Raw genomic sequence first — 57,671 nt, 5'->3', positions numbered from 1 at the left:
ACCGAAAGCATAAGTTACATATTCTGCATTTGGATTTTAAAAAGAATAAAAATCTAAATAGTTCAACTTAAAATCAAATTATTAGAATTTAACAAAAAGATCATTTAACTAGGATTGAGTTACATGGGTATGCATTTCGATATGTTCACCATCGAGTTGCACAAGTTTCACCTGCATAGTTCCAAATGATGTTAATGAGTCACAATGCGTGCCGCCACAAGGGATGATAGCCACTTCACCTTCACCTAAATCACACTGCCAATAACGGGAATCGGTTAAATTATCACCTTGTCTGGTTATCTCAATTTTAGATCCGAGCTTTAGCCAATCAGAGAGTTGTGCGTTTACCTGCTTTTCAATCTTAGCTAAGTTTTCTAGCATATCTGCGCTATTCAGGCCACGTTTACGTAAAGTTTTACCTAAACGGTACGTATCTAAACAACGGTCTTCGGTAACAAAGCTTGTTACTTGAGCATAGCTGTTAAAGTCATTGTGGCCGTGTGGGTCTTTTCTATCAGCATCTTTACGCCAATATGCAGATGACAACACTTTATTTAATGCGAGATACGCTAAATGCCCCGCGCTGTGGCCACGACTCAACTTATTTTGGTATTCCTCATCAACAGTTAAAGTCACTACATCACCAATTTTGGCAGCATTTTCTTCTGCCTTAATTTGATGAACTACAACGAACACCCACCCTGGTTCATCTCGCTTAACAGGGATCTCTTTACCGACTAGAAGTTGATGCTCAGCCTGATTAATAGCTCCAACTAAGCAATCTTCAACAACATATACGCAGCCATCAATTGCAAGCTTCCCTCTGTCTGCTGGATGATCAGGCCAAATATGGCTCACAGGATGAAACGGCGTTTGAGTGCTAACAACATAAAGATACTCGTCATGGGGTCTGACAAACTGTATCTCACTTGCTAATTGGTAGATTGATTGAGTGAAGGTGACTTGTGTAGGTGTATAGGACATATCGGGTCTATTGGCACATTAAAATCAAAGTGGAAGATAATAAAACAAAGCAACAGATAGTAAAAAGCCCAAGCATAGCTTGGGCTCTGTTCATACATTATTTTCTGCGACCTTTCATCATAGTCATCAGGCGCTTGCGTTTGCGCTCTTGCGATAACGTCATTTTGTTAGTTTTACCTTCAAATGGGTTTTCGCTGTTTTGGAACTGAATACGAATCGGTGTACCCATGATATCCAATGATTTACGGAAGTAGTTCATCAGATAACGTTTGTATGAATCAGGCAGTTCATTAACTAGGTTACCGTGGATCACAATGATTGGTGGGTTATAGCCACCAGCGTGCGCGTATTTCAGTTTCACACGACGGCTGCGAACCATCGGTGGCTGGTGATCTTCTGTCGCCATCTTCATGATACGAGTTAGTACAGAAGTACCCACACGTGTTGTCGCCGACTTGTAAGCTTCTTGTACAGATTCAAACAAATGACCAACACCAGTACCATGAAGTGCAGAAATAAAGTGAATACGAGCGAAATCAACAAAGCCTAGACGACGGTCTAGCTCTTTCTTCACACGGTCTTTCACATCAGTGTCTAAGCCATCCCATTTGTTTACAGCGATTACGAGCGAACGACCAGCATTCAGAGCGAAGCCTAGTAAGCTTAAATCTTGATCTGAGATGTTTTCACGCGCATCGACAACAAGCAGCACCACGTTCGCGTCTTCAATAGCTTTCAGGGTTTTAACAACCGAGAACTTCTCTACTGTCTCGTTTACACGCTTACGGCGACGTACACCCGCTGTATCGATAAGCACATATTCACGCTCATCACGTGTCATAGGAATGTAGATAGAATCGCGTGTTGTTCCCGGCATATCGTAAACAACCACACGTTCTTCACCCAAAATGCGGTTAGTCAGCGTTGACTTACCAACGTTTGGACGACCGATAATCGCTAGTTTGATCGGCTGATCTTGCAGACGCTTATACGCTTCTTCTGCTTCTTCTTCGGTGTACTCTAGTTGCTCTTCTTCTGAATCTTCAAATTCAGTCAGATCTTCTAGAAGTGCACTTTCAGCCTGCATCTCTTCTGCGATCGGGCTTAACGCACGATCGATCAGAGCACCAACACCACGGCCATGAGCTGCGGCGATTTGGTACATATTTTCCATACCAAGTTGCCAGAACTCTGCGCTCGCTGCGTCAGCATCAATACCATCAACTTTGTTAACAACCAAAATGCTGTTTTTCTCAATACGGCGAAGATGTTGAGCAATAGCTTCATCCGCTACAGTTAAGCCCGCACGGCCATCTACCATAAACAGAACAACATCTGCCTCTTCAATCGCAGCTAGCGATTGTTCAGCCATTTTTGTTTCAACACCTTCTTCGCTACCATCAATACCACCGGTATCAATAACGATGAATTCGTGTTCACCTAGCTTTGCCTGACCATATTTACGGTCACGGGTTAAACCAGGAAAGTCTGCAACCAAAGCATCGCGCGTACGCGTTAAGCGGTTAAACAGTGTCGATTTACCTACGTTAGGACGCCCTACAAGAGCAACAACAGGTATCATAACAACCTCTACAATTATTAATCATATGTAGTTATAGGTAATGACTGAGAAAACAACCAATCAGCTTTATACCAATATATCCGCCTACGCGAATTAGACCCAAACTACTTGGAGTTGCAGGTAGACGGCAAGTGAGTGAATCCCCATGACCACAAATTACCATGCGTGATTGGGGTGAACGAACGTATTCAACACCGCTGCAGCTTCAAGTAGGAAGGTTATATAAGTATTACCTATAACCACATTATTTATTTCAATAAAACGGCTCCTAACTGTTACCAGCTAGGAGCCGTGTGTGAATAATATCACAAATTACTTATTGATCGTCAGTTTCTTTACATCGCCATCGCGAGTAACCAGAACATAACCGCCATCGATAGCAACTGGACCTACAGCAAATCCGCTGTCATCAACCATTTGTTGAGCGACAAACTCACCAGAGCTACGGTCAACCCAATGCAAATAACCTTCGCTATCTCCAACAACCACATAACCTTCAATTACCTTTGGTGCAGTCAGTAAACGGTGTTCAAGTTGGTCATTACTCCACAGCTCAGTACCACTTCGTGAATCAACAGCGACCAAATGATCTTTGTCTGTCACGAGAAATAAACGACCACCATCAGTCACCATATCGGTTGCTGAAGAGTAGTTGCGTTTCCAGATTGGATTGCCAGAACGCAGATCAATAGCAATAAGCTGACCATTGAATCCAATCGTATAAAGAGTACCGCCAATGATCACTGGAGACGCATCAACATCTACCAGACGGTCAATCTCAGTCGCCCCTTTAGGCTGACCAACTGGCTGTTGCCAAATTAACTGACCACGAGCAGAAATTGCTGCGGCCAAACGACCACTTGGCGTACCCCAGAACACACCACCAGAAACAGCAGCGGGTTGACTATCACCACGTAGCGTTAAGTTTGGAACTTCGGTACTGATCGTCCATTTCTGACTACCCGTTTCTTGATCAAGTGCTACTAGCGCGCCACGACTGGTGTTTACGATAACAAGGTTGTTGTCCGCCACTGGTGAAGCTAACACTTCACCCTCAACTTTCACTTTCCAAGATTCTTCACCAGTCTCTGCATTTAAAGCAATGACAACACCGTTTTCACTACCGATGTAAATTTGCCCGTAAGCTGCAACGATACCGCCAGAAAGACGAGCAGAAACATCTTCTTCTAGATCGACTTTCCAAATTTCTTTGCCGTTTTCAGGATCAAGTGCTTTTACAATGCCATCTCGGCTTGCAACGAACACTTTTCCGTACGCAAAGTCAGGTGTCAGCTTAGAAAAATAATGACCAACACCATCACCAATAGAAGTATTCCATAGTGATTTAGGCGTGAATTCACTTTTCACAACTGGCACAGGTGCCATTACGACGTTTTCTTCCTCTCCCGCACAACCGGCTAGCAACGCTAGAACAGCTGAAGATAGGAGCACTTTGTTGAACATCTTTTTCATCAACTTGTGCCCTTACTTGGCTAGGTCATCCAGTTTAATTTGCAGAGTTTGGCTTGCATCACTCGCTTGCTGCGCTTCAGTGTAAGCAGCATAAGCGGCTGCGCTGTCACCTTTGCGTAGTGAAATGTCACCACGTAGCTCAGCAACACGACCAGCCCAGCTTTCTTCTTTAATGTTGCTTAACTCCGTTAATGCAGCATCAAAGTCACCTTGTTCAGCTTGTAAACGAGCAACTCGGAAAGTAATTACTGGTTTTAGTGCAACATCTTTCGTTGCGCCTTTAGCCCATTCTAGTTGAGCCAGTGCTTCATCTAAATTGCCAGCTTCGATTTGAGCTTTTGCAAGTTGCATAGCAGCAAGAACTGAGTACTCAGTTTCTTTATTGCCATCGATAAAACTTTGCACATCAGTGCTAGCATCAATGCCTTTAGAGGATAGAGACAGGATTGCTTGAGTATAAGCTTCTGAAGCAGCCTCTTTGGCTTCAGTTACGCTATCTTGGTAATAACGCCAACCAAACAGACCACCTAAGCCAATGACAGCGCCTAACATTACAGCTTTGCCATTTTCCTTCCACCAATCTTTGATCGCTTCTACTTGTTGTTCTTCAGTATCGTAGAGTTCCACTTCCTATCCTCTTAATTAATGCCAATGACAAGCATTGGCATAATGTATCTCTAAAAATTCGCTACTAGATCAGATGAGCCAATTTGCTCGCGATCTCAGCTTGAGAAATTGTTTCTTGGTCGCCACCAGCAAGGTCTTTCAAAACAACAGTATTTTCAGCAACTTCGTCTTCGCCCAGAACCAATGCTATCGCTGCACCCACTTTGTCTGCACGTTTAAACTGTTTCTTAAAGTTACCGCCACCAAAGTGGGTCATTACACGTAGACCTGGAACTTGTTCACGAATTTGTTCAGCAAGCTTCATACCTGCAGATAGCGTACCTTCGCCAGCTGTCACCATGTAAACATCAACGCTGCGGCGAACATCAGTATTGCCCAATGTTTCCATCATCAATACTAAACGCTCTAAGCCCATTGCAAAGCCAACCGCTGGAGTCGGTTTACCACCTAGTTGCTCAACAAGACCATCGTAACGACCACCGCCACATACTGTACCTTGAGAGCCTAGACTTTCAGTCATCCACTCAAATACCGTACGGTTGTAGTAATCCAGACCACGAACAAGGCGTTGATTAACCGTATATTCGATACCAGCAGCATCAAGAAGTTCACACAAACCTGCAAAATGTTGCTTTGAGTCTTCATCTAGGTAATCAGACAGTTCAGGTGCATCACCGAGTACAGCTTGAACATCTGGATTCTTAGTATCGAGTACACGTAGAGGGTTGGTGTATAGACGACGTTTACAATCATCATCCAGCACATCCATATATTGCTCTAAGTATTCAATTAGTGCAGTGCGGTAGTTAGCACGAGCTTCAAGAGAACCAATAGAGTTCAACTCAAGACGCACATGCTCAGAAATACCCAAATCACGCCACATACGTGCCGTCATCATGATCAGTTCAGCATCGACATCTGGGCCATCTAAACCAAACACTTCCACACCACATTGGTGGAACTGACGGTAGCGGCCTTTTTGAGGACGCTCGTGACGGAACATTGGACCGATATACCAAAGACGCTGTTCTTGGTTATACAGCAAACCGTTTTCGATACCAGAACGTACACAGCCAGCAGTACCTTCAGGGCGAAGCGTTAAGCTATCACCATTACGGTCTTCAAAGGTGTACATCTCTTTTTCAACAACGTCAGTGACTTCACCAATCGCACGGCTAAATAGATGTGTCATCTCAACGATAGGCATACGAACTTCGTTATAGCCGTAAGCACTAATTACGTTTTTTACCGTGCCTTCCACTTTTTGCCATAGTGGAGACTGAGTTGGGAGACAGTCGTTCATGCCTCGGATTGCTTGAATAGTCTTTGCCAAAATAGTTACCGTAATATCGTTTAGATTAATCTTGTTCAAGTTGCTGAATGTTGATGCGATTTTTCTCATCTAACATTGAAGCTTTAGCGCGAATTTTCGCTTCAAGCTGAGCAACGAGGTCGTCGTTGTCAAAACGTTCTTTTTGACGAACGCCGTCTTCATAAAAGGCGCTTTTCTTATTACTGCCTGCAAGACCTAAATGGGAAACTTCCGCTTCACCAGGACCATTTACAACACAGCCAATAATGGAAACATCCATTGGAGTTAGAATATCTTCCAAGCGTTGTTCTAACTCGTTCACAGTTGAAATAACATCAAACTCCTGACGAGAGCAGCTTGGACAAGCGATGAAGTTAATTCCGCGAGAACGAATACGCAGTGATTTCAGAATATCGAAACCGACTTTAATTTCTTCAACTGGATTAGCCGCTAAAGAGATACGTAAAGTATCACCGATACCTTCCGCTAACAGCATACCTAAGCCAACCGCAGATTTCACAGAACCCGCACGAGCACCGCCCGCTTCTGTAATACCTAGATGAAGTGGTTGATCGATTTTCTTCGCGAGTAAGCGGTATGAATCCACAGCAAGGAATACATCAGAAGCTTTCACGCTGACTTTAAACTTGTCAAAGTTCAGACGATCAAGAATATCCACATGGCGCATTGCCGACTCCACCAGAGCTTCTGGTGTTGGCTCGCCATACTTCATTTGCAGATCTTTTTCTAATGAACCGCCGTTTACTCCGATACGAATCGGAATATTTTTATCACGCGCACAGTCAACAACCGAACGAATGCGAGATTCATTACCAATGTTGCCAGGGTTAATACGTAAACAATCAACGCCGTATTCAGCGACTTTCAGAGCGATACGGTAGTCAAAGTGAATATCGGCAACCAGTGGAACTGAAACTTGCTGTTTGATGAGTTTGAATGCTTCGGCAGCTTCCATCGTCGGAACAGATACGCGAACGATGTCTGCGCCTACATTTTCCAAAGCTTTGATCTGAGCGACTGTCGCTTCAACGTCAGTCGTTCTTGTATTGGTCATTGATTGAACAGCAATTGGCGCACCATCGCCAATTGGCACATTCCCTACATAAATACGCGTAGAGGGACGACGTTTGATCGGAGATTCGTGTTGCATAGTAATGTCTAAGGTAAGGTGAATCTTGCTACTTTGCCTGAAGTATACCCAGAAAGGTCTACAGGTTCACTTGCAAATGTCATTGATACGCTCTCTGGAGCACCAAGAATCACTTGTAGAGGTTTTTGCCCGCGTAAATTCAGTGTCTGTCCAGCTTGTTTAATACCTGTAGACAAGGTTTTACCCGTAGCATCTTTAACTTGAATCCAACAGTCAGAAGAAAATGTAAGTGTGAGCAAATCAGCTGTTGATTGAGTTACCTCTGGAGCCTGAACAGCAGGCTCTTCAGTTGCTGAAGATTCTTCTACTACCGCTACTGCCGGTGCTTCTTCAACAACAGGTTCTTCTGATACTGGTTCTTCTGGTTGTTCAGTCGCTTGCACTTCATCTGCTGGAGAGAAAGGTTCAACAGGTTCTTCACCTGATTCTTCCGTTAGCTCGTTTACCGTTGCAAACTCTTGATCATTTCGAGATTCCTGAAGTGAAGAGTCATTACTTAAAACTGCAGAAACTTCAGCGTCTTTATCGACTTCAAACCCAGTATCTCTGTGATTCTGCCACCACCAAAGTGAAGACATACCAATAAGAATAACCAAAATAACCCAGGTAATGCTCATGATATGGCTATCATGTTTTGCACGCTTGGTTTTCTTTGAGAAGCTTTGCATAGTTTGCTCTTGAGGTTCAGCAGCCGTGCTCTTCTCATAAGCTTGCAAAATTTCTGATTCTTTTAAGCCCACAGCTTTCGCATAAGAACGCAAATAGCCTCGAATGAAAGTCGCAACTAAATCCGATTCAAAGTTGTTTGCTTCTAGGTTTTGGACAATAGATAAACGCAATCTCAAACGATCAGCGACTTGTTGCTGAGTTAACCCTAATGCTTCGCGTTTTTCTTTTAAAAGGGTACCTGGTTCTACAAATGCTGCTTCTTGTTCTACAGTTGATGTTTCTTCAATGATTGTGTTTTCTTGTTCTGTATGTTCAGTATTCATCCGCGATGTCTGTCTCGTGTTTTTGTGCTCAAGTATCTATTTGTCGCTTTTATTATTGATTTGTTAGTAGCAATCAAACTCGATGACTTCAACAGGTGGAAATTCATTTAAATTCGCTATCGCCAGTAATTCGCATTTACTTTTGATAATAGTGAAACATTCTAATAGATATTAGCCTGTAAACAACAAGCATTTGGAAAAGAAATTACAGACAGGTCAAGGTTTTTGCTTAAATTGACATCAAAAAGACATAATTTGTAGGATTACTTCCAAATGTAGGTAAGCCAGAGCGAACTCTGGCTTACTGATATTTTTCACTAAATCTGTTTAACAGGGATGGCTTGCTCATCCACCTGCTTGATTTTAGTACGTTTGGTACGGTCAATTACGTCACCGACCAACTGACCGCATGCCGCATCAATATCATCACCGCGAGTTTTACGAATCGTTACGGTATGTTCGTACTGCATGAGTGTTTTTTGGAAGCGGTCAATTCGAGAATTACTTGGTTTCTTGTATGGAGAACCCGGATAAGGGTTAAACGGGATCAAGTTGATCTTACAAGGTGTATCTTTCATTAGCTGAGCCAACTCATGAGCATGCTCTGTACCATCGTTAACGTGGTCAAGAAGTACATACTCCACCGTTACTTTACCGCGGTTTGCGTTTGACGACGCTATGTAGCGACGAACTGAAGCTAGGAAATCTTGAATATCCCAACGATCGTTAATCGGCATAATTTCACTGCGCAGTTTATCGTTTGGTGCGTGAAGTGAAATCGCTAGCGCAACGTCGATTTGACCAGTCATTTGATCTAAGCCAGATACAACACCAGAAGTCGACACTGTTACGCGGCGCTTTGAAAGTCCAAAGCCTAGGTCATCCAGCATAATTTCTAATGCCGGAATTAAGTTTTTCATGTTCAGTAACGGTTCGCCCATACCCATCATTACAACGTTTGTAATTGGACGACGACCCGTTTCTTTTTCTAAACCAATTTCACGTGCAGCACGCCATACCTGTCCAATGATTTCAGATACACGTAAGTTACGGTTAAAACCTTGTTGAGCAGTAGAACAGAACTTACATTCAAGGGCGCAACCAACTTGAGAAGAGACACATAACGTTGCACGGTCATCTTCTGGGATATAAACCGTTTCTACGTCCTGATCACCCACTTTCATCGCCCACTTGATGGTGCCATCGCTTGAGTGTTGAGCTTCAGATACGTACGGTGCGCGAATTTCACATTTTTGGATCAGTTTTTCGCGCAACTGCTTATTAATATTGGTCATCTTTTCGAAGTCATCACAACCAAAGTGATAAATCCACTTCATTACCTGATCGGCGCGGAATGCTTTTTCACCCAGTTCATCAGCGAAAAATGAACGCATACCCTTGCGATCAAAATCAAGTAAATTGACTTTTTGTGTGGTCATGTAGCCTCTCAAAGATGGAACTATAATTAAGGGCGCGAATTGTACAGCCTTTAGGCAGTAACAACAAGGGCTGCAATACCATGAGTTTATTATGGTATTTACAACTCATTGAATAAAAAATAATCAGCAATTTAAATAAATAATCGAGAAGGGATAATTGCTTGATGAAGAGGCTGAAACCAACCAACTTCGGGATAGAAAAGAAAGTTCCTTAGATACAAAAAAGCTCCCTTTCGGGAGCTTTCTAAAATTAAACTACAGCTTCAGAGCGAGGACAGATTTCTGATTCAGGGAAAAAGAACTCAATTTCACGTGCTGCAGACTCTGGGCTGTCACTACCATGGACAGAGTTATGACGCATGCTTAATGCGTAATCTGCACGGATAGTGCCACAAGCAGCTTCTTCTGGGTTAGTTTTACCCATCAGTTCACGGTAACGAGTAATCGCATCTTCACCTTCAAGAACTTGAACCATAATTGGGCCAGAAGTCATGAACTCTTTTAGCGGTTCAAAGAATGGTTTTCCTTCGTGCTCCGCGTAAAAGCCGCTTGCTTGCTCATCAGTCAGACGAAGCATTTTCGCAGCAATAATACGTAGTCCCGCTTTTTCAATACGATGATAAATTTCACCGATCAAATCACGTTCCACAGCGTCAGGCTTAATAATAGAAAATGTTCTCTCTAGGGCCATAAGATGTCCTTTTACTTTACTTGTCGTTTTATTTTAGAAAGGTGGCTCTACACCACCTTTGTTTTAATCGAATTATTTCGCTTGATCCATTAGAACACGAGAAATGGTTCTTACGCCCATACCCGTTGCACCAGCCGCCCACTTATCACTAGGAGACTTACGGTAAGTACCAGCACAGTCAAAGTGTAGCCAGCCTTTCTTGTGATCTTCAACGAAGTAAGACAAGAACGCTGCAGCTGTACTTGCGCCCGGCGTGTAATCACCAGAGCTGATGTTAGACAGATCAGCAAAAGGCGATGGTAACATTTCACGATGGAAATCCATCAATGGTAGTGGCCATAGACCTTCGTGTTCAGCTTTAGCTGCTGTCAGAGCTTGATGCGATAACTCATCATCAAAGCTCATTAGTGCGTGGAAATCGTTACCTAGTGCATTTTTAGCTGCGCCAGTTAGAGTCGCACAGTCGATAATAAGCTCAGGCTTTTGCTCACTCGCATACATAAGACCATCAGCAAGAACCAAACGACCTTCTGCATCGGTGTTCATGATTTCAACTGTCTTACCATTTTTGTAAGTGATGATATCGCCTAGTTTAAGAGCACGGCCTGAAACCATGTTTTCAGCACAGCAAAGAATCAATTTTACGCGCTTGTTTAGACCGCGAAGAATCGAAAGTGCAAGTGCGCCAGTCGCCATGCCAGCACCGCCCATATCAGCTTTCATTGATGACATCATGCCAGACGCTTTGATGCTGTAGCCACCTGAATCGAAAGTGATACCTTTACCGACTAGACATGCGTATACCGGCGCATCTTCTTTACCAGTAGGGTTGTAATCCAATTGCAGCATAGAAGAAGTGCGGTCTGAACCACGACCAACAGCAAAAATACCTTCCCAGCCTTCAGCAAGTAAATCTTTATCTTTTACAATGCGGTAAGAAACATGGTCTGGTGCAATAGATTTAACAAATTCAGCCGCCATTGTTGCAAGCTGACGAGGACCAACTTCTTCGGCACTCTTGTTAATGATGTCACGCACCCAGTCCGTCGCTTTGATACGCGCTTCAAGCTCAGCTTGATCAGCTTCAGCAAGTGGTTGCCATTCTAAAGTGTTTCTCTTCTTAGCTTCACGGTAGCCTTGATGGAAAGCCCAGATCGCTTCAAGATCCCAGCCTTCACCTTGTAAAGACAAAGCACGCAGACCTTGATTATCCAATTTACGAGCAGCGCGTTGAATCGCACCTAAATCGTGAGATTGAGTAAGGTGAATCGTTACACCTTGCTCAGAAAATGACAGTAGAGCCTTTTCTCCCCACTGAGGCTGGGCAGCTTCTAGACTAATAAATACAGACATTTGTGTAGACATGGTTTCTCCTTGTCCTTGTAATGGCGGTTCTGCGCCACATCTGATCGTTAACCAACGGATGTTAGCATTTTGTCAGGTTAATATGTCAACTTGATAATAAAATCGGGCTACAAGGCCCGATTTTTTATTAAAATTTGTTAACTTAGCGAAGCTATGTCAGCGAAATTAATCTCGCTCATCCATCCAGCACATAATGATCGCTTCAAGAATTTTCTCGTTCGAGCGATTTGGCTCGTCTTCAAAATCTTCAAGATCTAATATCCACTGATGCAAATCGGTAAAGCGTACATTTTGCGGTTCAACATCCGGATATTTTTCGCAAAGCTCAATGGCGATATCGCGTGAATCAGTCCATTTCATAATAGTGTTCCAGTGTCATGTTATCTGGCTTGAAACAAGCCAAAACTAAACCTGAACTTCTTCAAACAGTACTTGCATAATATTAGCAAGAGCGAATTTTCAGTTGTTCAGGAATAATGATTAATGATCTTCTGTCGCGTGGTTTAGCGTGTACTTAGGAAGTTCAATAACTAAATCTTCATCAGCGACGCGAGCCTGACAGCTCAAACGTGATTCAGGCTCTAGACCCCATGCTTTATCTAGCATGTCATCTTCCAACTCATCACTCTCTTCTAGTGAGTCAAAACCTTCACGTACGATGCAGTGACAAGTAGTACACGCACATGATTTTTCGCATGCGTGATCAATTCCAATACCGTTTTTCAACGCCACATCAAGAATAGTTTCGCCAGTTTGCGCTTCTAATACCGCACCTTCTGGACACAGTGCTTCATGGGGTAAAACAATAATCTTAGGCATGTTTGTCTTCTCTTTAAATCTCGTCAACAGAATGACCAGCCAATGCTGCACGAATAGATTTATCCATTCTGCGCGATGCAAAATCTTGGCTCGCTTTGTCGGTATCTTTTATCCCTTGCTCGATGGCGTCAGCATCATCACCGTTTCGTAGTCCGATCAGTGATTCAATTGCTTTAAGTAAAACTTGTCGCTCATCTTCACTCAGTAATTCATCGCCGTCAGCTTGCATTGCTGCAATTAGACCTTCGATAACTCGATCCGCTTCAACACGTTGTTCCATCAACGCTCTTGCTTGCATATCTTCTTTAGCAAAAGCCATAGAATCACGCAGCATTTGGGTTACTTCATCATCGCTTAAACCGTAAGAAGGTTTAACCTGAATCTCGGCTTGTGCGCCTGTGCTCTTTTCCATTGCTGTTACAGATAACAGACCATCCGCATCCACTTGGTAGGTAACGCGAATATGTGCAGCGCCCGCTGCCATTGGAGGAATACCTTTTAGTGAAAAACGCGCCAGTGAACGGCAGTCATCCACAAGCTCACGCTCACCTTGCACAACGTGGACACTCATCGCTGTTTGACCATCTTTGAAGGTCGTAAACTCTTGTGCTCTAGCAACTGGAATCGTGGTGTTGCGTGGTATGATTTTTTCCACTAAACCACCCATGGTTTCAATACCCAAAGAGAGTGGAATCACATCTAACAGCAACATTTCTGAGTCAGGTTTGTTACCAGCCAATACGTCAGCCTGAATTGCTGCGCCAATAGCAACCACTTCATCAGGGTTAATACTGGTTAATGGCGTGCGTCCAAAGAACTCACCTACTTGCTCACGAACAAACGGAGTACGTGTAGAACCACCAACCATCACCACTTCTAATACTTCATCAGCGGAAATTTGCGCATCTTTCAGTGCACGGCGACAAGACATCAGCGTCTTCTTCACCAATGGCTGAATAAGATCATTGAACTGTTGTTTAGTCAGTACGCCAGACCAATCAAGAACATTCACATCCACTTGGTCATTATCCGACAACGCAATTTTCGCAGCCGTCGCAGCATTCAGTAGTGCACGATGTTTATCCGCGCTTAGCTTACCTTCAATACCCATTTGTTCTTGAAGATAATCGGCAATCAGATGGTCAAAATCGTCGCCACCTAGCGCTGAATCACCACCCGTTGCTAATACTTCAAACACGCCTTTTGACAAACGTAAAATAGAGATATCAAACGTACCGCCACCCAAGTCATAAACGGCAATAACACCTTCTTGACCAGAATCCAATCCGTAAGCAATAGCGGCTGCGGTTGGTTCGTTAAGTAAACGCAATACGTGTAATCCAGCTAATGCTGCTGCATCTTTTGTTGCCACTCGCTGGGCGTCATCGAAGTAAGCAGGAACTGTGATTACCACACCAGCTAACTCACCGCCTAAAGTACTTTCAGCTCGTTGACCAAGTGTTCTCAGAATATCAGCAGAAACTTGAATTGGATTTTTGTCACCGTGAGGGGTTTGCATAATAGGCAAACCATTTTCACTGGCTTTAAATTGATACGGCAGATTTGGGTAACGAGACTGAATATCGGTCAGTGAACGACCCACAAGTCTTTTTACCGAAATGATGGTATTTGTAGGGTCGGTCTGTGCATTATCACGAGCAGTGTAACCGACAATTTTTTCTTCTTGGGAATAAGACACAACGGAAGGCAGAATGCTTCGACCTTGCTCATCAACTAAAGTGGTTGCTGTGCCGCTTCTCACTGAAGCCACTAACGAGTTGGTGGTTCCTAAATCAATACCTGCAGCCAGTTTGTGCTGGTGCGGTGCAGAACTTTGACCAGGTTCTGCAATTTGAAGTAATGCCATCTATGGGTCCTTTTTTAGAATTAGTCGAGAAGCTTGTCTTCGACTCGTTCTATTTCATTTTTTAATTTGGCAATAAATTTGAGCTTGCGAACCGTGTCAGCTGCGGTGTCCCACTGTTGACCGTTAAGCTCTTGCTCTACTTGGTTAAGGTGCTGTTTATACATTTTCTCGACTTTACTATCAAAGTCGAACAACGCACTTTCCGGATCAGAGCTTTCGATAATTGCTTCAAGTTCTTCACGCAGTTCCAATTGTTCCATTAAGAACATTGGGTCTCGAAGAGTTTGCTGCTCACCACGAAGTTCAACACCGTTGAGCGAAAGCAAATATTCTGCGCGAGAGATTGGGCTTTTTAAAACTTGATTGGCATCGTTAATCTCTGCCGTCTTTTGTACCGACATCAATCGGTCACGCTCAGAAGCCGTGGCAAAGTTATCCGGATGAAAACGCTTTTGCAACTCACGGAACTGAGAAGAAAGAAGGCTACCATCCAGCTGAAACTGAGTTGGTAGCCCGAATAATTCGAAATAATTCATGGTGATATTGGTCCTTTAATTCGATTTAAGGTGAGCACTTACTCACCCTAAATTCAGAGAACTCTTAGACGTTGAAGCTTTCACCACAACCACACTCGCCTTTCGCATTTGGGTTGTTAAATTCAAAGCCTTCATTCAAGCCTTCTTTTTTGTAATCAAGCTCGGTGCCGTCTAGGTAAACCAAGCTTTTCGGGTCGATGATAACTTTCACACCGTTATCTTCAAATACTTGGTCACCGTCTTCAAGATCATCAACGAATTCTAGTACGTATGCCATACCTGAACACCCAGTCGTTCTTACGCCTAAACGTAAGCCGATACCTTTTCCACGGTTTTCCAAAAAGGTTCTAACTCTGTGTGCTGCTGTTTCAGTTAGGGTAATGGCCATACTGCTACCTTTGGGTCTTCTGTTAATTTAAGCGGGAGTAGCAAAACACTACTCCCAATTACTTATTATTGTTGATGTTTTTTCTTGTAATCCGCTACAGCGGCTTTAATTGCGTCTTCTGCCAAGATTGAGCAGTGAACTTTAACTGGTGGTAGTTCTAGTTCTTCAGCAATTTCAGCGTTTTTAATCGCTGCTGCTTCATCAATTGACTTACCTTTCACCCACTCTGTTACCAGTGAGCTTGATGCGATAGCACTACCACATCCGTAAGTTTTGAATTTTGCATCTTCAATGATGCCTTCTGGAGATACTTTAATTTGTAGACGCATTACGTCACCACAAGCAGGAGCACCAACCATGCCGCTACCTACTGATGGGTCTTCTTTGTCGAATGAACCAACGTTACGTGGGTTCTCGTAATGGTCAATTACTTTTTCACTGTATGCCATGATAGTTACCTCGAATCCTCTAAATCGCTGGAAAGATTAATGATGAGCCCACTCAACAGTGCTCAAATCTACCCCTTCCTTGTACATGTCCCACAGTGGAGACATCTCGCGTAATTTGTTGACAGCTACACGAATCAATTCAATCGCATAATCGATGTCTTCTTCTGTCGTGAAACGACCGAATGAGAAACGAATTGAGCTGTGAGCCAATTCATCATCAAGACCAAGAGCACGAAGAACGTACGATGGTTCAAGGCTTGCTGATGTACATGCACTGCCTGAAGATACCGCAAGGTCTTTCAGAGACATAAGCAGTGATTCACCTTCAACAAAAGCAAAGCTGATGTTTAGGTTGTTCGGTAGACGCTGTTCTAGATCACCGTTGATCGAAACTGCTTCCATATCTTTGACGCCAGCGAGTAGACGATCACGCAGAGTTTTTGCGTGGTCGTAATCTTGTTGCATCTCTTCTTTTGCAATTCGGAATGCTTCACCCATACCCACGATTTGGTGAGTAGGAAGTGTACCAGAGCGGAAACCACGCTCATGGCCGCCACCGTGCATTTGTGCTTCCAGACGAATACGTGGTTTACGACGTACGTATAGAGCACCAATCCCTTTAGGACCGTAAACTTTGTGTGCCGACATAGAGATAAGGTCAACTTTCATCTCTTGAACGTCGATTGGCAATTTACCCGCAGACTGTGCTGCGTCTACATGGAAAACAATTTTACGTGAACGGCAAAGTTCACCGATTGCAGTGATATCTTGGATAACACCGATTTCATTGTTTACATGCATGATAGAAACAAGAATGGTGTCATCACGCATTGCTGCTTCTAGTTTGTTTAGATCGATAAGACCGTTTGATTCTGGCTCAAGGTAAGTGACCTCAAAACCTTCACGTTCTAGCTGACGAGTTGTATCAAGTACAGCTTTGTGCTCAGTTTTGCAGGTAATGATGTGTTTACCTTGTTTTTGGTAAAAGTGTGCAACACCTTTAATTGCCAAGTTGTCAGATTCAGTTGCACCTGACGTGAAGATAATTTCACGAGGGTCTGCATTTAGTAAATCTGCAATCTGCTCACGAGCAGTATCTACGGCTTCTTCTGCCTGCCAGCCATAACGATGTGAACGAGAAGCTGGGTTACCGAAGGTACCATCCATCGTCATGTACTGAACCATCTTTTCAGCAACACGTGGATCTACTGGGCAAGTTGCTGAATAGTCTAAATAAATCGGCAGTTTCATTTTCTACTCCAATGTAAAACGTCGTTCTTAAGAACGAACATTAATACCTACGGGTGCCGCACCAATGGTGACTGTGTTCGAATTTTTGTGTGCAATCCCGTGGTTAATCGCAAGATCGATATCTTGACGATCTGAAATTTCTAGTACTTCGTTATCAACCATCAACTCACCAAGAGTGATGTTGTTGAGGAAGTCACTGATGCGAGAGCTTAAATCACGCCACAGTGTATGTGTTAAACAGCGAGTGCCACCTTGGCAATCACCTTTACCGTTGCATTTAGTTGCATCAACAGATTCATCAACCGCAGCAATCACTGTACCGATTGAAATCGCATGACCATGCATGCCTAGACGATAGCCGCCACCTGGGCCGCGAACGCTAGCAACTAAACCTGCTTTACGTAATTTCGAAAACAGTTGCTCTAAATATGAAAGCGAAATGCCTTGGCGTTCTGAAATATCCGCCAATGGTACTGGGCTTTGTTGCGAATGCAGAGCCACATCTAACATGGCTGTTACCGCATATCTTCCTTTAGATGTAAGTCTCATATCACACCGTATCCACATTGATTATGTGGTTGGAAGTTTCACATACCTGACTATTATGGTCAAGTATTTATTTGACTAAAACACTCAGGTATTTAACCATTCAATAACAATGGTTATTTATTTTTCTGCAAGCTCTTCCCAACCGCAGTTAAAACACCGCGTAAGATATTGAGTTCTTGAGCTTCAGGACGTGCGCGATTAAATAGGCGACGAAGTTTATTCATCACTTGGCCTGGTTGTGCCTCAGAGATGAATTGGGTTTCAATCATGACTTTTTCAAGGTGCGTAAAGAACATTTCCAGTTCTTTATGGCGAGGATATTCCTCTTCCGCTTGAGGCGTATACTGTGATTGAACCTGATTTAAATGAGCAACACGGATTTCATAACACAGTGTTTGAACCGCCATTGCTAAGTTTAGAGAGCTATATTCAGGATTTGCCGGAATGCTGACGTGATAATGGCAAGTCTGAAGTTCTTCGTTGGTCAGCCCCGTACGTTCACGTCCGAAGACTAAAGCAACTGGATGTTTCTGCCCTTCAAGCGCAAATTTCTCACCACATTCACGCGGATCTAACATCGGCCATTCCAGCGTTCTTGAACGCGCGCTGGTACCAACCACTAGACCGCAATCTTCTACTGCTTCTTCTAAACTTTTAACAATTCGAGCATTGAGTGCGATTTCACTTGCGCCAGCAGCTAACGCAACAGCTTGAGCATCCACTTCACATAGTGGGTCAACTAAAACCATTTCGCTAAGTCCCATCACCTTCATAGCACGAGCCGCAGAGCCTATATTGCCAGAATGAGAGGTTCCCACTAAAACCACTTTAACATTGCTTAACATGATGTTTTTACGCTACTCAATTTATAACCGCAGAATCTTAACATAAACCTGAGTAAAATGGTCAGAAGCTTAACATCCCCAGAACCGAACGAATAAAAAATAACCACTTCCATTTTGATAAACATTTGGTATACTGCGCACCGCTTTTTTCGTTCTTTAACATCCGTTGGGAAATCCGTATGCATCCAATGCTAAACATTGCTATTCGCGCTGCGCGTAAAGCAGGCAATCACATTGCTAAATCTCTAGAAACTCCTGAGAAAATCGAAGCCTCTCAAAAAGGCATGAACGACTTTGTTACTAACGTAGACAAAGAAGCTGAAAACATTATCGTTTCTACGATTAAAAGCTCTTACCCTGAGCACTGCATCGTTGCCGAAGAAGGCGGCCTGATCGAAGGTAAAGATCAGGATGTACAATGGATTATCGACCCACTGGATGGCACTACAAACTTTGTAAAAGGTTTACCTCACTTCTGTGTTTCAATTGCAGTTCGCATTAAAGGCAAAACAGAAGTCGCTTGTGTTTACAACCCAATGCTTAACGAGCTTTTCACAGCTCAACGTGGCGCTGGTGCACAGCTAAACAACGCTCGTATCCGTATCAAACCAATTAAAGACCTGCAAGGTGCCGTTTTGGCAACGGGTTTCCCATTCAAACAAAAACAGCATTCAGAATCTTACATGAAGATTATGACGTCTCTATTTGTTGAGTGTTCAGACTTCCGTCGCACAGGCTCTGCAGCTCTAGATTTATGTTACCTAGCATCTAACCGCGTTGATGGTTACTTTGAGCTTGGTTTGAAACCTTGGGATCTTGCAGCTGGTGAACTGATTGCTCGTGAAGCAGGTGCAATCCTTACAGATTTCGCTGGCGGTACTGATTACATGAAATCAGGCAACATCGTTGGTTCTAGCCCACGCGGCGTGAAAGCGATTCTTCAACATATCCGTGAAAACGGTAACAGCGCGATCTTGAAATAAAAGCTCCGTCACAGCTGATTTATGAAAGAAAGCCCCGACCTATATGGTTGGGGCTTTTTGTATCGGGCTTATTGAAACTAGAGCAGCTTCAGCAGTTCTTCTGTAGTACCTGTTTCGGCTAAGCGTGGGAAGATAGACTTAATCGAGTGAGCATGATTAGCGAGATTGGAGTCTGTCATCGCATCGGTACAAAGTGTCACGTTATACCCTAATTCGAATGCCTGCCTTGCTGTTGACTCAACACCAATACTGGTTGAAATGCCGATCACGACAACTTGAGTAACACCTAGCTGTTTGAACTGTTGATCGAGATCGCTGTTGATAAATGCCCCCCAATTTCGTTTGGTTAGCAATATCTCGCGCTCATCTCGAACTAATGCTTCAACCAAGGTACTCCACTTTTCATCCATAGTCCTTGCTGGCATAACCAAATCGATTCTACCCGCCGCAGCACCAACGACGTTAACTAACACCACAGGTAATGATGCAGCGTGAAAAGCTCCAATTAGCTTATTGGCATTCTGGATGACAGACTTAACGTCCTCTTCTTGGGCAAGTGCGATAATCCCGTTTTGCAAATCAATCACGATTAATGCGGTTTTATCATCAAGCTGAGTAATGGCCATCTCACTTCCTTTTAACGATTAATCAAATATTCAACGCAAAAAAAAGCCACTGTCATCAGTGGCTTTCTAATCGATTATGGCATCTCGTCGAATTCGGCGCCTTCTTTCTCCACTTGAGGAGTCAGTAAGTGCTCACGAGTGATACCCAAGTTCAATGCTAGAGCCGAAGCTACGTAGATTGAAGAGTAAGTACCAACTGTAATACCCAATAACAGTGCCATTGCGAAACCGTGAATCATAGCGCCGCCCTGAACAAACAGAGCGATAACTACAAACAGTGTTGTACCCGACGTAATCAATGTACGACTTAATGTTTGAGTGATTGAGCTGTTCATGATTTCAGCCGATTCACCTTTACGCATCTTGCGGAAGTTTTCACGAATACGGTCGAAAACTACGATGGTATCGTTGAGTGAGTAACCCACAACCGTCAGCAATGCAGCAACAATCGTTAGGTCGACTTCCACTTGCATTAATGAGAACACACCGAGCGTGATGATAACGTCGTGCGCCAATGCTAAAACCGCACCAGCAGCCAAGCGCCATTCAAATCGCATAGATACATACAGAAGAATACACAGTAGCGATACTAAAATCGCCAAACCGCCCGCTTCGGTCAGTTCGTCACCCACGTTTGGACCGACGAATTCGATACGACGCATTTCTACTGATTTACCCGTACCTTCTTTAATTGCGCTTAAGATTTGGTTACCTAGAGCTTCACTTGCCACGTTTTCACGTGGACGAAGGCGAACCATTACATCTTTAGCAGAACCAAAGTTTTGTACTGTCGCATCACCGAAACCTTTCGCTTCAAGCGAGACTCGGATTTCTTCAAGGTTTACTGGTTGTTCGAAACCAACCTCGATCAGTGTACCACCCGTAAAATCTAAGCCCCAGTTCAGCCATTTTGTCGATAGAGTAAAAATCGAAGCACAGATCATTAGAATCGAGAAAATGAACGCGAACTTCGACCAACGCATAAAGTCGATCGATTTATCTGTTTTCAGAATTTGAAACATACCAATTCCTACCCTTAGATCGACAATTTGTTGATGCGTTTACCACCGTACAGCAAGTTGACGATACAACGAGTGCCGATAATTGCAGTAAACATTGAAGTTAGAATACCGATAGACAGAGTTACCGCGAAACCTTTAATCGCACCTGTACCCACAGCAAACAGAATGATTGCAGTGATTAGGGTTGTGATGTTCGCATCGGCGATAGTACTGAATGCGTTCGCATAACCCTGGTGAATCGCTTGTTGAGGGTTACGCCCGTCGCGCAGCTCTTCACGAATACGCTCAAAGATCAGTACGTTGGCATCCACCGCCATACCGACAGTTAATACGATACCCGCGATACCTGGCAGAGTCATTGTCGCCCCTGGAATCATTGACATCACGCCGATGATCAACACAAGGTTTGCAAACAGTGCTACGTTCGCGATCAAGCCAAACTTACGGTAGTAAAGTAGCGTAAACAGCATTACTGCAACCATACCCCACACACACGCTTGAATACCCATATCGATATTCTGTTGACCCATAGATGGACCAATGGTGCGTTCTTCTACAATCGAGATTGGCGCAATCAAAGCACCAGCACGCAGCAGAAGTGCAAGGTTATGAGCTTCAGCAGCTGAATCAATACCGGTAATACGGAAGCTACGACCTAAAGCAGATTGAATAGTTGCTTGGTTAACCACTTCTTCGTGTTTAACTAAGATAACTTTACCTTCTGGAGTCTTACGACCGCTGTCTTTGTACTCAGCAAATACAGTAGCCATCAGCTTGCCAATGTTCTTTTTAGAGAACGCTGACATTTTCGCACCACCTTCACTATCCAGTGAGATGTTTACTTGAGGACGACCATATTCGTCAGTGCTTGAACTTGCATCAGTAATACTTGAACCACCAAGAATCACACGCTTCTTAAGCACTGCAGGACGACCTTCACGATCAAACTTAACTTCACTACCAGCAGGTACACGGCCAGCAGCGGCAGCAGCTAAATCAGCCTTGTCATCCACTTCACGGAATTCAAGCGTCGCAGTTGCACCAAGAATCTCTTTCGCACGAGCGGTATCCTGAACACCAGGAAGTTCAACTACGATACGAGTAGCGCCTTGACGCTGCACCAACGGCTCAGCAACACCCAGTTCGTTTACACGGTTACGTAGAATACTGATGTTTTGTTCAACAGCGTAATTACGAATTTCTTGTAGACGAGTTTCTGAGAATTGCGCTTTCAGAACGAATTGATTGCTTTCATCAGAAGCAATAAAGGTCATATCGCGGTGTTTCGACTCTAACGAAGTTTTTGCTTGAGCTAGCTGCTCAGCATCACGTAACACCACTTCAACAGAATCTTTAAGAGGACGTATTGCACGGTAGCGAATTTTGTCTTCTCGCAGTTCACTGCGGAATGCTTCTTCTTGCTGACTGACCAGTTTTTCCATCGCGGCGTCCATATCCACTTCCATCAAGAAGTGAACACCACCACGAAGGTCAAGACCAAGCTTCATCGGCGCTGCGCCAATTGCTTCAAGCCAATCAGGAGTTGATGCTGCTAGGTTTAATGCCACGATGGTATCTTTACCCAGAGCTTCACTCACTACATCGCGAGCACTGATTTGAGTGTCTGTGTCATTAAATCGAACAAGAATAGATCCATTTTCGAGACCAATGGACTTATGAGAAAGCTGCGCTTCATCAAGCGCTTTAGTGACAGAATCCAGCGTTGACAGATCTACAGAGGCGCCACGCGCCCCTGTAATTTGAATAGCTGGATCTTCACCGTATATATTTGGAAGTGCATACAAAGCAGAGATGGCAATAACAAATACCACCATCAAGTACTTCCATAACGGATAACGGTTTAGCACAGAGAAGATCCTCTAGCTGTTTATAGAGATTTCAGCGTACCTTTTGGTAATACAGCTGTAATGAAGTCTTTTTTAAGAACGATTTCGTTGTTCTCGTTAAGTGCAATAGAAACATAATCGTTGTCTTCTGCAATTTTAGTAATGCGACCAACTAGTCCACCACTGGTAAGCACTTCATCACCTTTAGTCATAGAAGCCATTAGGTTTTTATGCTCTTTTACGCGCTTAGATTGTGGGCGGTAAATCATGAAGTAAAAGATTACCGCGAACATGCCAAGCATGATTAGCATTTCAAAACCACCACCAGCAGGAGTGCCAGCAGGTGCCGCGTGTGCTACAGAAATTAGACTCATTGAGAAACGTCCTCTAAGTTGTTTTGTCTAGTGTGAAATCTATTGGGTTACGCAACGCTGAATTCAAGTCAGGAAAGAGATAAATCCAACTTAGCGCACGAAATTACATTGATGCCAGCACGCATGCTGGCATCAACATTAAGCTTTCTCTTTTTGTAGAGGTGGAACTTCACGATTACGACGTGCGTAGAACTCTTCTACAAATTGATCGAAACGGTCTTCATCAATCGCAGTACGGATACTTTCCATCAAACGTTGGTAGTAGCGTAGGTTATGAATGGTATTCAGGCGTGCGCCCAAAATTTCATTACAACGATCTAAATGGTGAAGATACGATTTTGAGTAATTTTTGCAAGTGTAACAATCACAATGCGGATCTAATGGAGAAGTATCCGTTTTATGAACCGCGTTACGAATCTTAATTACACCGCCAGTAACGAATAAGTGACCGTTACGTGCGTTACGTGTTGGCATTACACAGTCGAACATATCAATACCGCGACGTACACCTTCCACTAAATCTTCCGGTTTGCCAACGCCCATTAAGTAACGAGGTTTGTCTTCCGGTAGTTGTGGGCATGTGTGCTCAAGCATACGGTGCATGTCTTCTTTTGGTTCACCAACCGCAAGACCACCAACAGCATAGCCATCAAAACCAATTTCAGTCAGACCTTTAACTGAAATATCACGCAAATCTTCATATACGCTGCCTTGAACAATACCGAACAGATTGTTCGGGTTTTCAAGCTTGTCAAAATGATCGCGAGAACGTTGCGCCCAACGAAGAGACATCTCCATTGATTTCTTCGCTTCATCATGCGTTGCAGGGTATGGCGTACATTCATCGAAGATCATCACGATATCTGAACCAAGGTCTTTTTGGATTTCCATTGACTTCTCAGCGTCCATGAAAATCTTGTCACCGTTTACAGGGTTACGGAAATGCACACCTTCTTCAGTGATTTTACGAATATCACCAAGGCTGAATACTTGGAAACCGCCTGAATCCGTTAGGATTGGACCTTGCCAGTTCATGAAATCATGCAAGTCACCGTGCATTTTCATCACTTCTTGACCAGGGCGTAACCAAAGGTGGAAAGTGTTGCCCAGTAGAATTTGTGCGCCAGTATCAGCCACTTCTTCTGGTGTCATACCTTTTACCGTACCGTAAGTACCTACAGGCATAAATGCTGGCGTTTGCACTGTGCCACGTTCAAAAGTCAGTTGACCGCGACGTGCATTGCCATTTTTCTTTTTTAGATTGAATTGTAGTTTCACAAAGCCTCCAAATGTCAGAGAAACAGTCTGACGGATTGATACCCACACCTATTGTCACACCAAGAAATGGCATTACATAAACACTAGCATGGGTATAAACAGCTACCCGGAAAAGTGTCCAGATAGCCTCAAAAATAATTTACCAATAAGGCGTTTTAGCTTTGGTTCGTTCTCTTTGTTATGAACATCGCATCGCCGTAACTAAAGAAACGGTACTGCTCTCTTACAGCGTGATCATAGGCCGCCATAGTATGCTCGTAACTGGCGAATGCACTTACTAACATAATTAACGTTGATTCAGGTAGGTGGAAATTGGTAATCAAACAATCCACTAACTGATATTGATAACCTGGGAAAATAAAGATCTCTGTATCACCAAAGAATGGAACTAGCTCAGTCCCCTTGCTCAACGCGTCTTGCGCAGCACTTTCTAACGAACGAACAGACGTTGTACCAACAGCGATAATACGTCCACCACGCGCTTTCGTTGCCGCAATAGCATCCACTACTTCTTGTGGTACTTCTACGTATTCAGCATGCATGTGGTGATCATTGATGTTGTCTACACGAACAGGTTGGAACGTCCCAGCCCCTACGTGCAAAGTCACGTATGCAAATTCAACACCTTTTGCTTTGATCTGCTCAAGTAAGGTTTCATCGAAGTGCAAACCAGCAGTCGGAGCCGCAACCGCACCCGGTTTTTGGTTATAAACCGTTTGGTAGCGCTCTTTGTCTGCATCTTCATCTGGGCGATCGATGTAAGGAGGCAGAGGCATATGTCCGATCTCATTTAAAATCTCCAATACGGCTTTCTCATCCGTAAAGCGAATTTCAAACAGAGCATCATGACGAGCAACCATCACCGCATGGTATTCATCGTTTTCACCCAGATACAATTCTGTATTTGGTTTTGGCGGCTTAGAAGAGCGAACGTGAGCAAGAATCGAGTGTTCATCAAGCATACGCTCAACCAATACTTCAAGTTTGCCACCAGAGGCTTTACGGCCAAACATACGAGCAGGAATAACACGAGTATTGTTAAACACTAAAAGATCACCCGGCTCAACCAAGTCGAGGACATTTTTAAAGGTGCTATCTGTTAGCGTACCCGTATTACCGTTCAACTGCAGCAAACGGCTGGCTGTACGGTCTGCTTTTGGATAACGAGCAATAAGCTCGTCTGGAAGTTCAAAATGGAAATCTGAAACTTGCATGACTGTATATTCGTTCTCTTTTGGGTTTAGCGATGAATCTTTTCGCGGCGCGGTAGTATATACCTAAGCAACCGCAAGATACAGGATTGTGCACCCTGAACGACTAATCTCAAGGCAATAGTTTGTAATCAACGATGAATTGCGCCAATTCGAGATAAAAGTTGGGCAAGCTCTCAGTTATTTATCCGCAGAAAAACTATGCTTTAAACAAGAACCAAAGAGTTATTACAAGCCTGAAGTGATAGGAGTTGGATATGATTAAAGTCGAAGACATGATGACTCGTAATCCCCATACTTTACTGCGTTCAAACACTCTCTCTGATGCTAAACACATGATGGAAGCATTAGATATTCGCCACATTCCTATTGTTGATGCAGAAAAGAAACTACTGGGTGTAGTCACTCAAAGAGATATTCTTGCCGCTCAAGAATCTAGCCTGCAGAAATCATCCAGTATTCGCTCCTACACCGATGATTCTCCGCTCAATGAAATTATGCATTCACAAGTGATGACAGTTGCCCCCCAAGCCGGGCTAAAAGAGAGCGCCATGTACATGCAAAAGCACAAAGTCGGCTGCTTACCGGTTATCGCCAAAGGTGAGTTGGTTGGCATCATTACCGATAGTGATTTCGTGTCTATTGCCATCAGCCTACTTGAGTTACAAGAAGAAATAGAACCAGAGGAAATCGAAGACGATCTTTAAACGATAATTGGGTTAGTTTTGCTCCCATTAAAACCATTTTTGAAAGGTTAATATTCACTAATATTAACCTTCACTTCCTTGCCTTACTTCCTAAATGTCAGCTTATGTCAGAATCATCCCACCACTGGCGTAGGATTTGTTTTTTTTAACCATCCAGCATGTCATACAAAGGAATTTATACCTTATATATCAACAAATTAAACAAAAACATCAGCACTTAGTATTTTTGGCTGATGGTGACTATTTGTATAAAATTTGCCTAATTCCGTTTGTCCATAAAGAAGAAACACATGCTAAATCGAATCACTAAGGTATCGTTTAAAATTTATTTAATCATTACCTTTACGACACTTTCAACGCTGATCATTTCAGGCGTTGCTTGGTTCGCGATCAAAAACATTCAGTCTGATTTCAACGATTTCAGAGATGTAAACCAAAACGCTATTCAAGCAAGTAACGTTCAAGAACACATGCTAACCGCACGTATTCGCGCATTAACGTTCCGCTCAAGTGGTGATGAGAAACACTTCAATGATTCAGTTCATGAGCTAAAAGCAACGGAAAGCATCATTCAAGAAGAGATCAACACAAGCAAAACTCAGCAGCAAGTGGCTCTTCTTACCAGCATGAAGAAAAACGTAACTCAGTATGAAGTTGAACTGAACGAAGTGAAGCGCTTAATGCAGCGCAGAAATGAGCTTGTTCGTAAAAACCAGTCTGTAACTGAAGAGCTGCAAAAACACATTGGCTTAGTTCGTGCTGCCAGCCTAAATGAAAGCATGGAGCTTTTTGAGCATGTAATCGAAACGGAATATCAATTTACTATTGCTCTGCAACACGCCACTAACTTCCTCGTTGATAACGAAGAAAACGATTTTGAACTCTATCAGAGTGCCTTTGCTCAACTGCAAAAAATGATGGAAGAGTTCAATAACGAATATCCTCAGTACCGCAATGAGACTGTTAAGAAACAAATCGCTGTGTTTAACAATAATATCAATGAAATTTTCAGCATCATTGGTAAACGTAATGAAATTTGGAATGTCAGCCTAGCTAAATTGGGTAACGAAATTACCGATAACATTGTGAACATTAAACAGCACTCGTTTAATAACCAAACGACTCTGGCTCAAAAAGTATCTGAACTGTCTGACAACGCGATCACTGCCGTTATTACTGCGCTTCTGATCTCACTGCCTATCGTGATGGTTATTTGTCAGTTGGTTACACGCAGTATCACAGGCCCGATCAATACGACTAAGAACATTATTGAACGCATGGCAAACGGCGAGCTGCATGCTGAACATACTGTCGAAGGCGCGGATGAAGTCGCTCAAATGCGTCGCTCTTTGGGTCAAATGGAACAGAAGTTCTACAGCACGGTTCAAGAGATCACGCAAAACTGTGAAATGCTGGCTTCCGCTTCAGAGCAGTTGTCAGCTATCAACCACGAAGTACTGCAAAGCTCTATGACTCAGCAACAAGAGACTGATCAAGTTGCCACAGCAATGAACGAAATGTCTGCTGCGATCAACGAAGTGGCAATCGGTGCGAACACAGCATCTCAAGAAGCAGAATCTGCAACAGAAGAAGCAAACAAAGGCATGTCTGTGATGTCTTCGTCTATGGAACAAATAAGCTCTCTCGCTCAACAAATGGGCGACCTTAGCGCTGAGATTTCTACCCTGCGTACAGGCACAGAAGAAGTGGGTGATGTCATGGACGTGATTCAAAAAATTGCCGAGCAAACCAACCTTCTGGCTCTCAACGCAGCAATTGAAGCCGCTCGTGCTGGTGAACAAGGCCGTGGTTTTGCTGTTGTTGCTGATGAAGTGCGTCAGCTAGCACAGCAAACTCAGAAAGCGGTTGAGAAAATTGAAGACCAAATTACGACGCTTCAAAACAACACATCTCAAGTTGTTGAATCGATCAACGCAAGCCAGATCATGCTTGAAGAGACAGTGACACAAGCAGAATCAGCGAACGTAGCATTCTCTACCATCACAGACAGCGTTGCACAAACCAACAACCTGAATACGCAAATTGCTACTGCAACAGAAGAGCAAAGCACAACAGCCGAGATGATCAGTGAAAGTATCACCGTCGTTCGTGACAAAGTTGATCAAACCGTAAACATGGTGTCAGACAGCAACCAAGCTTCACAAGAGCTGGCGAAAATGTCTGTGACACTGGCTGAACTGATGCGTTTCTTCAAACTGAAGTAATCACAGCCGATTGAAAGCAAACAGCTGGATTCGATCCAGCTGTTTCTTTTTCTACCGAGCGAGCACTACTGTCTCGCTCTTTTTTGTTGGTCGCAGAACACTATGAAATCAAAAAAATACAAATCCATCGCTGACATTACCTCTTTTTCAATGTTACTCATTTTGCTTCTATGTACAGCGCTTAGTATTTTTTCCAAGCTGATTTTCACATCCATGAATAAGGATGCAGAGATCATCAATCTTGCAGGCTCATTGAGAATGCAAAGCTACCGTATTGCCTATGATATCAAAGCAAACAACGCACAAAACAAGGACACCTTTATTGACCAATACGAAGCGGTTCTTTATTCCGATTCGCTGAAAACAGTTACAAGCTGGCATTCGACAGATGAAATCACACATACCTATTTTCAAGTTGTTAGGCAGTGGGAAGGCTTAAAAGAAAAAATAAACTCTGGCCGAGAGGATGAAGCTCTGGCGGTTATAGCAAACTTTGTCGACATCATAGATGACATGGTAAGAGACATTCAGCTTCATTCTGAATGCAAGCTTAACTACCTGATTACCGCAAGCTGCGTGGGTATCACGCTTGTTGGCTTAATTATGTGCTACATCATTCGCTACATTAATAAAAAGGTCGTTGCCCCCATCGTTCAACTTGCCGACGCGAGCCAAAACATTCGACAGGGTAATTTCGAGATTAAATTGGATTATCAACTGAACAATGAGATCGGTCTGCTCTCAACTACTTTTCGACGTATGGCAGATAAAGTGAGTGATATTTACTCTGGTTTAGAACAATCCATCAGCCACCACAACGATGCACTTGAACTAGCCGTTGAAGAGAATGCTCTGCTCTCAAAACTCTCCATCGTTTTACTCAACACTGAACCTTGTAGGAACAAATTAGAGTCCGCGCTTAGCCTGATACTGGATATGGAGACTATTACTGCTGTGGCTTTGGAATGGAACGATAAGGATAGCGGTGAATTGTTAATCGTTACTCAGGGAGGTGAATGCAATGAAGGATCTTATGTACTGCCTCTGGTTTATAAAGGGGTCAACGTGGGTACACTGCGTTATCAAAGTGAAATTAGGCTTTCTCTACTTGAAACCGTAGCGCCAATCTTTGCTAAGTACCTTCATTCCATCCGTGCGGTTTAAAAGCATTCTAGCGTTCAGTGACATTGAAGATTCGGCTCAATAAAAAAGCTGCCCCTTAAGGCAGCTTTTTTAAAGCGAGATTGAGAAGACATTAAATTAACGAAAACTCGGGTTGTTCTCTTTATCGACATACAGGTTTTCATCAGCTCTTAAAATGGCAGTTTTGATGCTTTCAAATTCTAGTTTTTCAGTTACGCCCGTTGCGACTGAGACGCGAATGTTAGTAGGTTCGATAGCTTTCGATCTGACTTGAGCTTTCAATTTTCTCGATAACTCATCTGCCACCTCTAGCTCACACCCCGGAAGGATCACGATAAACTCATCACCGCCATTTCGAATGAGATATCCCTCATCACCAAACACCGCCTTCATTGAATCAGCAATGTGTTTGATCGCTTTATCACCAATTGCATGTCCATATAAGTCATTAATTGTCTTAATCTTGTTGCCATCAATGGCGATGATGCTGGTTTTCTTATCTAAAATCGCTAACAGAAACTCATCTTCTTTAAAAATCTTACGGTTGTACAAACCGGTCAATTCATCTTCGTTAGCAGAAATCAGAACTTCTTTCAGTTGATTACGGCTGTAGCGCGATTCATCCCATTTCCAATATACAAAGAAAGCACAAACGAAGAAGATTGCCCATAACCACATAAATTCTGCCGCCACCAGCGACGCCGGCAACTTATAAACAACTTTGCTACGGTTATCAGTGATGTGCTCACGAGTGTAAGTACGCCCGAAGTTAAAGTTCAGATGCTCAAAAATGGTACTTTTAAAACTGTTATTCCGCTCTGTTCTGAAACTCAATCCGTACGCCCAATCAACAGGAACATGAAAATCAACCACAAAGTCACCCATGATCTCTTTGGTAAAGAAATCTCTAACTGGTGAAGACATTGAGACTATATATGTGCCGGACAGCAAGTCTTTATAAACAGGGGAAACAATCACCCTATCTTTCAATTGGAAAGGCCGTGCATATATCGAACAAGTTTCCGTTATGCTGCATCGTTCAATGCCAAAGAGTTCTTCGGAGATGGGGAAATCGGGGATCAGCTCTTGAGTGAAGATCTTCTTCCCTTCATAAGAGCGAAAATACATAAACACGTCATTTGAATCAAAAAGCGAAGGTATGTATTTATTACTGAGCTGCATAACTCGGACAATCACGCGCTCATTTTCTGTCAGTTCTTCATGACCTTCAACGGCGTAGCTATAAACTTCATAATCATCCAGTTCAGCCTCTTTGACTAAAACGGGCAATTGACGTTCTGTTTCTGCCAGCAGCCCAAGCAGAATCATTTTCTGCTTTTTGATTTCCAGTGTTTTAACAAGTGAGTTGAAATGAACAAATTTCTCATCGACGAACTTTTCTATGTTGAGTGTAATCACCATGTAGAAAAGAAGAGTACTGACAAGCAGAGCAAAAGTAGAAATTTTAAAGTAGCGCATCATAGTATTCAGTGCGCTACTTATTGTTGATCAATATCGATAAAGCTCAGCGCTTCGATAGGCATTGGTCTACCCGTGAAGTAGCCCTGACAAACATCGACGCCAAGATTTTGCATTAGTTTCCATGTTGCATCATCTTCTACGCCCTCCGATACCAGATTGATATGCATACTTTTCGAAAGTGTACACATGCTTCGGATAATCGACTGTTTGATTTCATCACCAACACAGTTGAATACGAAGTTCTTATCAATTTTGATTTCCGTAAATGGTAGATGTGAGAGTTTAAGATACGACGAGCTGCCAGTACCAAAATCATCAATCGAAATACCCACCCCATACAAACGCATGCGGGTTACATTCGTGATCATCTCAATCGATTCTTTATAAATATCTTGCTCAGTCAGTTCTAGGGTGATGTAGCTAGGATCAACGTCGTAGTCTTTGCACATGTTGAGAAGATAATTGGCAAAGCTCGGAATTTCGAGATCTTGTTGAGTCACGTTAATCGACACGCGACATTGAATTCTCTTCTGCGAAATATCTTCGAGAACATTATCCAACACCGCTTTAAACAAGTGATATTCCAAGCCATTGTCATGCAACATAGGAATAAAAATATCGGGAAAGATCATCCCTTTTGTCGGGTGAACCCAACGAGCAAGCGCTTCTAACCCAACCACTTTACCCGTGGTGTAATCTAATTGCGGCTGATAGTAATTTTTAAACTGGCCTTCGTTTAATGCTGCGGCCAGTTCGTCCATATCTACAGTTTTTAATTTCTGCTTAATTGCGGTTTTTTTTATAATCACTTCTTTCTGGAACATCTCTTCCAGAAAAACATCGGAGACTGGCTTGTTGAGTTCATAAACATTTGAGAACCCAAGCTTCTTACTCATGTAAGTTAATGAAGAAACGATAGAACTACCGATACTGCTAGTAATAGCCAATGCACCTTGATAACCAATGTTGTCTAAATGACGAATAAGAGTAATCCCATCCATCTCTGGCATCATGATGTCACTAAATACAATATCAAACTGATGTTCAGAAACAGCACGCAATGCTGCCTGACCACTGTTACAGGTCATCAGCTTGGTCATACCGAATTTTCTTAGTTGGCGTTCCATCGCACTTAATTGAATTGGATTGTCATCGACAATTAAGGCGGCTAGTTCTTTCATAAGTTATCTATTTATTTAATACAGCATGAATTTGAAGGCATTTATTCAACCTAACACCTATGTGGCGGTTGTATAAAATACGGACGAATGTCGGAATTGTTGATGGTTGAAGTATCAAAGTCAAATAACAGCGATTTCAAAAAATAACATTAAGCTATTGTTTTTAAATACATAAAAACCATTCTTAAAAATAAAACACGACAATAAAAGACTATTCCTACAAACAACTTCCAGCATGTGCTTCCGAAACTATTTCCACTTGTAACAAATTCAGCGACAGCAAATGAATAAATAAAAAAAGAGCGGTCTAAGCCGCTCAAAATTCATGCACAAAAAAAATTATTATCAATGGATTTAAAACTGGTCTTCTTCAGTTGAACCAGTAAGGGCAGTAACCGATGAATTTCCGCCTTGGATAGTGTTGGTCATCTTATCGAAATAGCCTGTACCCACTTCTTGCTGGTGAGCCACGAAGGTATAACCTTTTTCAGCTGCAGCAAATTCAGGGCGTTGAACCATCTCAACATAGTGACGCATACCTTCGCCTTGAGCGTAAGCGTGTGCAAGCTCGAACATGTTGAACCACATGTTATGGATACCTGCCAATGTAATGAATTGGTACTTGTAACCCATGTCTGAAAGCTCTTGTTGGAACTTCGCAATGGTTTCTTGATCAAGGTTCTTTTCCCAGTTAAACGATGGCGAGCAGTTATACGCAAGAAGTTGGTCTGGGTACTGTTCCAAAATTGCTTCTGCGAATTTGCGTGCTTCGTCCAAATCTGGTTTTGCCGTTTCACACCAAACAAGATCAGCGTAAGGAGCGTAAGCAAGTCCGCGCGCTATCGCTTGATCAATACCTGCACGTACACGGTAGAAACCTTCGCTGGTTCTTTCGCCTACGATAAAGTCTGCATCGTATGGATCACAATCGGATGTCAGCAAGTCTGCTGCGTTTGCGTCTGTACGAGCTATAACCAGCGTTGTTGTGCCTGCAACGTCTGCTGCCAATCGAGCTGCAACCAGTTTCTGTACTGCTTCCTGAGTAGGTACCAAAACTTTACCGCCCATATGTCCACATTTCTTCACCGATGCTAATTGGTCTTCAAAGTGAACACCTGCAGCACCCGCTTCAATCATGGATTTCATCAGCTCATAAGCATTCAGAACACCCCCGAAACCCGCTTCTGCGTCAGCAACGATCGGTAGGAAGTAATCAATACCTTCTTCTGGTGTTACCCCGTTTGACCATTGGATTTGGTCAGCACGACGGAATGAGTTATTGATTCGCTTAACGACACTTGGTACAGAATCTACTGGGTAGAGTGACTGGTCTGGATACATAGTTGACGCAGTATTGTTATCCGCTGCAACTTGCCAACCTGAAAGGTAAATAGCCTCAATACCTGCTTTCGCCTGTTGTACAGCCTGACCACCAGTCAATGCGCCCAAACAGTTCACATAACCTTTTTTAGCACTGCCGTTCACCAGTGACCAAAGTTTGTCTGCACCACGCTGTGCAATCGTGTTTGCTGGAATAATAGAACCACGTAGGTTCACAACTTCTTCAGCAGTATATGTGCGTTTTACGTTGTTCCAACGAGGATTCGTTGCCCAATCTTTTTCTAACGCTTCAATTTGTTGGCGGCGAGTCAGTGTCATAATCTATCCCTCTTGGTATGAGCGTCCTTTCGCTATCAGTACGGCACACGCTGATATTGAGCTGACTATTTGGTTGTTTCAGTTAAGTTTCACGTTGTTGTTTTTTAGAAAATTTTTACTGGTTTTAAAAAGGTTTTTATTGCTTTTAAAAATACGATATAGCTTTTAAAAATCGGATTAATCTAAATATTCATAACCAGGCACGGTTAGGAAATTGGTCAGCTCATCGCTGGTCGTGAGTTTTTCCATTAACTCAGCGGCTTCACTAAATCTTCCAGCGTTGAAGCGATCGTCACCTAGTTCAGATTTCACTACTTCAATCTCTTCAGCTAGATATTGGCGGAACAGATCTTTGGTCACGGTCTGACCGTTATCCAGTGACTTACCATGTTGAATCCATTGCCAAATCGAAGTACGAGATATTTCCGCTGTCGCCGCATCTTCCATCAGTCCATAAATAGGCACACAACCGTTACCAGAGATCCAAGCTTCGATATATTGCAGCGCAACGCGAATGTTGTGTCTCATCCCCTCTTCGCTTCTTACTCCGTCACAAGGCGTTAATAAGTCTTCTGCGGTGATAGGAGCATCGGACATGCGGCTCACATCGAGCTGATTGCTACGACTGCCGAGAACTTGGTTAAACACATCCATAGCGGTATCGGCAAGTCCCGGATGGGCAACCCAAGTACCGTCATGGCCATTGGTCGCTTCCAGCAGTTTGTCATTACGAATTTTGTCCTGAACCTGAGAGTTCACTTGCGGATCTTTTGCTGGAATGAAAGCAGCCATACCGCCCATAGCAAAGGCACCACGCTTATGACAGGTATAAATCAGCAGGCGTGAGTAAGCGTTGAGGAAAGGCTTATCCATAGTCACTACCTGACGATCTGGCAGTACACGGTCTGCGTGTTTTTTCAGCGTTTTGATATAGCTGAAGATGTAATCCCAACGTCCGCAGTTAAGGCCAACAATATGCTCCTTGAGCGCAAACAGAATTTCATCCATTTGGAAAACAGCAGGCAAAGTTTCAATCAGTACTGTGGCTTTGATAGTGCCGGTTTCCAAACCAAAATAGTCTTCCGTGAAATGGAATACATCACTCCACCATTGAGCCTCTTTATAGGCTTGTAACTTTGGTAAGTAGAAATATGGACCGCTGCCTTTTTTCAATAACGCTTTGTGGTTGTTGAAGAAATACAAAGCAAAATCAAACAGAGCGCCCGGAATGATTTGTCCGTCAAAGGTGACATGTTTTTCACGCAGATGCAGACCACGTACGCGACAAATCAGTACCGCTGGATCTTCTTTTAGTTGGTAGTTTTTGCCGTTATCTGGATTGGTATAGCTGATGGTGCCATTCACAGCATCGCGAAGGTTGATTTGGCCGTCTAATACCTTGTCCCAAGCCGGTGACATTGAGTCTTCAAAATCTGCCATAAACACTTTTACATTGGCATTCAATGCGTTAATTACCATTTTACGATCAGTAGGACCTGTAATTTCTACGCGGCGATCTTGCAAATCACTTGGGATACCGAGAATTTTCCAGCTTCCCTCGCGAATGTCTTGTGTTTCGGTAAGGAAATCTGGCAACTGACCGTTGTCGATTGTTTGTTGTTTGCGTTCACGTTCAGCGAGTAGCTCGTCTACTCTTGCCGCATAGCGAACACACAATTCGGATAGGAAAGCCTGAGCTTCACTTGGAAATATAACTTGATGCTGCGGAGCAAGCTCTCCAGTGATTGTTAATCGAGAGTGGCAACCTGACTCTCTCTCTAATGCGATATTCGAATCTGACGTTTGAGCAAACATATCTTCTTCCTTGTCACTTAAAATTTCATTTGTAACTTTAAAACCACAAATTACATTTTAATTTATTAAACCTTCCATGCTTTCCATGTCTATACAATCACTCAAAGCACACTCGATTTCAACGTTTACCAGACTAGACATAAGTCTATAAAAGTCAAATAAACACTAACTTGAAAAGCCTCTAAGTAAAAGACTAAAAATTCATTTAAGCAAAATTCAAAGTTTTCTTCGGTTCAATAATTAGTCAACTTTCAAACTCAAATTACGTAATAAATTACGTAATATAATTACATTTAATTTTACGTAGAAAATGCGCTTTAAACGAAATGAAATAGAATGTGAAAATTAGAAAGTGCAGTAACAGTGAAGGCTTGAATAAGAAATTGGCGATTTCTTTAAACACCAGCGAAGGTCAAAACTGTAAAATTAACTTTGTGAATTTTTACAATTTTATGAAAGCTTCATAATTTTAATTCTTGTGAAATTTCACAGAAAAAGAGATCTGAAAAGTATAAAAAACTAAAAAACGCACCAATCACAGTGAGTTTTCACTACATATCATGGTGCATTGCAACTATAGATGATCGTCTAAAGCATCTCCGACACCAGATCGGCAAGAAGATTAAAAGTGTGACTTCGAGAAGAGCTAGGACGCCAAATTAAGCCAATCTCTCGATAAGCTTGCTGGCCTGGAGGATCGATCACCACAAGATTCTGGTTTTCTAATAATCCATGTTCAATCGCCATTTGTGGAATAAAGGTTGTTCCCAGACCATTGGCAACCATCTGTACCAGAGTATGTAAGCTCGTTGCGGTGAACGGATTGATCTTCTCTTTATCGGTCAGCTTGCAGGCAGAAACGGCGTGCTCAGTTAAGCAATGCTCATTCTCCAATAGGAACACCGATTCATCCGGCAAATCTGCGTATTTAATTGGGACACGAATACCATCGGCTTGGTTTCGACTGATCACCATGCGAAAAGCATCGCGGCCAACTATACGGCTTTGCATGTTTCCAATATCCATTGGCAGGGCAAGGATCAGAACATCTAACTCTCCGTTACGCAGACTCTGCAACAGATTCGTCGTCGTATCTTCTCTCAACAACAAATGCAGTTTTGGATAACGAATGTTGACTTCTTGAACCAGATCCACCAGCAAAAACGGAGCTATCGTAGGAATGCAGCCCAATCTCAGTTGCCCTTCCATCGCATCGGTTTGGCACAGCTTACCCACTTCGACCAAATCCTGTCCTTTGGCGAGAAGTTCCCTTCCTCTTTTCACAACTTGCTCCCCAGCAAGGGTAAAAACTAATGGGCTTTTCTTATCTTTCTTTTCATACAATGGGCAACCAATCAGTTCTTCTAGGTTTTGAATACCTTTGCTCAAGGTTGACTGACTGACGAAGCAACGCAGTGCAGCTTCACTAAAATGACGGGTTTCGTGTAGCGTTACTAAGTAATGCAGCTGTTTTAAACTTGGCCATTTATTCATATTAGATATTAGTCTGTTACGTAATTCGGTTAAGGAAATTCAGTTCGAGTTTATTATCGCTTTTTTCGATTAAGTTAATCTATTTAATTCGCTTTTTTCTATTTAAGAAAATGTACTATAGTTTGTCACGTACATACATGGACAAAGCTGACAACAATGAGAGTCGGCTTAACATAATTTAATGCTTAGGAGCAAAAAAATGGTACTAGTAGGTCGTCAAGCCCCTGATTTTACTGCAGCAGCAGTACTTGGTAACGGTGAAATCGTTGATACATTCAACTTCAAAGAATTCACTAAAGGTAAGAAAGCAGTAGTATTCTTCTACCCTCTAGATTTCACTTTCGTTTGCCCATCAGAATTGATCGCATTCGACAAGCGTTTCGAAGACTTCCAAGCTAAAGGCGTTGAAGTTATCGGTGTTTCTATCGATTCACAATTCTCTCACAACGCATGGCGTAACACTGCTATCGCTGATGGCGGTATCGGTCAAGTTAAATACCCTCTAGTTGCTGACGTTAAGCACGAAATCGTTAAAGCTTACGACGTTGAGCACCCAGAAGCAGGCGTTGCTTTCCGTGGTTCTTTCCTAATCGACGAAGACGGTCTAGTACGTCACCAAGTCGTTAACGACCTACCACTAGGCCGTAACATCGACGAAATGCTACGTATGGTTGACGCTCTAAACTTCCACCAAAAACACGGTGAAGTATGTCCAGCGCAATGGGAAGAAGGTAAAGCAGGTATGGACGCATCTCCAAAAGGTGTTGCTGCATTCCTATCTGAGCACTCAGACGACCTAGGTAAAAAATAATCACTTCTTAGCCCGCGCTCAACTCGGGTTAACGGTTGGACAATATATAAAGCGATAACGCACCGCCAATCAGTTAAGAAGTAAAGTCTTTTAAAAGCTCAAAGCATCTGCTTTGAGCTTTTTTATTGGGCAGAAGATCGCTTAAGCATTAGATAAAATCTCCGCTGATTGATATACACTTACCTGCAAATAAAACAGCGGTAAGCCCATCATGAACTACAACGTTGAAGTTTGTATCGACAACTTAGAATCCCTGCATTTAGCCATTGAAGGCGGTGCTAACCGTATCGAACTGTGCTCTTCTCTAGCACTCGGTGGACTCACGCCAAGTTTTGGTATGATGAAGCAAGCGGCAAAATTATCGACGATTCCTGTCTACGCCATGATACGCCCACGACAAGGCGATTTTCTTTATGATGAAGATGACGTCGAATCCATGCTTTACGATATTGATGCTGCTGCTGAAGCAGGTTTACAAGGTATTGTGTTTGGCATTCTGACAGCTGAAGGCAGCATCGACATGAATAAATGCGCACGCATTGTTAATCACGCTAAGCTCAACGGATTAGGCGTCACTTTTCACCGCGCAATTGACCAATGCCATGACCATCATCAAGCGCTAGAAAACATTATTGAGCTGGGATGTGAGCGAGTACTCACCTCAGGGCTAGCGAGTAATGCATTAGAGGGGGCAGATGTCATCGCAGAAATGGTGCAATTAGCGAAGGGACGTGTATCAATAATGGCGGGAGCAGGTCTATCGAGTGAAAACGTAGAAGCGATTGTGACTCAAACTTTGGTAAAAGAAGTTCACCTATCGGGTAAATCAACCCGAACAAGTCACATGAAGCTGGTAGCGAACGCCGCGAAAATGGGTAATCAGAACCTCGATGACTTCATCGTCCCTGTGACAGATCCAGAAGCCATTCGCAAAGTAGCGAACATTATAAAATCACTTTAGTTTTGGCTATGAGTGTTTTGATAAAGAGCGTTCAGTTTTAACGAAGAGCATCATCAATAGACTGTTCGCCCAAGTGGCGAACGTCTTTGCCTTTAACAAAGTAAATGATGTATTCACAGATGTTTTGGCAACGATCCCCCACACGCTCGATAGCACGGGCAGACCACATGACTTGCAGAATATGCGGAATGTTCTTCGGGTCTTCCATCATATAAGTCATCAGCTGGCGTATCACAGCTTCATACTCTTTATCTAGCTTGTCATCTAGCTTATACACTTCCGCAGCTGCTTCCACATCCATACGGGCAAAAGCGTCCAGTACTTTATGTAACATCGCCACAGCACTGCGACACAACGGTTCTAAGGAAACTTGAAACTGAGTCTCTTTTGAAGACGGGCTCTCAATTGCTACGTATGCCATTTTAGTCGCCACATCACCGATGCGTTCAAGATCGGTAATGGTTTTAATGATTGCCATGATCAAACGTAAGTCTTTTGCTGCGGGCTGACGTTTAGCAATAATGCGGGTACAAGCTTCATCGATAGAAACTTCCATCGCATTCACTTTGTGATCATCACGCACCACTTTTCTTGCGAGATCAATATCCTGCTTATTCACCGCTTGCATCGCATATGACAGCTGCTGCTCAACCAGTCCGCCCATGGTTAATACATGCGTACGAATAGATTCAAGCTCAACGTTGAATTGACCAGAAATATGACGACCTAGCTGCATGATGGATCCTTAACTCGCAGAGTTCTTTTGTATTACAAAGGTTGTTCTAAACAAATCTTTCAAGAAAATCGTTTTTGGCTTAACCGTATCGACCAGTAATGTAGTCTTCGGTTTTCTTTTTCAATGGCGAAGTAAAAATAGAGTCAGTATCTGAGTACTCGATCAATTTTCCCATATGAATGAAGGCTGTATGGTCACTCACCCTCGCCGCTTGTTGCATATTGTGGGTCACAATCACAACCGTATATTTGGTTTTGAGCTCGTGGATCAACTCTTCGATGGTCAGTGTCGAAATCGGATCAAGCGCCGAGGTTGGTTCATCAAGCAGAAGCACTTCAGGTTCAATAGCGATAGCACGGGCAATGACTAAACGTTGCTGCTGACCGCCAGACAAACCAAAAGCATTTTCATGCAGACGATGTTTCACTTCATCCCACAGAGCCGCTGCACGCAGTGAGCGCTCAACCGCATCATCTAAGGTACGACTGTTCTTTATTCCCTGTAAACGTAGACCGTAAACGACGTTCTCGTAAATAGATTTAGGAAACGGATTCGGGCGCTGAAACACCATCCCTACACGGCGTCTGAGAGTGGCAACATCCACATCCGGATGATAAACGTTTTTGCCATGTAGCTTGATTTCACCCTCAACACGACAGGCTTCCACTAAATCGTTCATGCGATTAATACAGCGCAGTAATGTCGATTTACCACATCCCGAAGGGCCGATAAATGCCGTCACTTGTCCTTTAGGAATACGCATAGAGATATCGCTCAACGCTTTTGCCTGACCATAGAACAAACTCAAGCCCTCAATAGAAATTGAGGTTTGCTGATCAGTTAAATTGTTTACGTCTAACGGAGCCTGATAGCCCAAAGTTTGATTAACAGAAAACATGCTTAATCTTGTCCTAAAGTACGATATTTCTCGCGCAAATTATTACGAATGCTAATGGCGGTTAAGTTCAAAGCCACAATGACCGTTACAAGTAAAAATGATGTCGCGTACACCAACGGTCGCGCGGTTTCGATGTTGGTAGTCTGGAAACCCACATCGTAAATATGAAAACCTAAATGCATAAACTTACGTTCCAGATGAACATAAGGGAACTCGGCATCCACTGGCAAGCTTGAAGCAATTTTCACTACCCCCACCAGCATTAATGGCGCAACCTCTCCGGCAGCACGAGCTATCGCTAATATCAATCCTGTAATCATAGCAGGGCTAGCCATAGGCAAGACAATTCGCCAGATTGTTTCGAACTGAGTTGCTCCTAAAGCTAGTGAACCATGGCGTACTGAGTTAGGAATTCGAGTTAAACCTTCTTCTGTCGTCACAATCACCACAGGCAACGTCAGAACAGCTAGTGTGAGTGCTGACCATAACAAACCCGGCGTACCAAACGTAGGAGCAGGCAGTCGCTCTGCGTAGAACAAGCTATCGATCGATGAACCTATGGTGTAAACAAAGAAACCCAAACCAAATACGCCGTATACGATAGAAGGTACACCAGCTAAGTTGATAACCGCGACCCGAATAATACGAGTAAAGGTATTATCTTTCGCATATTCATGAAGATATATCGCTGCCACTACTCCCAAAGGCATCACGATAACCGACATCAGCAACACCAGAAACACCGTGCCAAAAATGGCAGGAAACACACCACCTTCAGAATTCGATTCACGGGGGTTCTCTGACAAGAACGCCCAGACCTGCTTCGACCACTGTGTAAGCTTCTCCAACGTATTCATATCGTTGGGATACCAAATATCCAAAATATGGCTAACCGGAATACGTACTTTCGCTCCAGTCATATCCTCAACAATGACAGTTTGCAGACCTAGTTGCTTTCTCAGCAAATCAAGATGTTCTTCCGCTTGTTTTCGCTTACCATCCAGCACTTGTCTTTGTTGCAGGTAATTAGCCTGATAGTCATCGGTTAACTTGCCATTTAGCTCAAGACGTCGCCTTTCCAGTCGCAGCTTTTCAGAAGCAGTACTGATGACACGAATCTCTTGCTCAATCACTGTGTCTATCTGAGAACGCAAAGTGGTAACTTCTTGCAAACCACGTTCTAGAAGCATTGAGATATAGGAGCTGACCTGACCATCTGCTTTTTCAAAACCAACAGGCTTACCAAAAAACTGTCCGTCACGAGTACGTTCGATGACTGCCCAGCCACTTGGTTTTTCTGGCTCAGAAACATTGTCAGCTAATAGTGAGATGAAATCGGCCTGATACAACTCTCGGTTGGCGACTTTAATACTTAATCGCTCAGTGGTTCCCTCTTCCAATGCTTCTGGAGAGAGCGCAATCTTCATCTCTTTTAAGTGACTCACAGGCACACTTTCAGAAGCATACAACTGCCCAACAATCACCTTATTAGGCTCAGTTAAGCTATGCCATTGATACAATGGCGCAGGCCAGAAGTAGGTTAACCCTTTCCAACCGATCAATAGCAATAGACCCAGTACTGAGATCAAACTTAGGCTCACCGCACCACCGGTCAGCCATATCCAAGGAGAGCCTGATTTAAACCACTTCAATAACGACATTTAGCTATCCAACCCATTACAGTGAACGATAACGCGCACGAAGGCGCTGACGAACCCATTCAGCAATGGAGTTCACTGCAAATGTAAATACAAACAGAAGTAATGCAGCCAAGAACAGAATTCTAAAATGCGAACTGCCGACTTCTGATTCAGGAAGTTCTACGGCTATAGTTGCTGATAAGGTGCGCATTCCTTCCAATATATTCCAGTCCATAATCGGTGTGTTACCTGTCGCCATTAAGACGATCATCGTTTCACCCACCGCGCGACCTAACCCCATCATAATGGCGGAGAAAATACCTGGGCTCGCTGTCAACAACACGACGTTCATTAATGTCTGCCAAGCAGTTGCACCCAATGCTAACGAACCATCTGATAAATGTTTTGGCACTGAGAAAATGGCATCTTCTGCAATGGTAAATATGGTTGGGATCACCGCAAACCCCATAGCAAAACCAACCACCAGCGCATTTCGTTGGTCGAAGTCGATACCGTGTGAAGCAAGAAGTAATCGGACATCACCATCAAATAACCACATCTCAATTTCGTTGGTTAACGACAATATCAAGGCAACAAAGACAATCAGACAAGGGATGAGAATCAACGAATGCCAACCATTGGCTTTTCGAACCATTGAGCGCGGCAACCAAGCCCAAGCAAGACCAATCAGAAAGATAGCAACAGGAAGCAAAACAAACAGAGCGGTTATTGATGCTAAGTTCGCCTCAACAATAGGCGCAAACCACAAACCAGCAAGAAAGCCGATAATTACCGTCGGCAGCGCTTCCATAAGCTCAACCGTTGGTTTCACTATTCGGCGCATTTTCGGTGCCATAAAGTAAGCGGTATAGATTGCACCTAAAACAGCAATAGGGACAGCAAACAACATGGCATAAAAGGCGGCTTTCAAGGTACCAAATGCAATAGGAACTAAGCTGAATTTGGCTTCAAAATCATCACCGCCTGACGTTGACTGCCAGACATATTGAGGCTCAGGGTAGCTTTCGTACCACACTTTCTGCCATAACGATGAAAACGACACTTCCGGATAACCGTTATCCACTTCCGCTACACTGATTTTTCCATCAGAGTACGTTGCTAAGTAGCGCTCATTGTCTGACATCGCAGCTAAAGTCGGCGCTTTTGAGTAAGCACGTTCAAAGATCACCAGCTTTTCACTGGTGGTGTAGTGACTTTGTACCGAACCATTTTTGTAGAAACTGTAAAAACCTTTACGGTAGGTATCTGGCAGTAGCATGGTCATTTCAGAAGCCAGTTTAAACTCGCGAATATGCGTTAACTTACGCTCGCCCTCTTGAATATCCGCAGAGTGCAAAACATCAAACCATTGAGAGACCAAACCGTCACTGTGGGAAACTAATACCGAATGAGCGCCAGATAAAAGTGTAATAGCCGTTACCTGATGTTTGCGATCACCCAAACTTAAATCAACCACTTCGCGCACGCTAAAAGACATTCCCTCTCGCTGAGCAACGACAAGATCGGAACCAGAACGAATGAATAGCGTTTTTGCGTCTGGCGTTAATAACAGTTGGTCAACGTTGCTAAATTCCGTAGGGAAAAGAAACTCGCCTTGCAGTTTCTGCTCTGAAACATCAACCCAGCGAACTATCACGGAATGATCGCTGAGATAACTCGCAAACAGGGTTTCATCATCGGTCACGGTGAAACTGAATTTTTCAACAGCGACTCCCTGAGGAGCAAGTTTAAAGTTTTTCGGCAATGGCAGATGTTCGAGTTCAGGCGTAAAACCACGACCTTGTTTGGTCATTGAGTAGAGAAATTGAGGGCGAACGACAACAACATTTTTCTCACTATCAGACATTGCGAACCAACCGGAATCTCTCGCTGCCGTAGCAAACACTGTTGGCTTAATCTTCAAGTGCTCTAGCCAAATAGGAGAGCTTTTTTCATGATTCAACAACCAAAACTCAGCGCTTGCATCTTTGTCACTCTCGTTTAAGCGAACAATAAAAGCGCGTTCACCGTATTCATCGATAGCCAGATACTGAGGAGCGGAAGCGGAAATAGGCTGGCTGGCAAAGTTTGGTAGCAGCTTGGCATCAGAAAACAGAGGCAGAACGACCATTGCAAGATAGACAAAAATAAGTACCAAAGCACCTAGCACACTCACGCCACCGCATGTCACTGCAAGACGAACCAAACGATCTTTGATTAATCGTTTCTGATCTCGTTCTCTCAATGAAAAAGTGCTTTGAACCATTTAAAAATCTACCTATTCTGCCAGAATGCTTATACCCAAGTGACCTCAAGATGCATGATTCAGAGCTACATCAATGAGTTCAGTTCAAGAAAAATAACTGAAAAAATGGATTCCCTTTCGAAGTTATTTGACGCAGAAATGGGCTCATTGATGAGCTCCCAAGGGCGAGTTTTATTCGCTCCTATGCTGCGTTACGACTTCTCTACGTAGAATGCTATGTATTCGAAGCCGTGCCTTGCCTATGAGCGAATAAATTCTCGCTGAATATGCATCTAGGGGTTACTTGGGTATATTATGTCGTTTAGGTGACAATTATATTACAAAGCGCATTAAACAACTGAAAATAAAACAACTCTAAGAATAAAAATACTCACTGCAATAAAAACGTCACATTAGAGCAATATTTTGCATACGTTAACGCCTCGCGTTAACAGCTGTAAGTTATAACGTCAAACGATCAGTCAGTAGGTGTATCATGAGTACGGATAAGCTGTATATCGACAAGGAATTAAGTTGGCTTTCATTCAACGAGCGCGTATTACAAGAAGCCGCAGATAAAACCGTACCTCTTATCGAAAGAATTCGATTTTTAGGCATATTTTCCAACAATTTAGATGAGTTTTATAAAGTGCGATTTGCTGATGTAAAACGCATGATCCTCATCAATCGTGAACGTGGTGGCAGTGATGAATCCAAACATCTGCTGTCGCAAATGCAAACCAAAGCCTACAAGCTCAATCAAGACTTTGATCAGCTCTACAGTGATCTGATCTTAGAAATGGCGAGAAGGCGGATTTTTCTGGTAAATGAAACCCAGCTTGATGAAACTCAACAACGCTGGATCACCAAATATTTCCAAAAAGATGTCCTTCCCCATATCACCCCCCTTCTGATGCGCGACGATATTGACGTTCTTCAGTTCCTCAAAGATGAATACGCATACATCACCGTTGAGTTGAAAAAGGGCGAAAGCAGCCAGTACGCTCTGATAGAAATCCCAACCGATCATCTGCCTCGCTTTGTTATGGTGCCGGAGCAAAAAGGCAAACGTCGTAAAACCATCATCTTGCTTGATAACATTATCCGTTACTGCCTCGAGAGTATTTTCCAAGGCTTTTTCGATTACGACAGCATTGCTGGCTACTCGATGAAAATGACGCGAGATGCAGAATACGACTTGGGTCATGAAGTGGAATACAGCTTACTTGAGCAAATGTCTGAAGGTTTAAGCCAGCGCTTGACTGCAATGCCAGTGCGTTTTGTCTATGAACGTGAAATGCCAGAAACCATGTTGCGGTTCTTATGTGACAAGCTGAAAATTTCACACTACGACAGCTTGCTGCCGGGTAGCCGTTACCACAACTTCAAAGACTTTATTGGCTTTCCAAACTTTGGTCGCGACTATCTAGAAAACAAACCACTACCGCCACTTAGTTGTGCAGACTTCGACGGTTACCCAAACTCATTTGAGGCGATCAAAGCCAAAGATATTCTACTTCACTACCCGTATCACAGCTTCGACCACATTACTGAGCTGGTGAGACAAGCCTCTTTCGATCCGAAAGTCATCAGTATCAAAATTAACGTTTATCGCGTGGCGAAAGATTCACGTTTAATGAACTCGCTCATTGATGCGGTCCATAACGGCAAGCGAGTAGTCGTAGTGGTTGAGCTTCAAGCTCGATTCGATGAAGAAGCCAATATTGAATGGTCACGAATTCTAACTGAAGCTGGCGTACACGTTATCTTTGGTACTCCGGGTATGAAGATTCACGCCAAATTATTGCTTATCACACGTAAAGAAGAAGATGCATTTGTCCGCTATGCACACATCGGTACAGGTAACTTCCATGAGAAAACTGCGCGTATCTATACGGACTTCTCTCTGCTCACTGCTGATGAGGAATTGACGACCGAAGTTCGCAGCGTTTTCAACTACATTGAAAGCCCATTCCGCCCAGTTAAATTTAACCATTTGATTGTCTCACCACGAAACTCACGAACTCGCTTATACCGTTTGATTGACAGCGAAATCGCTAATGCTCGTGCAGGAAAAAAAGCAGCTATCACAATTAAGCTAAATAACCTTGTCGACAAAGGATTAATCAACAAACTTTATGGAGCAAGTGCTGCTGGGGTGAAAATCAGGATGATCATCCGTGGTATGTGCTCATTAGTTCCGGGGGTAGAAGGCGTGAGTGACAACATCGAAGTCATCAGTATCGTTGACCGATTCTTGGAACACCCGCGCGTATTTATGACCCACAATGATGGTGACCCGCAAATCTATATCTCTTCAGCAGACTGGATGACACGTAATATCGATTACCGTATCGAAGTGACCACTCCTATCCGCGATGAGCGTTTGAAGAAAAAAATCATCGATATATTAAACATTCAGTTTACAGATACGGTAAAAGCGCGTGTTATAGACAAAGAGATGAGTAACAGCTACGTAAAACGTGGCAATCGCAAAAAAATACGTTCTCAAATAGCGATTTATGACTATCTTAAAAATGTAGAAAAACAAACACGTAAACAAGGGGCTATCGCCCATCAAGAGTAAGTTACCGCCTATGAACCAACCCATTTCAAGCCGTGAAATTGCCGCCATTGATTTAGGCTCAAACAGTTTCCATATGGTAGTTGCGAAAGTCGTCGATCAAGATTTGCAACTTATTAGCCGTCATAAGCAGCGCGTACGCTTAGCATCTGGGTTGGATTCTCTCGGTAATCTTGATAATCCATCGATTGAACGCGGACTTGAATGTTTAGCGATGTTCGCCGAACGAATTCAGGGATTTGAACCAGACAATGTTCGTATTGCAGCGACTCATACACTGCGTCGCGCAAACAATGCCCATATCTTTATTCAAAGAGCTCGTGAGGTGATGCCTTTTCCTATCGAGATCATTCCCGGTAGCGAAGAAGCTCGTCTGATATATCTCGGTGTCGCTCATACTCAGCCACAATCTGATTCTATGTTAGTGGTGGATATTGGTGGTGGCAGCACCGAAATGATCATAGGTAAAGGGTTTGAAGCAGAGCTGGTCAACAGCAAGCAAATGGGCTGTGTCAGTTACACCCACCAGTATTTTGCCAACGGAAAACTGTCGAAGAAAAACTTCGCACAAGCCATCTTAGCCGCCGAGCAAAAATTGGAATCCATTGCCTCCAAGTATCGTAAAAAAGGCTGGCAAAGTGCATTTGGTTCATCTGGCACTATTAAAGCGATTCATGAAGTTCTGATCGGTTTAGGCGACGAAGACGGCATCATCACACCGGATCGCTTGAACAAGCTGATCGACAAACTGTGTGAATGGAACAAGATTGACGATATTGATTTACCGACTCTGACTGAAGATCGTAAACCTGTATTTGCTGCGGGTGTCGCTATCTTGTCAGCAATATTTAAAGATCTGCATATCAAAGAAATGTTCTTTTCAGACGGCGCATTGCGTGAAGGTCTGCTTTACGAAATGGAAGATCGTTTTAAGTATTCCGACATTCGTCTGCGCACCACTGAGAACCTTGCAGCTAAACACTTAGTAGACCTAGAGCATGCCGCTCAAGTGAAAGGATACGCCCGTGATTTTCTCGACAATGTCTCTTCTGAACTTGGCTTAAAAGCGGGTAGCGAATTGTTTGACCTATTGGAATGGAGCGCATTGCTGCACGAAGTAGGTTTAAGCATCAGCTTGCAAGCTTTCCATCGTCACTCGGCTTACATCCTGCGTCATACCAACATGCCGGGCTTTAACAGTGAACAACAGCTAGTACTCTCAACCTTAGCTCGCTTTCAACGCAAAGCACTAAAACTCAATGAGATGAATGACTTCTCACTGTTCAAGAAAAAGCACATCACGGGTCTGATACGTGTATTGCGCTTGGCTATCTTAGTCAACGGTCAGCGCAATGACGATGCGTTACCAGAGCTCACATTAAGTGCTAAAGATGATGAATGGACATTAAGCTGCGTTGATAAAGACTGGCTGGAAAACAACAAACTATTGCATGCGGATTTGCTGACAGAGCAAGAATACTGGAGTGCAGTCGGTTGGGATTTGAAGTTCTAATTTTATCCGTTCATTAACCCGTGCATTAAAAAGCCTCGCATTTCGTCGAGGCTTTTTTGTCCGTTACTCTATACCGACTTTTTTCAGCTCTTGGCTGGCAATTTCAGCGGAGATCGGAACATATCCATCTTTAGCCACAAGGCTTTGACCTTGCTTGGAGAAGATAAAGCGAATGAACTCTCTTTGAATCGGTGTTAACTCACGCACCGGATTTTTGTTCACATAGACAAACAGGTAACGAGAAAGTGGATACTGACCTGACAGAATGTTTTCGTGCGTCGGCATGACGTAATCGCTACCTGATTTCGCAATTGGCAACAGCTTAACACCAGACACCTGATAACCAACACCCGAGTAACCAATGGTATTGATTGATGATGCCACTGACTGAACTACCGAAGCTGAACCCGGCTGCTCATTCACGTTGCGCTTGAAGTCACCACTACAAAGGGCGTTCTGTTTAAAGTATCCATAAGTACCGGATACTGAATTTCGCCCGAACATCTGGATACCACGTTTCGCCCAGTCGTAACTTAGCCCTAAATCCTGCCAAGTTTTCGAAGACTTAGTCGCTCCGCAGCGCAGTGTTTCAGAAAAGATACTGTCCAACTGACTGAAGTTCAGTCCTTCAATAGGGTTATCACGATGAACAAACACACCAATCGCATCGATAGCGACTCGCAGTTCTGTCGGTTTATAACCAAAAGCACGTTCAAACGCTTCGACTTCACGCATACGCATAGGTCGACTCATTGGTCCAAACTGCGCGGTACCTTCCGTTAGCGCCGGAGGAGCGGTTGCAGAGCCTGAAGCCTGCACCTGAGAGTCTACGTTTGGATATAGCGTTTGAAATTCTTCAACCCAGAGCGTTGTCATGCCTGCGAGCGTGTCTGAGCCTACCGACAACAAACTGCCAGCAACTCCAGATGTTTTCGTATAGTCCTGTAGCCCGTCAACCGCAGAAGCCGTCTGACAAAGTAACAAGGACGCAGCAATACCAAACTGACTCAGCTTATTCATCGCACAACCAAACGTTTTGGCAACACAAAGGAGAACTTACTTCCTTTGCCAACTTCACTTTCAATATCGAGGTGTGAATCATGATGCGACAGAGCATGTTTGACAATAGCCAAACCTAAGCCGCTGCCACCCGTATCGCGGGAACGTGCTTTATCGACTCGGTAAAAACGCTCTGTTAAACGATGTAAGTGTTGTGGCTCGATGCCATCGCCCTTGTCTTCAACTTCTAAACAAGCACCTTGAGGGGTTTGATACCAGCGTACATACACTTCTGCCCCCGGTGGCGTGTATTTCACCGCATTGTAAACAAGGTTCGAAATCGCACTGCGTAACTGATCTTCGTCCGCCAACACTTTGAGATTCTTATCAATTTCAAACGATAGCTTGTGTTCATCACTGCCACTGAGACTGATCGCTTCTTTTTCCAGTATTTCCAGCATATCAGGAACGTTCACCACATCTTCAAGCTCATGCATCGGTGCCGCTTCAATTTTAGACAGAGTTAATAACTGGTTCACCAAACTGTTCATGCGATTTAGCTGTTCGGTCATAACACCGTGTGCTTTCCCCCACATTGGACCTGACAATATCTCAGGATCTTCCGTCATTTCTAAATAGCCTTGTAGCACCGTCATAGGAGTGCGCAGCTCATGAGAAACGTTGGCGAAGAAATTGCGACGCATACCTTCAAGTTGCTTAATCTGAGTGACATCACGAACCACCATCAAATGCTCACCTTCGGTGTAAGGCACGATACGCAGTTCCAGCATACGTTCTACGTTAAGTGGCGAGCGCATTTCCAATGGTTCAGAAAAATCGTCTTTTTGCAGATACTTGATGAAATCCGGTGTGCGGATCAAATTCGAAATCGGTTGACCAGAATCATCTGGCCAGCGGAAGCCAAGTAGATGCTGGGCTAAACGGTTACACCAAACAATGTTGCCTTCGCTACGAAATACTACAACAGCATCCGGTAATGATTCGGCACCGTTACGGAAACGGCGAATGAGATTGGTCAGCTCTTTGCGTTTTTTACGTTGGCGTTGTTGAAGTCGGTATATACCGTTAAACAGGGATTCCCAGTTGCCAGAACCGGAAGGTGGTGTCAGGCGTTTTTCATCCCACAACCATGCAGACAGACGCATCTGATTGTGCAAATGCCAGACAAGCTGAATCGCCGTCGCTGCTAGCAGCAACCACGGCATATATCCAAATATCCAACCAACCACTACCCATGGAAGGTAAAAAAAAGCCAGCTCCCAGGCCAGCTTTTTCCAAGTCAATCGTTCAACCATAATCTCTCGAACTTGATCCTTTAAAGCACTTTATTTTTAAAGACTTTTATTTTTTAAAGACTTTTGGTTTTTAAAGGCTAACGCCATTTAGCCTTATCAGATTTTCCGTTAAGCCTTAACTGAAAAGCGATAGCCTGCACCGCGAACAGTTTGAATCAGCTTATCGTGTCCAGCATCTTCAAGGGCTTTGCGCAGTCGACGAATGTGTACATCAACGGTACGGTCTTCAACATACACGTTAGTACCCCAAACGTTATTTAATAGCTGTTCACGGCTATAAACACGCTCTTGGTGCGTCATAAAGAAATGCAACATTTTAAATTCAGTTGGTCCCATATCGAGCGGGACATCATTCGCTGTCACACGGTGTGAAACTGGGTCTAGTTTCAAACCTTGTACATCAATCAACTCTTCTAATGCTGTTGGTGTTACTCGGCGGATCACCGCTTTCAAACGAGCAACAAGCTCTTTAGGTGAGAATGGTTTGGTGATGTAATCATCAGCGCCCACTTCTAAGCCGCGAACTTTATCTTCTTCTTCACCACGAGCAGTAAGCATAACAACCGGGATGTTGCGAGTCAGCTCTTCACGCTTCATGTGTTTGATAAAGTTAATGCCACTACCACCAGGTAGCATCCAATCTAGTAGCACAAGATCAGGGAAGGGTTCAGCTAACTTCTCTACCGCAGTGTCGTAATCTTCTGCTTCCACTGCTTGGTAGCCTTTCTGTTCAAGAACAAAGCAAAGCATCTCTCGAATTGGCGCTTCGTCTTCAACAACTAGAATCCTTCTAGACATATTTGAGTAACCTTTATTTTTAATTAACAGTATAACCAAGCGTCATGTGGTCACTTGAGCATATGCATTATGAAAAATGAATATGACACTTTTGTGACTATTGCAAACAATTTTTAATATAAGTTTCTTACCATATTCATGGTTTTATATTACTTAGGCATTTTTACGTTTCAGATAAGACATTGAGGGGGAAATCCCCTATCATGTTGGCCTTTCGAACAAGGAAAAGAAAAGATATGTGGTTTAAAAACTGTATGGCTTATCGTGTTAATCGCGAAGTCAATTTCAACGCCGATCAGCTAGAAAAACAACTTGCAGAATTCCGTTTCACGCCATGTGGTAGCCAAGACAAACAGAAGTTTGGTTGGGTTCATGCACTTGGTAAACATGGCGACATGATGACTCACGTGAGCGACGACCGCATTCTCATCTGCGCTAAGAAAGAAGAAAAAATGCTCCCTGCATCAGTGATTAAAGATTCTCTAAACGAGAAAGTAGCACTGATGGAAGCTGAAGAAGGTCGCCCGCTAAAGAAAACTGAAAAAGACAACATTAAAGATGACATCATTGTTGACCTTCTTCCTCGCGCCTTTAGCCGTAGCCAACTCACTTATGTTCTGATCATGCCAAAAGAAGGTCTGATTCTGGTTGATGCTGGCAGCTATAAGAAAGCGGAAGATGTGCTTGCCCTGCTACGTAAGAGCATGGGTAGCCTGCCAGTAGTACCTGCAATTCCTGAAGTGGCAGTAGAAACGACACTGACTGAGTGGGTGAAAGACGGCAACTTGCCTCAAGGTTTCCAACTGCTTGATGAAGCGGAACTGAAATCTTTCTTAGATGATGGCGCAGTGATTCGTTGTAAGAAACAAGAGCTGACCAGCGATGAAATCCTTAGCCATATTCAAGCGAACAAAGTCGTCACTAAACTCGCCCTAAGCTGGCAAGATCGTTTGAGCTTTGTATTAGCGGAAGATTGCAGCATTAAACGCATTCAGTACAGCGACGAGCTTAAAGATCAAAACGAAGACATTCCTCGCGAAGATCAAGCTGCACGTCTAGATGCTGACTTCTCTCTGCTATGTGGTGAATTCTCAGCATTCTTACCAAACCTATTTGAAGTGCTTGGCGGTCTTCCTAAAGCAGACGCTTAACCTTTCTCTGACTCCGTATTGGCGGAGTCAGTTTTCCCTACTTTTCTTCCGTTTCTATTCTTAATCTTTACTAGGCACAGCTCACGTTTTGACGTAAAATTTGCGCCCCTTCCAATACCATCAGGTGGTATTGGCCTGACTTGTGATCAGATTGAGAAACAAACATGACTACTGAAAACACTTTTGTACCAGAGCTATTGTCTCCAGCGGGTAGCCTAAAGAACATGCGCTACGCATTCGCATACGGCGCTGACGCTGTTTATGCTGGCCAACCTCGTTACAGCCTTCGTGTACGTAACAACGAATTCAACCACGAAAACCTACAGATCGGTATTAACGAAGCCCATGCTCTAGGTAAAAAATTCTACGTGGTATGTAACATTCAACCGCATAACTCTAAGCTAAAAACCTTTATCCGTGACCTTAAGCCAGTTATCGATATGGGTCCTGATGCTCTAATCATGTCTGACCCAGGTCTAATCATGATGGTACGTGAAGCTTTCCCAGAAATGTCTATTCACCTTTCTGTTCAAGCAAACGCGGTTAACTGGGCGACAGTTAAATTCTGGTCTACTCAAGGTGTTGAGCGTGTCATTCTTTCTCGTGAACTGTCTCTAGAAGAGATCGAAGAAATTCGCGAACAGTGCCCAGAAATGGAAATCGAAATTTTCGTACACGGCGCTCTTTGCATGGCTTACTCTGGCCGCTGCCTACTTTCAGGTTACATCAACAAACGTGACCCGAACCAAGGTACTTGTACTAACGCTTGTCGTTGGGAATACAAAGTAGAGAAAGGCAAAGAAGACGAAGCAGGTCAAATCGTAGAAGAATTTGATCCAAATGCTGCGCAAGCAATTGAAGTTCAGGAAGAGCGTCCTGACAACACTCTCGGTTTAGGAAAACCTTCCGATGAAGTTGTACTTCTGTCTGAAGCTCACCGTCCAGAAGAAAAAATGGCGGCATTCGAAGACGAGCACGGCACTTACATCATGAACTCGAAAGACCTGCGTGCTGTTCAACATGTAGAGCGTTTGACTAAGATGGGTGTTCACTCATTGAAGATCGAAGGTCGTACTAAGTCATTCTACTACTGTGCACGTACTGCACAGGTATACCGTAAAGCAATTGATGACGCAGTTGCTGGTAAGCCATTTGATGAGAGCTTGATGAATACTCTGGAAAGCCTAGCTCACCGAGGCTACACAGAAGGTTTCCTACGTCGTCACACTCACGATGCATACCAAAACTACGATTACGGTTACTCAGTATCAGATGCTCAACAATTCGTTGGTGAGTTTACTGGTAAACGCCGTGGTGATATGGCTGAAGTAGAAGTGAAGAACAAATTTATGCTTGGTGACAGCCTAGAGCTTATGACACCAAAAGGTAACGTAATTTTCACTCTTGAAGCAATGGAAAACCGTAAATCAGAAGCGGTTGACGATGCAAAAGGCAACGGTCACTTCGTGTATATTCCAGTGCCTCAAGACATGGATCTAAACTACGCACTACTAATGCGTAACCTGAATGCTGGACAAGATACTCGTAACCCAGTAGGCAAGTAACAATGGCGTTATTGATCACAAAGAAATGCACTAACTGTGATATGTGTGAGCCTGAGTGTCCAAACGGCGCAATCTCTATGGGTGACAACATCTATGAGATTAACCCGAACCTATGCACTGAGTGCAAAGGACACTACGAGAACCCTACATGTCAATCTGTATGCCCAATCACGAACTGTATCGTGACTGACCCAGAGCATATAGAAACGGAAGAAGAGTTGCTTGAGAAGTTTGTGATTATTCAGGGATTAGCGTAATCGCTCTCTAATATAAAAATCGAAGCCCAGTCAATGACTGGGCTTTTTGTTGCGTTCAAGCAGAAAAATTTATCTGATTAAGCTACTTTTCTGCGAGACCTTTGTCATTCAAATAACCAAGCATAAACGGTCTTGATTCGTTACTCAGCTTAGCGGTAATTTGCTCTGACCAACCTTGCTGTTTAGTATTACTTGAACGACTTTGATAGTACTCAATCATTGTCTGATCATACTCAGCTACCGCCTCTTTGTTTAAAGGCTGGTAAGTGTTCTCGTGAACAATCACATCCGCCCCTAAACGTGGCTTAAATTGAGGATCTTGATCAGGATGACCTAAACACATACCGAACAGGACCGCACTGTATTTCGGCAGCCCTAACAACTCATCCACTTGTTTTGGTGAATTACGTAGGCCACCGATGTAAACACCACCTAATCCCATAGATTCTGCAGCCAATAAACAGTTCTGCGCCATGATACCTGAATCGACTGCACCAATCAGTGTCAGTTCCATAAACTCAGGTCTCACATTCGGATTCATCTCATAGTGACGCTGATAATCAATACAGAACACTAAAAACTCAGCGGCTTGAGCGACGTATTGTTGATTACCAGACAACTCAGCTAACTTCTGACGTTTCTCTTTATCCGTCACTCGAATAATAGAAACCACTTGAAGCAGACTTGAGCTGGATGCCGCAATTCCCGATTTAATGATGCTATCCAATTGCTCTGTTGTAATTGGCATGTCTTTAAACGCTCGAATTGAGCGATGGTTTAGGATGGTTTCAATCACGGTGTTCATTTGCTTACACCTTAATAATGCTGAGCATTATCGTAGTAACCCGCAGGATTCAGAGCCGTAAAGATTACCGCTACATTAATATCGTTACCGACAATCTCTTTTACTTGCTCAGTCACAATAGTGGCCACTTTGTCTTGAACCTCCTGACCGCGATCAAACCACAATACCTCAACAAATGGGTAAGCCGCTGACACCTCACCTTCTGCATAGAAAGTGGTATAGATGTATTCGAAAGTAAAATCTGCTCGCGGAGAATTCATCAACGACTGAAGTGAATCCGTTAGAGGTTTAGATAGGTTTTGCACCGTTTGTGGTTCTACAGCGCGGAAACGAAAATGTGGCATAGCTAACTCCTTCTTTTTGAACATCATAACAGCTTCAAAAATAGGGAGCGATAGGAAGTAATGGCTCTATGTAGCAAAGTTAAATATATTAGCCTCGACACTAGAGCCATATCGTCGTTACGCTTTCAGATGTTCACCGAAGAACGTCAAAGTGCGCTCCCAAGCAGTCTCAGCGGCTTCTTCGTTGTAACGCCCCGTAGAGTCATTGTGGAAGCCATGATTCACACCTTTATATACATTTGCTTCATATAGCGCTTTGTTCGCCATCAGCACCTTTTCATAGTCTGCCCACGTCGCATTTACTCGCTCATCAAGTTCAGCAAACTGCAATAAGAGAGGACCTTTAACCTTGCTACGAAGACTTTCAGCAGGCGGAGTTCCATAGAAAGGAACTCCTGCATTGAGTTCGTTTGGCATAGCTGCTGCTAGCATGTTAACCACATAACCACCGAAGCAGAAACCAACTGCCCCTAACTTGCCGGAACTATTAGCATGTGACTTTATGAACATCGCCGCTGCAATAAAGTCTTCTTCAATTTTCGCTTTATCCATACTGCTCTGCATTGCTCGACCATCATCGTCATTGCCTGGATAACCACCTAGTGGGAAAAGAGCATCTGGTGCAAACGCTATATAGCCATTCATAGCAAGACGTCTTGCGACATCTTCAATATAGGGGTTCAGACCTCGGTTTTCGTGTACTACAAGCACAACAGGCGCGGTGCCAGTTAGCTCACGTGGCATAACAAGGTAGCCACGACCTTTGCCGTGGCCTTTTGGAGAATCAAACTCAACATAAGTTGCTTTGATCTTTGAATCATTAAAAGAAACCTGTTCCGCTAGCGCATAATTAGGTAACAAAGCAGAGGTTAAGACAGTCATGCTAAAACCCAATACCGCTAACCCCGACAGGCGTCGCATAAACTCTCGACGGTCGATCAGACCATGCGCATATTCGTCATACCAATCAAATGCTTCTTGTGGGATTTCTCTCGTTTGTTCAATTTGCTCAGTTGCAAGATCCATACGTTCTGTCATGACACTTCCTTATCAATTTAAGAATTGTTCTCGTTATCACACATCAGTGTAGGCGAAATTCGAAACACTATGGAACAATCAAATGAAACAACTTTGTTACAAATAGCAAACAAGATTGACAATAGAGCCCAAAATATACGAACAAAGTATGTGACGTATTGAATTGATTTTTATAATTATTTATCAAGATTCCGGTATAAATATAGGTTCTCTTCAACTTTAAATGTAAAGAACACCGAAATGATAAATGGAAAGTGAAATAAAAATGCCCAAGCCGCATATGAAAAGTTCCAGCATTTCCATTAAGGCTTCTAATAATGACAGGGGTAGAGAGATTCAAACTCTCAACACGCGCTGATTTGAGGTATTGGCGGAATCCGCTGCTCTGCCAATTGGAGGATAGAAAGTAAAATTCATAAAATTGCAGAAGTAAAAAAGCCTCAGTCTTTCGACTGAGGCTTCTAATGATGGCAGGGGTGGAGAGATTCGAACTCCCAACACGCGGATTTGGAATCCGCTGCTCTGCCAATTGGAGCTACACCCCTGCAGTTCGTTTTTAGTGAGACGACTCTCAGAATAAGTGGCGGAGCGGACGGGACTCGAACCCGCGACCCCCGGCGTGA

The 57,671-nt window shown here is 43.4% G+C and carries 51 protein-coding genes and 1 tRNA gene; 11 read left to right on the top strand and 41 right to left on the bottom strand.

What is annotated here, in order from left to right; translation table 11 throughout:
- Positions 1 to 108: 108 nt before the first annotated feature.
- The 19 genes from ACOSVQ_RS00260 to trmJ form a co-directional block, all read right to left on the bottom strand.
- Positions 109 to 984 carry an alanyl-tRNA editing protein gene (locus tag ACOSVQ_RS00260; RefSeq protein WP_491980612.1) on the bottom strand — a complete coding sequence of 292 codons (876 nt, stop codon included), beginning with the start codon at positions 982 to 984 and terminating at the stop codon, positions 109 to 111.
- Between the two features lie 97 nt (positions 985 to 1,081).
- The gene (der, locus tag ACOSVQ_RS00255; protein ID WP_491980611.1) at positions 1,082 to 2,566 is read right to left on the bottom strand and encodes a ribosome biogenesis GTPase Der; all 1,485 of its coding nucleotides are present in this window, start codon (positions 2,564 to 2,566) and stop codon (positions 1,082 to 1,084) included.
- Between the two features lie 312 nt (positions 2,567 to 2,878).
- Complete coding sequence (gene bamB, locus ACOSVQ_RS00250; RefSeq protein WP_491980610.1) at positions 2,879 to 4,039, bottom strand: outer membrane protein assembly factor BamB; 1,161 nt, start codon at positions 4,037 to 4,039, stop codon at positions 2,879 to 2,881.
- A gap of 12 nt (positions 4,040 to 4,051) precedes the next feature.
- Complete coding sequence (locus ACOSVQ_RS00245; RefSeq protein ID WP_491980609.1) at positions 4,052 to 4,666, bottom strand: YfgM family protein; 615 nt, start codon at positions 4,664 to 4,666, stop codon at positions 4,052 to 4,054.
- Between the two features lie 64 nt (positions 4,667 to 4,730).
- Positions 4,731 to 5,999, bottom strand: a complete 1,269-nt coding sequence (gene hisS / locus ACOSVQ_RS00240) for a histidine--tRNA ligase (protein ID WP_491980608.1) — start codon at positions 5,997 to 5,999, stop codon at positions 4,731 to 4,733.
- 25 nt (positions 6,000 to 6,024) lie between these two features.
- Positions 6,025 to 7,149, bottom strand: coding sequence for a flavodoxin-dependent (E)-4-hydroxy-3-methylbut-2-enyl-diphosphate synthase (ispG, locus tag ACOSVQ_RS00235; RefSeq protein WP_491980607.1), 1,125 nt, complete (start codon positions 7,147 to 7,149; stop codon positions 6,025 to 6,027).
- A gap of 8 nt (positions 7,150 to 7,157) precedes the next feature.
- Entirely contained in the window at positions 7,158 to 8,141 is a 984-nt protein-coding gene (gene rodZ / locus ACOSVQ_RS00230) for a cytoskeleton protein RodZ (protein ID WP_491980606.1), read from the bottom strand.
- Between the two features lie 317 nt (positions 8,142 to 8,458).
- Positions 8,459 to 9,580 carry a dual-specificity RNA methyltransferase RlmN gene (rlmN, locus tag ACOSVQ_RS00225; RefSeq protein ID WP_491980604.1) on the bottom strand — a complete coding sequence of 374 codons (1,122 nt, stop codon included), beginning with the start codon at positions 9,578 to 9,580 and terminating at the stop codon, positions 8,459 to 8,461.
- Positions 9,581 to 9,830: 250 nt separating this feature from the next.
- Positions 9,831 to 10,271 carry a nucleoside-diphosphate kinase gene (gene ndk, locus ACOSVQ_RS00220; protein ID WP_042489669.1) on the bottom strand — a complete coding sequence of 147 codons (441 nt, stop codon included), beginning with the start codon at positions 10,269 to 10,271 and terminating at the stop codon, positions 9,831 to 9,833.
- 72 nt (positions 10,272 to 10,343) lie between these two features.
- Positions 10,344 to 11,636, bottom strand: a complete 1,293-nt coding sequence (gene pepB, locus ACOSVQ_RS00215) for an aminopeptidase PepB (RefSeq protein ID WP_491980603.1) — start codon at positions 11,634 to 11,636, stop codon at positions 10,344 to 10,346.
- A gap of 165 nt (positions 11,637 to 11,801) precedes the next feature.
- Entirely contained in the window at positions 11,802 to 11,996 is a 195-nt protein-coding gene (gene iscX, locus ACOSVQ_RS00210; RefSeq protein WP_491980602.1) for a Fe-S cluster assembly protein IscX, read from the bottom strand.
- Between the two features lie 120 nt (positions 11,997 to 12,116).
- Positions 12,117 to 12,455, bottom strand: a complete 339-nt coding sequence (gene fdx, locus ACOSVQ_RS00205; RefSeq protein WP_491980601.1) for an ISC system 2Fe-2S type ferredoxin — start codon at positions 12,453 to 12,455, stop codon at positions 12,117 to 12,119.
- Positions 12,456 to 12,468: 13 nt separating this feature from the next.
- Positions 12,469 to 14,322 (bottom strand): Fe-S protein assembly chaperone HscA, encoded by a 1,854-nt coding sequence (gene hscA / locus ACOSVQ_RS00200; RefSeq protein WP_491980600.1) that lies wholly within the window; start codon positions 14,320 to 14,322, stop codon positions 12,469 to 12,471.
- A gap of 20 nt (positions 14,323 to 14,342) precedes the next feature.
- Entirely contained in the window at positions 14,343 to 14,858 is a 516-nt protein-coding gene (gene hscB / locus ACOSVQ_RS00195; RefSeq protein WP_491980599.1) for a co-chaperone HscB, read from the bottom strand.
- A gap of 64 nt (positions 14,859 to 14,922) precedes the next feature.
- Positions 14,923 to 15,246: an iron-sulfur cluster assembly protein IscA gene (gene iscA / locus ACOSVQ_RS00190; protein ID WP_165310474.1), complete on the bottom strand. Its 324-nt coding sequence runs from the start codon at positions 15,244 to 15,246 to the stop codon at positions 14,923 to 14,925.
- A 65-nt stretch (positions 15,247 to 15,311) separates the two neighbouring features.
- Positions 15,312 to 15,695, bottom strand: a complete 384-nt coding sequence (gene iscU / locus ACOSVQ_RS00185; RefSeq protein WP_102942912.1) for a Fe-S cluster assembly scaffold IscU — start codon at positions 15,693 to 15,695, stop codon at positions 15,312 to 15,314.
- Between the two features lie 36 nt (positions 15,696 to 15,731).
- Positions 15,732 to 16,946, bottom strand: coding sequence for an IscS subfamily cysteine desulfurase (locus ACOSVQ_RS00180; protein ID WP_491980598.1), 1,215 nt, complete (start codon positions 16,944 to 16,946; stop codon positions 15,732 to 15,734).
- 27 nt (positions 16,947 to 16,973) lie between these two features.
- Positions 16,974 to 17,495 (bottom strand): Fe-S cluster assembly transcriptional regulator IscR, encoded by a 522-nt coding sequence (gene iscR, locus ACOSVQ_RS00175; protein WP_491980597.1) that lies wholly within the window; start codon positions 17,493 to 17,495, stop codon positions 16,974 to 16,976.
- 113 nt (positions 17,496 to 17,608) lie between these two features.
- Positions 17,609 to 18,340: a tRNA (cytosine(32)/uridine(32)-2'-O)-methyltransferase TrmJ gene (gene trmJ / locus ACOSVQ_RS00170; RefSeq protein WP_491980596.1), complete on the bottom strand. Its 732-nt coding sequence runs from the start codon at positions 18,338 to 18,340 to the stop codon at positions 17,609 to 17,611.
- A 179-nt stretch (positions 18,341 to 18,519) separates the two neighbouring features.
- Between trmJ and suhB the strand changes: the two genes are divergently transcribed.
- A complete protein-coding gene (gene suhB, locus ACOSVQ_RS00165; protein WP_491980595.1) occupies positions 18,520 to 19,323 on the top strand; it encodes an inositol-1-monophosphatase in 804 nt (267 codons plus the stop codon).
- 77 nt (positions 19,324 to 19,400) lie between these two features.
- Here suhB and ACOSVQ_RS00160 read toward each other — a convergent pair whose 3' ends face one another.
- The 6 genes from ACOSVQ_RS00160 to queA form a co-directional block, all read right to left on the bottom strand.
- Positions 19,401 to 19,949, bottom strand: a complete 549-nt coding sequence (locus ACOSVQ_RS00160; RefSeq protein ID WP_491980594.1) for an isochorismatase family protein — start codon at positions 19,947 to 19,949, stop codon at positions 19,401 to 19,403.
- 74 nt (positions 19,950 to 20,023) lie between these two features.
- Entirely contained in the window at positions 20,024 to 20,971 is a 948-nt protein-coding gene (gene secF / locus ACOSVQ_RS00155) for a protein translocase subunit SecF (protein WP_491980592.1), read from the bottom strand.
- A gap of 14 nt (positions 20,972 to 20,985) precedes the next feature.
- Positions 20,986 to 22,839: a protein translocase subunit SecD gene (gene secD / locus ACOSVQ_RS00150; protein WP_491980591.1), complete on the bottom strand. Its 1,854-nt coding sequence runs from the start codon at positions 22,837 to 22,839 to the stop codon at positions 20,986 to 20,988.
- Between the two features lie 20 nt (positions 22,840 to 22,859).
- The gene (gene yajC, locus ACOSVQ_RS00145; RefSeq protein ID WP_165310466.1) at positions 22,860 to 23,192 is read right to left on the bottom strand and encodes a preprotein translocase subunit YajC; all 333 of its coding nucleotides are present in this window, start codon (positions 23,190 to 23,192) and stop codon (positions 22,860 to 22,862) included.
- A 138-nt stretch (positions 23,193 to 23,330) separates the two neighbouring features.
- The gene (tgt, locus tag ACOSVQ_RS00140; RefSeq protein ID WP_491980590.1) at positions 23,331 to 24,470 is read right to left on the bottom strand and encodes a tRNA guanosine(34) transglycosylase Tgt; all 1,140 of its coding nucleotides are present in this window, start codon (positions 24,468 to 24,470) and stop codon (positions 23,331 to 23,333) included.
- A gap of 155 nt (positions 24,471 to 24,625) precedes the next feature.
- Entirely contained in the window at positions 24,626 to 25,684 is a 1,059-nt protein-coding gene (queA, locus tag ACOSVQ_RS00135) for a tRNA preQ1(34) S-adenosylmethionine ribosyltransferase-isomerase QueA (RefSeq protein ID WP_491980589.1), read from the bottom strand.
- 254 nt (positions 25,685 to 25,938) lie between these two features.
- Here queA and ACOSVQ_RS00130 point away from each other — a divergent pair, with 254 nt between their 5' ends.
- The 3 genes from ACOSVQ_RS00130 (at position 25,939) to ACOSVQ_RS00120 (ending at position 29,777) form a co-directional block, all read left to right on the top strand.
- Positions 25,939 to 26,388, top strand: a complete 450-nt coding sequence (locus ACOSVQ_RS00130) for a CBS domain-containing protein (RefSeq protein WP_491980588.1) — start codon at positions 25,939 to 25,941, stop codon at positions 26,386 to 26,388.
- A gap of 290 nt (positions 26,389 to 26,678) precedes the next feature.
- Positions 26,679 to 28,613: a methyl-accepting chemotaxis protein gene (locus ACOSVQ_RS00125; RefSeq protein WP_491980587.1), complete on the top strand. Its 1,935-nt coding sequence runs from the start codon at positions 26,679 to 26,681 to the stop codon at positions 28,611 to 28,613.
- Between the two features lie 102 nt (positions 28,614 to 28,715).
- Positions 28,716 to 29,777 carry a type IV pili methyl-accepting chemotaxis transducer N-terminal domain-containing protein gene (locus tag ACOSVQ_RS00120; protein WP_491980586.1) on the top strand — a complete coding sequence of 354 codons (1,062 nt, stop codon included), beginning with the start codon at positions 28,716 to 28,718 and terminating at the stop codon, positions 29,775 to 29,777.
- Between the two features lie 96 nt (positions 29,778 to 29,873).
- Here ACOSVQ_RS00120 and ACOSVQ_RS00115 read toward each other — a convergent pair whose 3' ends face one another.
- The 5 genes from ACOSVQ_RS00115 to ACOSVQ_RS00095 all read right to left on the bottom strand — a co-directional run bounded on the left by ACOSVQ_RS00115 (position 29,874) and on the right by ACOSVQ_RS00095 (position 37,387).
- A complete protein-coding gene (locus ACOSVQ_RS00115) occupies positions 29,874 to 31,235 on the bottom strand; it encodes a GGDEF domain-containing protein (protein ID WP_491980585.1) in 1,362 nt (453 codons plus the stop codon).
- 20 nt (positions 31,236 to 31,255) lie between these two features.
- Positions 31,256 to 32,419, bottom strand: coding sequence for an EAL domain-containing response regulator (locus tag ACOSVQ_RS00110; RefSeq protein ID WP_491980584.1), 1,164 nt, complete (start codon positions 32,417 to 32,419; stop codon positions 31,256 to 31,258).
- Between the two features lie 354 nt (positions 32,420 to 32,773).
- The gene (gene aceA / locus ACOSVQ_RS00105) at positions 32,774 to 34,078 is read right to left on the bottom strand and encodes an isocitrate lyase (RefSeq protein WP_491980583.1); all 1,305 of its coding nucleotides are present in this window, start codon (positions 34,076 to 34,078) and stop codon (positions 32,774 to 32,776) included.
- A gap of 177 nt (positions 34,079 to 34,255) precedes the next feature.
- Positions 34,256 to 35,893: a malate synthase A gene (gene aceB / locus ACOSVQ_RS00100; RefSeq protein ID WP_491980582.1), complete on the bottom strand. Its 1,638-nt coding sequence runs from the start codon at positions 35,891 to 35,893 to the stop codon at positions 34,256 to 34,258.
- 588 nt (positions 35,894 to 36,481) lie between these two features.
- Positions 36,482 to 37,387 carry a hydrogen peroxide-inducible genes activator gene (locus ACOSVQ_RS00095; protein ID WP_491980581.1) on the bottom strand — a complete coding sequence of 302 codons (906 nt, stop codon included), beginning with the start codon at positions 37,385 to 37,387 and terminating at the stop codon, positions 36,482 to 36,484.
- A gap of 199 nt (positions 37,388 to 37,586) precedes the next feature.
- On the opposite strand from ACOSVQ_RS00095, the gene ACOSVQ_RS00090 reads away from it, so the two are divergent.
- Both ACOSVQ_RS00090 and ACOSVQ_RS00085 read left to right on the top strand, forming a co-directional pair.
- On the top strand, positions 37,587 to 38,198 hold the full coding sequence (locus tag ACOSVQ_RS00090; RefSeq protein WP_042489622.1) for a peroxiredoxin C: 612 nt from the start codon (positions 37,587 to 37,589) through the stop codon (positions 38,196 to 38,198).
- Between the two features lie 211 nt (positions 38,199 to 38,409).
- Positions 38,410 to 39,159, top strand: coding sequence for a copper homeostasis protein CutC (locus tag ACOSVQ_RS00085; protein WP_491980580.1), 750 nt, complete (start codon positions 38,410 to 38,412; stop codon positions 39,157 to 39,159).
- Positions 39,160 to 39,196: 37 nt separating this feature from the next.
- On the opposite strand, the gene phoU is transcribed toward ACOSVQ_RS00085, so the two are convergent.
- From phoU to ACOSVQ_RS00065, 4 genes are all read right to left on the bottom strand, one after another.
- Positions 39,197 to 39,895, bottom strand: a complete 699-nt coding sequence (phoU, locus tag ACOSVQ_RS00080; protein WP_165310455.1) for a phosphate signaling complex protein PhoU — start codon at positions 39,893 to 39,895, stop codon at positions 39,197 to 39,199.
- A gap of 79 nt (positions 39,896 to 39,974) precedes the next feature.
- Entirely contained in the window at positions 39,975 to 40,793 is an 819-nt protein-coding gene (gene pstB, locus ACOSVQ_RS00075) for a phosphate ABC transporter ATP-binding protein PstB (protein ID WP_165310454.1), read from the bottom strand.
- A gap of 2 nt (positions 40,794 to 40,795) precedes the next feature.
- Positions 40,796 to 42,454 carry a phosphate ABC transporter permease PstA gene (gene pstA, locus ACOSVQ_RS00070; protein WP_491980579.1) on the bottom strand — a complete coding sequence of 553 codons (1,659 nt, stop codon included), beginning with the start codon at positions 42,452 to 42,454 and terminating at the stop codon, positions 40,796 to 40,798.
- Between the two features lie 16 nt (positions 42,455 to 42,470).
- Positions 42,471 to 44,699 (bottom strand): ABC transporter permease subunit, encoded by a 2,229-nt coding sequence (locus ACOSVQ_RS00065; protein ID WP_491980578.1) that lies wholly within the window; start codon positions 44,697 to 44,699, stop codon positions 42,471 to 42,473.
- Positions 44,700 to 45,174: 475 nt separating this feature from the next.
- Between ACOSVQ_RS00065 and ppk1 the strand changes: the two genes are divergently transcribed.
- Both ppk1 and ppx read left to right on the top strand, forming a co-directional pair.
- Positions 45,175 to 47,265: a polyphosphate kinase 1 gene (gene ppk1 / locus ACOSVQ_RS00060; protein ID WP_491980577.1), complete on the top strand. Its 2,091-nt coding sequence runs from the start codon at positions 45,175 to 45,177 to the stop codon at positions 47,263 to 47,265.
- 10 nt (positions 47,266 to 47,275) lie between these two features.
- Positions 47,276 to 48,775 carry an exopolyphosphatase gene (ppx, locus tag ACOSVQ_RS00055; RefSeq protein ID WP_491980576.1) on the top strand — a complete coding sequence of 500 codons (1,500 nt, stop codon included), beginning with the start codon at positions 47,276 to 47,278 and terminating at the stop codon, positions 48,773 to 48,775.
- Positions 48,776 to 48,838: 63 nt separating this feature from the next.
- On the opposite strand, the gene ACOSVQ_RS00050 is transcribed toward ppx, so the two are convergent.
- The 3 genes from ACOSVQ_RS00050 to phoB all read right to left on the bottom strand — a co-directional run bounded on the left by ACOSVQ_RS00050 (position 48,839) and on the right by phoB (position 51,888).
- A complete protein-coding gene (locus ACOSVQ_RS00050) occupies positions 48,839 to 49,795 on the bottom strand; it encodes a PstS family phosphate ABC transporter substrate-binding protein (RefSeq protein ID WP_491980574.1) in 957 nt (318 codons plus the stop codon).
- Positions 49,792 to 51,090 carry a phosphate regulon sensor histidine kinase PhoR gene (gene phoR / locus ACOSVQ_RS00045; protein WP_491980573.1) on the bottom strand — a complete coding sequence of 433 codons (1,299 nt, stop codon included), beginning with the start codon at positions 51,088 to 51,090 and terminating at the stop codon, positions 49,792 to 49,794. The genes ACOSVQ_RS00050 and phoR overlap by 4 nt, the downstream gene beginning before the upstream one ends.
- 108 nt (positions 51,091 to 51,198) lie before the next feature.
- The gene (gene phoB, locus ACOSVQ_RS00040; protein ID WP_165310447.1) at positions 51,199 to 51,888 is read right to left on the bottom strand and encodes a phosphate regulon transcriptional regulator PhoB; all 690 of its coding nucleotides are present in this window, start codon (positions 51,886 to 51,888) and stop codon (positions 51,199 to 51,201) included.
- Positions 51,889 to 52,124: 236 nt separating this feature from the next.
- Between phoB and rdgC the strand changes: the two genes are divergently transcribed.
- The 3 genes from rdgC to ACOSVQ_RS00025 all read left to right on the top strand — a co-directional run bounded on the left by rdgC (position 52,125) and on the right by ACOSVQ_RS00025 (position 54,861).
- Positions 52,125 to 53,039 (top strand): recombination-associated protein RdgC, encoded by a 915-nt coding sequence (gene rdgC, locus ACOSVQ_RS00035; RefSeq protein ID WP_165310446.1) that lies wholly within the window; start codon positions 52,125 to 52,127, stop codon positions 53,037 to 53,039.
- A 164-nt stretch (positions 53,040 to 53,203) separates the two neighbouring features.
- A complete protein-coding gene (trhP, locus tag ACOSVQ_RS00030; protein ID WP_165310445.1) occupies positions 53,204 to 54,604 on the top strand; it encodes a prephenate-dependent tRNA uridine(34) hydroxylase TrhP in 1,401 nt (466 codons plus the stop codon).
- A 2-nt stretch (positions 54,605 to 54,606) separates the two neighbouring features.
- Positions 54,607 to 54,861, top strand: a complete 255-nt coding sequence (locus ACOSVQ_RS00025; protein WP_165310444.1) for a YfhL family 4Fe-4S dicluster ferredoxin — start codon at positions 54,607 to 54,609, stop codon at positions 54,859 to 54,861.
- An 82-nt stretch (positions 54,862 to 54,943) separates the two neighbouring features.
- Here the strand turns inward: ACOSVQ_RS00025 and nfsA are convergent, their stop codons facing one another.
- The 4 genes from nfsA to ACOSVQ_RS00005 form a co-directional block, all read right to left on the bottom strand.
- Positions 54,944 to 55,666 carry an oxygen-insensitive NADPH nitroreductase gene (gene nfsA / locus ACOSVQ_RS00020; protein WP_491980571.1) on the bottom strand — a complete coding sequence of 241 codons (723 nt, stop codon included), beginning with the start codon at positions 55,664 to 55,666 and terminating at the stop codon, positions 54,944 to 54,946.
- 11 nt (positions 55,667 to 55,677) lie between these two features.
- A complete protein-coding gene (locus ACOSVQ_RS00015) occupies positions 55,678 to 56,010 on the bottom strand; it encodes a DUF1904 domain-containing protein (protein ID WP_491980570.1) in 333 nt (110 codons plus the stop codon).
- A gap of 117 nt (positions 56,011 to 56,127) precedes the next feature.
- Entirely contained in the window at positions 56,128 to 57,036 is a 909-nt protein-coding gene (locus ACOSVQ_RS00010) for a dienelactone hydrolase family protein (protein WP_491981102.1), read from the bottom strand.
- Between the two features lie 480 nt (positions 57,037 to 57,516).
- Positions 57,517 to 57,593: transfer RNA gene (locus ACOSVQ_RS00005), tRNA-Trp, on the bottom strand.
- Positions 57,594 to 57,671 lie beyond the last annotated feature (78 nt).

Source organism: Vibrio sp. HM8-C, from assembly GCF_058630515.1.
The sequence above is the reverse complement of the archived record's forward strand: the minus strand, read 5'-3'. Positions and strand labels throughout refer to the sequence as shown.

What these genes read in the sequence shown, in the direction of transcription:
- ACOSVQ_RS00010 (WP_491981102.1), bottom strand. Translation starts at nt 57,036, where the DNA reads ATGGATCTTGCAACTGAGCAAATTGAACAAACGAGAGAAATCCCACAA.
- rlmN (WP_491980604.1), bottom strand. Translation starts at nt 9,580, where the DNA reads ATGACCACACAAAAAGTCAATTTACTTGATTTTGATCGCAAGGGTATG.
- fdx (WP_491980601.1), bottom strand. Translation starts at nt 12,455, where the DNA reads ATGCCTAAGATTATTGTTTTACCCCATGAAGCACTGTGTCCAGAAGGT.
- iscU (WP_102942912.1), bottom strand. Translation starts at nt 15,695, where the DNA reads ATGGCATACAGTGAAAAAGTAATTGACCATTACGAGAACCCACGTAAC.
- ACOSVQ_RS00125 (WP_491980587.1), top strand. Translation starts at nt 26,679, where the DNA reads ATGCTAAATCGAATCACTAAGGTATCGTTTAAAATTTATTTAATCATT.
- aceB (WP_491980582.1), bottom strand. Translation starts at nt 35,893, where the DNA reads ATGTTTGCTCAAACGTCAGATTCGAATATCGCATTAGAGAGAGAGTCA.
- rodZ (WP_491980606.1), bottom strand. Translation starts at nt 8,141, where the DNA reads ATGAATACTGAACATACAGAACAAGAAAACACAATCATTGAAGAAACA.
- queA (WP_491980589.1), bottom strand. Translation starts at nt 25,684, where the DNA reads ATGCAAGTTTCAGATTTCCATTTTGAACTTCCAGACGAGCTTATTGCT.
- rdgC (WP_165310446.1), top strand. Translation starts at nt 52,125, where the DNA reads ATGTGGTTTAAAAACTGTATGGCTTATCGTGTTAATCGCGAAGTCAAT.
- ACOSVQ_RS00050 (WP_491980574.1), bottom strand. Translation starts at nt 49,795, where the DNA reads ATGAATAAGCTGAGTCAGTTTGGTATTGCTGCGTCCTTGTTACTTTGT.
- phoU (WP_165310455.1), bottom strand. Translation starts at nt 39,895, where the DNA reads ATGCAGCTAGGTCGTCATATTTCTGGTCAATTCAACGTTGAGCTTGAA.
- ACOSVQ_RS00065 (WP_491980578.1), bottom strand. Translation starts at nt 44,699, where the DNA reads ATGGTTCAAAGCACTTTTTCATTGAGAGAACGAGATCAGAAACGATTA.
- suhB (WP_491980595.1), top strand. Translation starts at nt 18,520, where the DNA reads ATGCATCCAATGCTAAACATTGCTATTCGCGCTGCGCGTAAAGCAGGC.
- ACOSVQ_RS00180 (WP_491980598.1), bottom strand. Translation starts at nt 16,946, where the DNA reads ATGAAACTGCCGATTTATTTAGACTATTCAGCAACTTGCCCAGTAGAT.
- ACOSVQ_RS00160 (WP_491980594.1), bottom strand. Translation starts at nt 19,949, where the DNA reads ATGGCCATTACTCAGCTTGATGATAAAACCGCATTAATCGTGATTGAT.
- iscA (WP_165310474.1), bottom strand. Translation starts at nt 15,246, where the DNA reads ATGGCCATTACCCTAACTGAAACAGCAGCACACAGAGTTAGAACCTTT.
- yajC (WP_165310466.1), bottom strand. Translation starts at nt 23,192, where the DNA reads ATGAGTCTAATTTCTGTAGCACACGCGGCACCTGCTGGCACTCCTGCT.
- ACOSVQ_RS00120 (WP_491980586.1), top strand. Translation starts at nt 28,716, where the DNA reads ATGAAATCAAAAAAATACAAATCCATCGCTGACATTACCTCTTTTTCA.
- ACOSVQ_RS00260 (WP_491980612.1), bottom strand. Translation starts at nt 984, where the DNA reads ATGTCCTATACACCTACACAAGTCACCTTCACTCAATCAATCTACCAA.
- iscR (WP_491980597.1), bottom strand. Translation starts at nt 17,495, where the DNA reads ATGAGACTTACATCTAAAGGAAGATATGCGGTAACAGCCATGTTAGAT.
- phoR (WP_491980573.1), bottom strand. Translation starts at nt 51,090, where the DNA reads ATGGTTGAACGATTGACTTGGAAAAAGCTGGCCTGGGAGCTGGCTTTT.
- ispG (WP_491980607.1), bottom strand. Translation starts at nt 7,149, where the DNA reads ATGCAACACGAATCTCCGATCAAACGTCGTCCCTCTACGCGTATTTAT.
- pstB (WP_165310454.1), bottom strand. Translation starts at nt 40,793, where the DNA reads ATGTTTTCTGTTAATCAAACTTTGGGCTATCAGGCTCCGTTAGACGTA.
- ndk (WP_042489669.1), bottom strand. Translation starts at nt 10,271, where the DNA reads ATGGCCCTAGAGAGAACATTTTCTATTATTAAGCCTGACGCTGTGGAA.
- secF (WP_491980592.1), bottom strand. Translation starts at nt 20,971, where the DNA reads ATGTTTCAAATTCTGAAAACAGATAAATCGATCGACTTTATGCGTTGG.
- pstA (WP_491980579.1), bottom strand. Translation starts at nt 42,454, where the DNA reads ATGTCGTTATTGAAGTGGTTTAAATCAGGCTCTCCTTGGATATGGCTG.
- ACOSVQ_RS00085 (WP_491980580.1), top strand. Translation starts at nt 38,410, where the DNA reads ATGAACTACAACGTTGAAGTTTGTATCGACAACTTAGAATCCCTGCAT.
- phoB (WP_165310447.1), bottom strand. Translation starts at nt 51,888, where the DNA reads ATGTCTAGAAGGATTCTAGTTGTTGAAGACGAAGCGCCAATTCGAGAG.
- trmJ (WP_491980596.1), bottom strand. Translation starts at nt 18,340, where the DNA reads ATGTTAAGCAATGTTAAAGTGGTTTTAGTGGGAACCTCTCATTCTGGC.
- ppk1 (WP_491980577.1), top strand. Translation starts at nt 45,175, where the DNA reads ATGAGTACGGATAAGCTGTATATCGACAAGGAATTAAGTTGGCTTTCA.
- ACOSVQ_RS00015 (WP_491980570.1), bottom strand. Translation starts at nt 56,010, where the DNA reads ATGCCACATTTTCGTTTCCGCGCTGTAGAACCACAAACGGTGCAAAAC.
- trhP (WP_165310445.1), top strand. Translation starts at nt 53,204, where the DNA reads ATGACTACTGAAAACACTTTTGTACCAGAGCTATTGTCTCCAGCGGGT.
- aceA (WP_491980583.1), bottom strand. Translation starts at nt 34,078, where the DNA reads ATGACACTGACTCGCCGCCAACAAATTGAAGCGTTAGAAAAAGATTGG.
- iscX (WP_491980602.1), bottom strand. Translation starts at nt 11,996, where the DNA reads ATGAAATGGACTGATTCACGCGATATCGCCATTGAGCTTTGCGAAAAA.
- ACOSVQ_RS00025 (WP_165310444.1), top strand. Translation starts at nt 54,607, where the DNA reads ATGGCGTTATTGATCACAAAGAAATGCACTAACTGTGATATGTGTGAG.
- ACOSVQ_RS00130 (WP_491980588.1), top strand. Translation starts at nt 25,939, where the DNA reads ATGATTAAAGTCGAAGACATGATGACTCGTAATCCCCATACTTTACTG.
- ACOSVQ_RS00090 (WP_042489622.1), top strand. Translation starts at nt 37,587, where the DNA reads ATGGTACTAGTAGGTCGTCAAGCCCCTGATTTTACTGCAGCAGCAGTA.
- ACOSVQ_RS00115 (WP_491980585.1), bottom strand. Translation starts at nt 31,235, where the DNA reads ATGCGCTACTTTAAAATTTCTACTTTTGCTCTGCTTGTCAGTACTCTT.
- bamB (WP_491980610.1), bottom strand. Translation starts at nt 4,039, where the DNA reads ATGAAAAAGATGTTCAACAAAGTGCTCCTATCTTCAGCTGTTCTAGCG.
- der (WP_491980611.1), bottom strand. Translation starts at nt 2,566, where the DNA reads ATGATACCTGTTGTTGCTCTTGTAGGGCGTCCTAACGTAGGTAAATCG.
- hscA (WP_491980600.1), bottom strand. Translation starts at nt 14,322, where the DNA reads ATGGCATTACTTCAAATTGCAGAACCTGGTCAAAGTTCTGCACCGCAC.
- hscB (WP_491980599.1), bottom strand. Translation starts at nt 14,858, where the DNA reads ATGAATTATTTCGAATTATTCGGGCTACCAACTCAGTTTCAGCTGGAT.
- ACOSVQ_RS00095 (WP_491980581.1), bottom strand. Translation starts at nt 37,387, where the DNA reads ATGAATAAATGGCCAAGTTTAAAACAGCTGCATTACTTAGTAACGCTA.
- nfsA (WP_491980571.1), bottom strand. Translation starts at nt 55,666, where the DNA reads ATGAACACCGTGATTGAAACCATCCTAAACCATCGCTCAATTCGAGCG.
- ACOSVQ_RS00110 (WP_491980584.1), bottom strand. Translation starts at nt 32,419, where the DNA reads ATGAAAGAACTAGCCGCCTTAATTGTCGATGACAATCCAATTCAATTA.
- ppx (WP_491980576.1), top strand. Translation starts at nt 47,276, where the DNA reads ATGAACCAACCCATTTCAAGCCGTGAAATTGCCGCCATTGATTTAGGC.
- pepB (WP_491980603.1), bottom strand. Translation starts at nt 11,636, where the DNA reads ATGTCTACACAAATGTCTGTATTTATTAGTCTAGAAGCTGCCCAGCCT.